52 protein-coding genes and 1 pseudogene are annotated in these 56453 nt (G+C 69.7%); 21 read left to right on the forward strand and 32 right to left on the reverse strand.

Annotated features, from left to right (window positions below; genetic code table 11):
* Nucleotides 1-160: 160 nt before the first annotated feature.
* The 4 genes and pseudogenes from IE206_RS37330 to IE206_RS37345 all read left to right on the forward strand — a co-directional run.
* Nucleotides 161-619, forward strand: a pseudogene (locus IE206_RS37330) (RNA polymerase sigma factor); the annotation flags it as partial.
* The gene (locus IE206_RS37335; RefSeq protein WP_189970332.1) at nucleotides 616-1722 is read left to right on the forward strand and encodes a hypothetical protein; all 1107 of its coding nucleotides are present in this window, start codon (nucleotides 616-618) and stop codon (nucleotides 1720-1722) included. The pseudogene IE206_RS37330 and the gene IE206_RS37335, both read left to right, overlap by 4 nt.
* A 687-nt stretch (nucleotides 1723-2409) precedes the next feature.
* Entirely contained in the window at nucleotides 2410-3456 is a 1047-nt protein-coding gene (locus IE206_RS37340) for a hypothetical protein (protein WP_189970335.1), read from the forward strand.
* Nucleotides 3457-3641: 185 nt separating this feature from the next.
* Entirely contained in the window at nucleotides 3642-4667 is a 1026-nt protein-coding gene (locus IE206_RS37345; protein ID WP_189970337.1) for an NAD-dependent epimerase/dehydratase family protein, read from the forward strand.
* A 21-nt stretch (nucleotides 4668-4688) separates the two neighbouring features.
* Here the strand turns inward: IE206_RS37345 and IE206_RS37350 are convergent, their stop codons facing one another.
* A complete protein-coding gene (locus IE206_RS37350) occupies nucleotides 4689-6008 on the reverse strand; it encodes an NsdA family TPR-like regulatory protein (protein WP_189970339.1) in 1320 nt (439 codons plus the stop codon).
* Between the two features lie 405 nt (nucleotides 6009-6413).
* On the opposite strand from IE206_RS37350, the gene IE206_RS37355 reads away from it, so the two are divergent.
* The 6 genes from IE206_RS37355 (at nucleotide 6414) to IE206_RS37380 (ending at nucleotide 9848) form a co-directional block, all read left to right on the forward strand.
* The gene (locus tag IE206_RS37355; RefSeq protein WP_189970341.1) at nucleotides 6414-6854 is read left to right on the forward strand and encodes an ATP-binding protein; all 441 of its coding nucleotides are present in this window, start codon (nucleotides 6414-6416) and stop codon (nucleotides 6852-6854) included.
* Nucleotides 6851-7027, forward strand: a complete 177-nt coding sequence (locus tag IE206_RS37360) for a hypothetical protein (protein ID WP_189970343.1) — start codon at nucleotides 6851-6853, stop codon at nucleotides 7025-7027. The genes IE206_RS37355 and IE206_RS37360 overlap by 4 nt, the downstream gene beginning before the upstream one ends.
* Complete coding sequence (locus IE206_RS37365) at nucleotides 7024-7245, forward strand: hypothetical protein (protein ID WP_189970345.1); 222 nt, start codon at nucleotides 7024-7026, stop codon at nucleotides 7243-7245. Before IE206_RS37360 ends, IE206_RS37365 begins: the two co-directional genes overlap by 4 nt.
* 320 nt (nucleotides 7246-7565) lie before the next feature.
* Nucleotides 7566-8702 carry a radical SAM protein gene (locus IE206_RS37370; RefSeq protein ID WP_189970347.1) on the forward strand — a complete coding sequence of 379 codons (1137 nt, stop codon included), beginning with the start codon at nucleotides 7566-7568 and terminating at the stop codon, nucleotides 8700-8702.
* Nucleotides 8699-8869: a hypothetical protein gene (locus IE206_RS37375; RefSeq protein ID WP_189970349.1), complete on the forward strand. Its 171-nt coding sequence runs from the start codon at nucleotides 8699-8701 to the stop codon at nucleotides 8867-8869. Before IE206_RS37370 ends, IE206_RS37375 begins: the two co-directional genes overlap by 4 nt.
* An 88-nt stretch (nucleotides 8870-8957) precedes the next feature.
* Nucleotides 8958-9848, forward strand: a complete 891-nt coding sequence (locus IE206_RS37380) for a GNAT family N-acetyltransferase (RefSeq protein WP_189970351.1) — start codon at nucleotides 8958-8960, stop codon at nucleotides 9846-9848.
* Between the two features lie 46 nt (nucleotides 9849-9894).
* Here the strand turns inward: IE206_RS37380 and IE206_RS37385 are convergent, their stop codons facing one another.
* The 3 genes from IE206_RS37385 to IE206_RS37395 are packed head-to-tail and all read right to left on the reverse strand — an operon-like array spanning nucleotide 9895 to nucleotide 10881.
* On the reverse strand, nucleotides 9895-10413 hold the full coding sequence (locus IE206_RS37385; RefSeq protein ID WP_189970353.1) for a DUF6233 domain-containing protein: 519 nt from the start codon (nucleotides 10411-10413) through the stop codon (nucleotides 9895-9897).
* A 46-nt stretch (nucleotides 10414-10459) separates the two neighbouring features.
* On the reverse strand, nucleotides 10460-10645 hold the full coding sequence (locus tag IE206_RS37390; protein WP_189970355.1) for a hypothetical protein: 186 nt from the start codon (nucleotides 10643-10645) through the stop codon (nucleotides 10460-10462).
* Nucleotides 10642-10881 (reverse strand): DUF8825 domain-containing protein, encoded by a 240-nt coding sequence (locus tag IE206_RS37395; protein ID WP_189970357.1) that lies wholly within the window; start codon nucleotides 10879-10881, stop codon nucleotides 10642-10644. The genes IE206_RS37390 and IE206_RS37395 overlap by 4 nt, the downstream gene beginning before the upstream one ends.
* Before the next feature lie 88 nt (nucleotides 10882-10969).
* Here IE206_RS37395 and IE206_RS37400 point away from each other — a divergent pair, with 88 nt between their 5' ends.
* Nucleotides 10970-11833 carry an ATP-dependent DNA ligase gene (locus IE206_RS37400; protein WP_189970359.1) on the forward strand — a complete coding sequence of 288 codons (864 nt, stop codon included), beginning with the start codon at nucleotides 10970-10972 and terminating at the stop codon, nucleotides 11831-11833.
* 162 nt (nucleotides 11834-11995) lie between these two features.
* On the opposite strand, the gene IE206_RS37405 is transcribed toward IE206_RS37400, so the two are convergent.
* Nucleotides 11996-12148 (reverse strand): hypothetical protein, encoded by a 153-nt coding sequence (locus tag IE206_RS37405; RefSeq protein WP_189970361.1) that lies wholly within the window; start codon nucleotides 12146-12148, stop codon nucleotides 11996-11998.
* Nucleotides 12149-12711: 563 nt separating this feature from the next.
* Between IE206_RS37405 and IE206_RS37410 the strand changes: the two genes are divergently transcribed.
* Entirely contained in the window at nucleotides 12712-13830 is a 1119-nt protein-coding gene (locus tag IE206_RS37410; protein ID WP_189970362.1) for a hypothetical protein, read from the forward strand.
* An 88-nt stretch (nucleotides 13831-13918) separates the two neighbouring features.
* Here the strand turns inward: IE206_RS37410 and IE206_RS37415 are convergent, their stop codons facing one another.
* Complete coding sequence (locus IE206_RS37415; RefSeq protein WP_226598854.1) at nucleotides 13919-15004, reverse strand: site-specific integrase; 1086 nt, start codon at nucleotides 15002-15004, stop codon at nucleotides 13919-13921.
* Entirely contained in the window at nucleotides 15001-15399 is a 399-nt protein-coding gene (locus tag IE206_RS37420) for a hypothetical protein (RefSeq protein ID WP_189970364.1), read from the reverse strand. The genes IE206_RS37415 and IE206_RS37420 overlap by 4 nt, the downstream gene beginning before the upstream one ends.
* Nucleotides 15400-15522: 123 nt before the next feature.
* Here IE206_RS37420 and IE206_RS42900 point away from each other — a divergent pair, with 123 nt between their 5' ends.
* Both IE206_RS42900 and IE206_RS37430 read left to right on the forward strand, forming a co-directional pair.
* Nucleotides 15523-16389, forward strand: a complete 867-nt coding sequence (locus IE206_RS42900) for a hypothetical protein (RefSeq protein WP_226598855.1) — start codon at nucleotides 15523-15525, stop codon at nucleotides 16387-16389.
* A gap of 306 nt (nucleotides 16390-16695) precedes the next feature.
* Nucleotides 16696-17271 carry a trypco2 family protein gene (locus IE206_RS37430; protein ID WP_189970366.1) on the forward strand — a complete coding sequence of 192 codons (576 nt, stop codon included), beginning with the start codon at nucleotides 16696-16698 and terminating at the stop codon, nucleotides 17269-17271.
* A gap of 523 nt (nucleotides 17272-17794) precedes the next feature.
* On the opposite strand, the gene IE206_RS37435 is transcribed toward IE206_RS37430, so the two are convergent.
* From IE206_RS37435 to IE206_RS37445, 3 genes are all read right to left on the reverse strand, one after another.
* Entirely contained in the window at nucleotides 17795-18934 is a 1140-nt protein-coding gene (locus IE206_RS37435) for an amidase (RefSeq protein ID WP_189970368.1), read from the reverse strand.
* A gap of 135 nt (nucleotides 18935-19069) precedes the next feature.
* Entirely contained in the window at nucleotides 19070-20164 is a 1095-nt protein-coding gene (locus IE206_RS37440; protein ID WP_189970370.1) for a tyrosine-type recombinase/integrase, read from the reverse strand.
* Nucleotides 20161-21126, reverse strand: coding sequence for a hypothetical protein (locus IE206_RS37445; RefSeq protein ID WP_189970372.1), 966 nt, complete (start codon nucleotides 21124-21126; stop codon nucleotides 20161-20163). Before IE206_RS37445 ends, IE206_RS37440 begins: the two co-directional genes overlap by 4 nt.
* Nucleotides 21127-21279: 153 nt before the next feature.
* Here IE206_RS37445 and IE206_RS37450 point away from each other — a divergent pair, with 153 nt between their 5' ends.
* From IE206_RS37450 to IE206_RS37460, 3 genes are all read left to right on the forward strand, one after another.
* Complete coding sequence (locus tag IE206_RS37450; RefSeq protein WP_189970374.1) at nucleotides 21280-22239, forward strand: hypothetical protein; 960 nt, start codon at nucleotides 21280-21282, stop codon at nucleotides 22237-22239.
* A 243-nt stretch (nucleotides 22240-22482) separates the two neighbouring features.
* Nucleotides 22483-22953: a hypothetical protein gene (locus IE206_RS37455; RefSeq protein WP_189970376.1), complete on the forward strand. Its 471-nt coding sequence runs from the start codon at nucleotides 22483-22485 to the stop codon at nucleotides 22951-22953.
* The gene (locus IE206_RS37460; protein WP_189970378.1) at nucleotides 22950-24515 is read left to right on the forward strand and encodes a bifunctional 5,10-methylenetetrahydrofolate dehydrogenase/5,10-methenyltetrahydrofolate cyclohydrolase; all 1566 of its coding nucleotides are present in this window, start codon (nucleotides 22950-22952) and stop codon (nucleotides 24513-24515) included. Before IE206_RS37455 ends, IE206_RS37460 begins: the two co-directional genes overlap by 4 nt.
* A gap of 146 nt (nucleotides 24516-24661) precedes the next feature.
* Here IE206_RS37460 and IE206_RS37465 read toward each other — a convergent pair whose 3' ends face one another.
* Genes IE206_RS37465 through IE206_RS37510 form a run of 10 tightly spaced genes read right to left on the reverse strand, consistent with a single transcriptional unit; the run spans nucleotide 24662 to nucleotide 35931 of the window.
* A complete protein-coding gene (locus IE206_RS37465) occupies nucleotides 24662-25156 on the reverse strand; it encodes a hypothetical protein (RefSeq protein WP_189970380.1) in 495 nt (164 codons plus the stop codon).
* A 31-nt stretch (nucleotides 25157-25187) separates the two neighbouring features.
* Complete coding sequence (locus IE206_RS37470; RefSeq protein ID WP_189970382.1) at nucleotides 25188-26663, reverse strand: hypothetical protein; 1476 nt, start codon at nucleotides 26661-26663, stop codon at nucleotides 25188-25190.
* A gap of 46 nt (nucleotides 26664-26709) precedes the next feature.
* The gene (locus tag IE206_RS37475) at nucleotides 26710-27231 is read right to left on the reverse strand and encodes a hypothetical protein (protein ID WP_189970384.1); all 522 of its coding nucleotides are present in this window, start codon (nucleotides 27229-27231) and stop codon (nucleotides 26710-26712) included.
* Nucleotides 27224-28954, reverse strand: coding sequence for a type IV secretory system conjugative DNA transfer family protein (locus IE206_RS37480; protein ID WP_189970385.1), 1731 nt, complete (start codon nucleotides 28952-28954; stop codon nucleotides 27224-27226). Before IE206_RS37480 ends, IE206_RS37475 begins: the two co-directional genes overlap by 8 nt.
* Complete coding sequence (locus IE206_RS37485; protein WP_189970387.1) at nucleotides 28954-30510, reverse strand: putative type IV secretion/conjugal transfer ATPase; 1557 nt, start codon at nucleotides 30508-30510, stop codon at nucleotides 28954-28956. Before IE206_RS37485 ends, IE206_RS37480 begins: the two co-directional genes overlap by 1 nt.
* The gene (locus IE206_RS37490; RefSeq protein WP_189970390.1) at nucleotides 30510-32033 is read right to left on the reverse strand and encodes an SCO6880 family protein; all 1524 of its coding nucleotides are present in this window, start codon (nucleotides 32031-32033) and stop codon (nucleotides 30510-30512) included. The genes IE206_RS37485 and IE206_RS37490 overlap by 1 nt, the downstream gene beginning before the upstream one ends.
* 3 nt (nucleotides 32034-32036) lie before the next feature.
* Nucleotides 32037-33950: a hypothetical protein gene (locus IE206_RS37495; RefSeq protein ID WP_189970392.1), complete on the reverse strand. Its 1914-nt coding sequence runs from the start codon at nucleotides 33948-33950 to the stop codon at nucleotides 32037-32039.
* Entirely contained in the window at nucleotides 33940-34698 is a 759-nt protein-coding gene (locus tag IE206_RS42905; protein WP_226598856.1) for a hypothetical protein, read from the reverse strand. Before IE206_RS42905 ends, IE206_RS37495 begins: the two co-directional genes overlap by 11 nt.
* A gap of 11 nt (nucleotides 34699-34709) precedes the next feature.
* On the reverse strand, nucleotides 34710-35060 hold the full coding sequence (locus IE206_RS37505; protein ID WP_189970394.1) for a hypothetical protein: 351 nt from the start codon (nucleotides 35058-35060) through the stop codon (nucleotides 34710-34712).
* A gap of 13 nt (nucleotides 35061-35073) precedes the next feature.
* Nucleotides 35074-35931, reverse strand: coding sequence for a hypothetical protein (locus IE206_RS37510; protein ID WP_189970395.1), 858 nt, complete (start codon nucleotides 35929-35931; stop codon nucleotides 35074-35076).
* 284 nt (nucleotides 35932-36215) lie between these two features.
* Here IE206_RS37510 and IE206_RS37515 point away from each other — a divergent pair, with 284 nt between their 5' ends.
* Together IE206_RS37515 and IE206_RS37520 are read left to right on the forward strand one after the other, a co-directional pair.
* Complete coding sequence (locus IE206_RS37515; protein WP_226598857.1) at nucleotides 36216-37319, forward strand: C40 family peptidase; 1104 nt, start codon at nucleotides 36216-36218, stop codon at nucleotides 37317-37319.
* 29 nt (nucleotides 37320-37348) lie between these two features.
* Entirely contained in the window at nucleotides 37349-37888 is a 540-nt protein-coding gene (locus IE206_RS37520) for a hypothetical protein (RefSeq protein WP_189970397.1), read from the forward strand.
* A gap of 42 nt (nucleotides 37889-37930) precedes the next feature.
* Here IE206_RS37520 and IE206_RS37525 read toward each other — a convergent pair whose 3' ends face one another.
* The 3 genes from IE206_RS37525 to mobF all read right to left on the reverse strand — a co-directional run bounded on the left by IE206_RS37525 (nucleotide 37931) and on the right by mobF (nucleotide 43551).
* Complete coding sequence (locus IE206_RS37525; RefSeq protein WP_189970399.1) at nucleotides 37931-38767, reverse strand: helix-turn-helix domain-containing protein; 837 nt, start codon at nucleotides 38765-38767, stop codon at nucleotides 37931-37933.
* 9 nt (nucleotides 38768-38776) lie between these two features.
* Nucleotides 38777-38995 carry a hypothetical protein gene (locus tag IE206_RS37530; RefSeq protein ID WP_189970401.1) on the reverse strand — a complete coding sequence of 73 codons (219 nt, stop codon included), beginning with the start codon at nucleotides 38993-38995 and terminating at the stop codon, nucleotides 38777-38779.
* Between the two features lie 620 nt (nucleotides 38996-39615).
* A complete protein-coding gene (gene mobF, locus IE206_RS37535; RefSeq protein ID WP_189970403.1) occupies nucleotides 39616-43551 on the reverse strand; it encodes a MobF family relaxase in 3936 nt (1311 codons plus the stop codon).
* Nucleotides 43552-43888: 337 nt separating this feature from the next.
* Between mobF and IE206_RS37540 the strand changes: the two genes are divergently transcribed.
* Nucleotides 43889-44170 (forward strand): hypothetical protein, encoded by a 282-nt coding sequence (locus tag IE206_RS37540; protein ID WP_189970405.1) that lies wholly within the window; start codon nucleotides 43889-43891, stop codon nucleotides 44168-44170.
* 43 nt (nucleotides 44171-44213) lie between these two features.
* Here the strand turns inward: IE206_RS37540 and IE206_RS37545 are convergent, their stop codons facing one another.
* Nucleotides 44214-44381 (reverse strand): hypothetical protein, encoded by a 168-nt coding sequence (locus IE206_RS37545; RefSeq protein ID WP_189970408.1) that lies wholly within the window; start codon nucleotides 44379-44381, stop codon nucleotides 44214-44216.
* Nucleotides 44382-44516: 135 nt separating this feature from the next.
* The gene (locus IE206_RS37550) at nucleotides 44517-45074 is read right to left on the reverse strand and encodes a helix-turn-helix transcriptional regulator (protein WP_189970410.1); all 558 of its coding nucleotides are present in this window, start codon (nucleotides 45072-45074) and stop codon (nucleotides 44517-44519) included.
* Between the two features lie 621 nt (nucleotides 45075-45695).
* On the opposite strand from IE206_RS37550, the gene IE206_RS37555 reads away from it, so the two are divergent.
* Nucleotides 45696-47003: a UDP-glucose dehydrogenase family protein gene (locus IE206_RS37555; RefSeq protein ID WP_189970411.1), complete on the forward strand. Its 1308-nt coding sequence runs from the start codon at nucleotides 45696-45698 to the stop codon at nucleotides 47001-47003.
* A 207-nt stretch (nucleotides 47004-47210) separates the two neighbouring features.
* On the opposite strand, the gene IE206_RS37560 is transcribed toward IE206_RS37555, so the two are convergent.
* From IE206_RS37560 to IE206_RS37590, 7 genes are all read right to left on the reverse strand, one after another.
* A complete protein-coding gene (locus IE206_RS37560) occupies nucleotides 47211-47999 on the reverse strand; it encodes a TauD/TfdA family dioxygenase (protein ID WP_189970413.1) in 789 nt (262 codons plus the stop codon).
* Nucleotides 48000-48039: 40 nt separating this feature from the next.
* A complete protein-coding gene (locus IE206_RS37565) occupies nucleotides 48040-49596 on the reverse strand; it encodes a glycosyltransferase family 4 protein (RefSeq protein WP_189970415.1) in 1557 nt (518 codons plus the stop codon).
* A gap of 30 nt (nucleotides 49597-49626) precedes the next feature.
* The gene (locus IE206_RS37570) at nucleotides 49627-51057 is read right to left on the reverse strand and encodes a Gfo/Idh/MocA family oxidoreductase (protein WP_189970417.1); all 1431 of its coding nucleotides are present in this window, start codon (nucleotides 51055-51057) and stop codon (nucleotides 49627-49629) included.
* A 97-nt stretch (nucleotides 51058-51154) separates the two neighbouring features.
* Nucleotides 51155-52516: a putative PEP-binding protein gene (locus IE206_RS37575; protein ID WP_189970419.1), complete on the reverse strand. Its 1362-nt coding sequence runs from the start codon at nucleotides 52514-52516 to the stop codon at nucleotides 51155-51157.
* Nucleotides 52513-53856, reverse strand: a complete 1344-nt coding sequence (locus IE206_RS37580; RefSeq protein WP_226598850.1) for a UDP-glucose dehydrogenase family protein — start codon at nucleotides 53854-53856, stop codon at nucleotides 52513-52515. The genes IE206_RS37575 and IE206_RS37580 overlap by 4 nt, the downstream gene beginning before the upstream one ends.
* Nucleotides 53857-53924: 68 nt before the next feature.
* On the reverse strand, nucleotides 53925-54803 hold the full coding sequence (locus IE206_RS37585; protein WP_189970422.1) for a class I SAM-dependent methyltransferase: 879 nt from the start codon (nucleotides 54801-54803) through the stop codon (nucleotides 53925-53927).
* A 357-nt stretch (nucleotides 54804-55160) separates the two neighbouring features.
* Nucleotides 55161-55799 (reverse strand): hypothetical protein, encoded by a 639-nt coding sequence (locus tag IE206_RS37590; protein WP_189970424.1) that lies wholly within the window; start codon nucleotides 55797-55799, stop codon nucleotides 55161-55163.
* Nucleotides 55800-56453 lie beyond the last annotated feature (654 nt).

Consider the following 56453-nt stretch of genomic DNA (forward strand, 5'->3'; position numbering starts at 1 on the left):
CTCACCTGCTGGCGGCTACGGAATCAAGCATTCCCCGACTCCGTAGCTCCCATTAGGCAGCGGGGATCTACCGACCGCGGCAGGGGCTCCCCGTCAGGGCACGCTCCACGAACGGAGCCATACGACGCGGTGGACGGTCGACGCGGAGTTCTCACAGTTCTATCGCGACACCATGCGCAAGCTGGTGGCGTTCTTGGTGAATCAGGGGGCCAACGTGGCGGACGCTGCCGATATCGCACAGGCCTCCATGATCAAGGCCTACCAGCGGTGGGGAGAGATCCAGCACCCAAAGCCATGGGTCTACACCGTCGCCGCCCGTGCCCTGGTCCGCAAGATCTCCGAAGTGCGGGAAGACCTGTTCGAAGAGGTTCCTGAGCCGACCTCCCTGTTTCCGCGCCCTGACGCAGTAGGCGAGTGGGAGTGCCAGCAGGAAGCGCTACGGGTCCTGGACGGGCTCCCGATCAGGCAACGGCAAGTGCTGGCCTGGACGTACAGCGGGTTCACCCCTTCCGAGATCGCCCAACAGATCGGCATGAACCCAGAGGCCGTACGGGCGAGTCTAAAAAAGGCCCGGCGGGCAGCAGCCGAAAAGGTGCGCCAGTGCGAGGAGGGACAGTGACCAATCACGAGACGGTGTACGACCCCGCTGCCGACGACTGGTTCGACCGGCGGCAGCAAGACCTCCTGGACAGCCTGGACTCAGTCCTCGATATCGAAGCCGGGCTGCGCGAAGTGCTGCTCCAGTCCCGCAACGACACGATGACCGACGGATTGGATTCGGTGCTTGATGTCGAGGCTGGACTGGCTGCCATCCTCCCGCGGAAAGCAGAGCCCGAGGCCCAGCCGGCTCAGGACGTCCAGGAGCTCACCTCCGTGGAGGCGCTGCTGGCGGCAGTAAGTCCACCCGTCCGGATCGCGTTGCGCAGGCATCCTGAGGTGCTGCGAGGAGCCGAAGCCAGGGAACGCATCCCTGAGCTGTATCGCCTCAAGCACGCCATGGTGGAGACAACACGGCGGCTACAAGACTCGGTAGTAGCTGGCCACATTTTCCTCGAGTTGGCCCTTGATACGTCGCTCCGGTTCAGCGGACTTGCCCGCAACCTTTACGAGCAGCTTGGCGCGGCTGGTGGGTTTCTGAACCCGAGGCTTGACGATGAGGCCCGCCGTAGTCTCGCCGAGGTTCTCGACTTCGCAGGAGATCTCGCTTCTGTGATCGACCGCGCCAGCATCCTGACTCGCGAGGTGGAGTACTTCAGCCGCGCCAGGGGGAGCCGTGGTCACCAGAGGCCAGGGCGCAATAACAGCCGCCAGCAGGTGCAGGGAGAGCTGCGACAGGCGCTTTCACAGGTACGGGACCACGCCGCCAGTCTGGACAGGCTCATGATGTCGGTCTTCTACACCATCGAGGGGTTCACTCTCGAATGCCTCGCGAAACTCCAGAGGATCCTTGCTCGAGAGGTCGGGCGCCGCGGGTTTCCCAGGCTCGCCCTGGACGATCTGCACCTGTTCCTGGACGACTTCACCACGGCAGACCTGCGCGATGCTGCATTGGCGGATGTCGACCTGACGGGTGTGCACTGGTCCGTGCACCAGACCCGGTGGCCAGAGGCCGTGGACGTCGAATGCCTCAAGGCCATCTCCACCGAAGTGGCACCTGGTAGCGGGATCTACGTCGTGCGGTCAGGCACCGCCACGATCCGCGAATTCGCCGAACTCGTCTGAACGCGGCGGCTGCAGGGAGAGCCCGGCCTGACCCACTGCCTGCGCCGCAGGCCTTTTGGTTCTCCTCACTGTTAGCTAAATGGGTTGCATTTCAGCTAGCGGAATGTGCCGGTAAGAACGCTGTCACCAGCCGCAAACGAGGGGTGTCACGACCGGCGACGTGCGGCGGGGTCGCGTTCGGCAGTACGGCGAAGCCAAGGCGCGGCGCACCGCGCTTGCCGGACACGAGCCCCTGCTCGCCCTTCAGCAGCGTCCAGGGGTCTCAGTAGCGCTGAGTGCTACCGGGACCCCTGGATTTGGCAGGCTCCCACCGGCGAGCCGAAAACATGGCCCGCGAACGAACTGGCACCACCTGGAGAGCTGAGCCTTCTCAACGAGGTGGGCCAGCAGGGATGGGAGCCCGTCGTAGCCGTGCCCGGCACCGGGATCAAGTACCTGCTGAAACGGCCGCGGACGGCTTGAGCGCGAGCTACCCGCTGAACCCGCGAGTACCTTCGGCACGGGCCGCTACCGGTCAGGAGCCGCTTTCCCGTTCTGAAACGGACGTTTTTGCTCTACTTCTCGAACGGGGCCAAGACCTTCGCCTCGAAAGCCGACGCTCTGCGCAAGGCAGGCCCCTAGCAGCCCGGCTCCGCTCCGGGCAACTCGGATGCACGGCAATGCCCATGGAACCCAGAATGCTTCTCCATGGAGACGGAACGACCGCGCCGCTTCGGTCCCGAGTTCGTGGCAGAGCAGCGAGAGCGCTACGGCCGGCGGCAGCCGGAGGGACGAATGTTGTCCTACGACCTGGCCGTGGACGACAAGTACGCTCCGTGGCGGACCTGGCTGGACGCGCAGCTCGCGCTCCTGCCCGACAAGGAAGCCGACGCGTTCGCGGCGAAGCTGTGGCGCGACCAGAATTTCTGGCCGGACATGATCGAACTCGCGGCCGGAGCCGCCCTGCGCGAGCGCGGCTTCAACATCGAGTACGAACAGCGCTGGGGCACTCTGACACCGGACTGGACCGTCACCGACCCGGCTGGGTCACCGATCGCGCTGGTCGAGGTACTGACCCACAGCCCGCCCAAGGAGACGTTCTCCCGGATGAAGGCCTGGCACGCGCTGGTGGAGCGTGTAAAAGACATCCCAGTTCCCCTCGTTCTGACTGTGGCCGGGCACCGTGACCGGCCACTTGAAGCTCCCGATGCCCAGACGGCAAAGAAGATCGCCCAAGACCTGCGGCGCTGGCTGATGTCCCCGCTGCACATGATCAGCTTCCCCAGCCACGGCTACACCTTCCTTGTGATGGCGGACCACCGCACCCGCCGCGCGATGCAGGCTCCGGGCATGGCCGCCTGCCTGGTGCCCCCGAGCCAAATGGCCCGCATCGTCTCCGCCCAGCCCCTGGTCGCCGGAATCGAGAAGAAGGTCAGCAAGTACCGGGAGCTCACCCAGGAGACAGGCCTGCCGCTGATCGTCGCAGCGGGAGCCCACAAGTTCACCGGCCTTGAGGTGCGACAGCTCGATGACCTGCTGCGCGGAGCCAACTCCATCCGCGTGCAGTTCGACTTCGGGGACTCCTTCATCCACGAGCCGATCGAGATGCAGCCCGACAGACCACCGAGGTGGACCATGCCGGACGACCTCGCCGGAGTGCTGTGGGTGGACAACACCTTCCCCTTCGTCGCCCAATGGCGCCCCAACCCCCACGCGCTGATCCCCGCGCCGGCCGCGTTCTCGCCCTCGACCTAAGCAGTCGCCACTGAGCAGCACAGAAGTCGGGCGGCGGGCCGTCTAGGACAGGAGAAAGCAACGTTTTCGCAGGATCGCGCATGCAGTCCGACCGGATCGTGTAGCGGCCGCGCAGGGGGTTGACGGGCTATGGCTGCATCCTGGTGCGGACACGATCAGGACCTCGTGGAGGCAGGATCGGTGGCATGCGAATTTTGGTGATCGGTGGAACCTGGTTCCTCGGTAAGGAGATCGTTGCCGGCGCACTCAGGCGCGGGTGGGCGGTGACGACGTTCAATCGGGGCCGTTCCGGTCCCGATTCCCCCGGCGTGGAGGCCATCCACGGCGACCGGACGTCCGCGGCAGACCTCGGGCGTCTTGCTGCCGCTGGCCCGTGGGATGCCGTGGTGGACACGTCCAGCGGGGAACTGCCGCCTCGTGACGTCCTGTTGGCCGCGCAGGCCCTGGCCGGTCAGGTCGGCCGCTGGGTGCACCTCTCCACCGTCTCCGTGTACGCCGACTGGCCCCACTACCGACTCACCGAGGCGTCCCCGCTGCTGGACTGCCCGCCGGACGCCGACGACGCGTTCGGCTACACCGGCGAGGACGGCTCGCCCACGAAGTACGGGTTCCAGAAGGCGGGCGGTGAGAGGGCGGTCACCGAAGCACTCGGCGAACGCGCGGTCTTCCTGCGCCCCGGGGTGATCCTCGGGCCCGGCGAATACGTCGGCCGCCTGCCCTGGTGGCTCACCCGGGCCGCTCGCGGCGGCCGGATCCTCGCCCCGGCTCCGGCGGATCAGCAAATTCAGCCGGTCGACGTCCGCGACGTGGCCGCGTTCGCCTTGGACCAGGCCGCCGCCGAAGGCGCCGGCGGAGCCTTCAACATCTCCCATCCCGAGGGCCTGACGTTCGCCGAGTTCGTGACGGCCTGCCTGACCGTGACGGGGGGAGCCGGGCGCCCGGTGTGGACGTCCCCGGAAGACCTCACCGCCCATGGCGTCAAGCAGTGGACGGAAATGCCCCTGTGGCGCACGCACGCCGGGGCGTGGGCCGTCGACTCCGCCCGGGCCGTGGGCGCCGGTCTGCGGTGTCGCCCGCTCGGTGAGACGATCGCCGACACGTGGGCGTGGCTCCAGGCCGACGGGCGCCCGGTGGCCCATCCGCGCTGGGACGTACACGGCATCGCCCCCGAGAAGGAGGCGAAGATCCTTGCCTCTCTCGGGGGCGAGTAACTGACTGTCCGGCAGGAGCGGTCAGCCTTCCAGGGCGGCGATGGGGCCGCCGGTTCCCAGCTGGTGCTGCGCGGACATCCGGGTGAAGTCCTCGATCCGCTCGCCGAGTTCCCCGGCGATCACAGCGCCCCGGAACCGCTCGGTGGTCAGTGCCCGCCGCACCCGCGCGGTACGGGCCAGCAGCCCGGTGGCGCGCTGATCACGCGGCACTGCCCACACCCGCTCCAGCGCGTCGGCCGCGCCGTCCAGGTCGCCGCGCAGCAGCCGGGCGGCTGCCAGATCCGCAGCCGCCCCGCCGATCACCCGGACCGACCGCTGCGCCGGCGGTCGCCTGGCCGCCAGCTCCAGCGCCCGCACGGCGCTGGTCTCCGCCTGGTCGCCGTCGCCGAGCAGGAGGCACGTCGAGGCGTTCGACATCGCCAGCCGCTCAGCGCTGAAGCCGAACTCCCCGGCCACCGTGTCGTGCAGGTCGTCGGTCAGGCCCTGGCCGTCGGCCTGCGAGACGTCGAGGGCCCGCTGCGTTGATACAGGATCTCCGAGGTAGCCGAACGCGCGGGCCTCGATCGCGGCCAGCCTGCACCGCGCCACATCCCCCACACCGGTGAACGTCTGGGCCCGGCGGGCCAGCCGCGCGGCCTCCGCGGGCTGGTTCGAGAAATAGGCGAGATAGGCGAGCGTTCCGCCGGCGAACGCGCGCAGGGGATCAAAGCGTGCGGTCTCCCCATACAGGGCCGCCGACCGGCACAGCCGTTTCGCGCCGTCCAGCGACCCGAGGTCGAAAGCGGCTGTGGCCAGCAGCGCGCACGCCTGCCCCGCCACGATCAGAAGGTCTTGAGCCTGGGCGGGGACCTGCGTCCGGCCGCGTGCTGCCTCGGCCTCCTCGCGCAGTTCCCGGGCCCGGTTGAACACATCGAACGGGGCCGTCGCGGTGTACGAGCGCGCCAGTGTGGCCACGTCGTCTCGGAGTTGGTCAAGGGTGGTGTCTGAGATGGAAGCGGCGGCGGCCTCGGCCGCTTCGTTCTGGGCGTCACGTGCAGTCATGGCAATTTCGTCTTCCAGGTTGAACGCGGGTTCGGGTGCCACCGAGGGAGGCAGGTCGAAGAGCGCCGCCGCAGGGACCCCGAACATGTGCTCCAGCACGGCGCACGCCTCCGGGCTCGGAAGGGTCTCGACCTTCCCGGCCGTCCAGCGGCGGAACTGCGCCTCGGACACGGTCAGATTCCGCACCCCCTCATCGAGCACCCGGGCAGCGGCGCAGCGGAACTCGCGCTCAAAGTCCCGGTACCGCCAGCGGCGTTGATCAACCAAGACCTTGAGCAGCGTGCGAGCCGTCTTGCTCATGCCGCCCCCTCATCTGTCGTGGTCTGCCGGGCGCGCCTTCGCGCCGGTACTTCCCTCACTGGAAGGGGACCCGCCAACAGGGCGGCAGCGCAACACCCCCAGCGCACATGACACGTTGACGCTATGCGCACGACACTGCGTACCCCTGAAAGAGCGTCAGATGACACCTGCGGCGGCATGGCGGAGACACCCGGATCGGGCGGAATCTATGCGTCGTCGCTCGACGCTCCGTAATCCGCAGATCACCGGAGCGCGACGGCACCTCCACTTCCCGCGAGCAGAGGCCGCGATGACCAGACAGACACCCCCGGAGCAGGCGAGCACCACCAGGACCATGGCGCCGGTCGCACCGCGCCCCCGGCCGGTAGGCGGCCGGTACCGCGAGCTTGGGGGGACCCGGTGACGATGGCGGAGACCCGCGCCCGCACGACGGGACACCCCGGCTACTCCGAGACTCATCCGTGTGCGCCGGGGACCGCCGAGATAGCGCGTCGGCTGGCCCGCACCGCGTGCGCGACCTGGGGAGTGGAGGAAGCCGCCGAACCGGCCGCCCTGATCCTGTCCGAGCTCGTGACGAACGCCGTCCGGCACACCCGCAGTCGCCTTATCCGCGTGATCGTGGAACGCCCGGCGGACGGCTGGCTGTACCTGGCCGTCGTCGACCAGGCGCCGCTACTGGTCCCGGTCCGGCGCATCCCGAAGCCGGGTGCGCTCGGGGGGCGCGGCCTGGTCCTCGTCGAAGCGTTCGCCGAGCGGTGGGGGTATGACCGGATGGGCTCGGGGCTGCGGCCGTGGGGGAAACGCGTCTGGGCGCGCATCGACACCACCAGGGAGACCACCCCATGACCGCCCGCGGCCCGTTACCCGCCGACCCCCGGCCCACGCGTGACCCGGCCACGCCCGATCTGCACTCGCAGTGGAGGCACGCCCAACTCGATGCGGTACTCGACCGGCTGGCCGTGGCCCTTCAGCAGGTCACCGACTCTCTGCGGCCGGGCACGGTGAGGGAGGACCGGTGAGAGGCGGCGCCCACGCCAAGCCGCAACGGGAGGCGGGGCTGGGCCCTCTGCTGGTCTTGGCGGTGCTCGGCGCGCTGCCCCCGGCCCTGATCCTGGCCCCCCGCGCGGTCAGCGCCGCGCCCTGGGTACCGGTGGGTGTCGCCCGACCTGAGATCGCGCCGGCCGAAACCGAGGCGGCTGCCGGCTCTGCACGCCCGGCCGAGCAGACCACCCCGTGAACCCCCGGCGGCGGGGCCCCGTGAAGCCTGCGTGTCGCCGGTCGGCTCCGTCCCGCCCCCAGGGTGCCGCACCCACCCACGCCCGGCCCCGGGGACAGGACGGCCCACGACTCCCGCGCGGCGATGTTCTGGCAGGACCGTCTACGCGGGACGGGGTGGCATCCCCCACCCCCGAGGGATGCCACCCCACCTCAAGCCCCGGCAGGGCTCCCACCCGCTCAGGCAGGAAGGAGGCAGCGCATGGAGTGCGACCCGGTACCCGACGACTCCGACGACGGCGTGTTCTGCACCGTGGCGACCACCCGAAGGAGGCGACTCGCATGCACGACGTGATCGTTTCACCGATGCTCGGCGGCTACCTCGCAGTCAAGCCGGGCCAGTTGAGCGGCTTCCGGCTCCCCGAAGCCCGCTACAAGGAACTGCGGGCACTGGCACTGACCCAGGCCGGCGAGAGCGCCCCGCAGTGGTTCGCCGACCTGGCCCGAACAACGTGGGATATCGACATCGACCTCGACAAGCCGTTCAAGGAAGCCGTCCTTGTACGCGCCCCGTCCGAGTACGGCTATGCCCGAGCATCCTGGGAGATCAACCTGGGCTGCAACTGGGAGTGCAAACACTGCTACCTCGGCGACAAGGCATTCAGCGGCCTGCCCTGGGAGCAAAAGATGCAGCTCCTGCGCACCATGCGAGACGCCGGCGTCCTCTATCTCCAGATCACGGGGGGTGAGGCCACCATCGACAAGCACTTCGAGGACGCCTACCGCTACGCGTTCGCCCTCGGCATGGTCCTCACCATCAGTACCAACGGATCCCGCCTGTGGATGCCGTCCCTGCTGGACCTGTTCGCGATGCGGCCCCCGCACCGGATCGTGGTGAGCGTCTACGGCGCCACCGAGGAGAGCTGGGACTCTCTCACTCAGCGCAAAGGCGCCTGGAGGGCGTTCCAGCGGGGCATGGCCGCAGCGAGGGAAGCGGGGCTGCCGCTACGGCTGAACATCGTGGTGACCAAGGACTCTGCCCACGAGGTCGACGCGATGATCGCCATGGCGGAGGCGTGGGGTGTAGAGCACTACATCTACCCCAACATGACGCCGACGATCTACGGCACCGCCGAACCCCTCCTCGCCCAGTCCCCCCAGCACATCAAAGCCCGCAAGCCCTACACCGGCTGCAACGCAGGCATCACACACTTCCACTCCGACCCGCACGGCCTGGCCAGCATCTGCAAGGTCGGCCGCGACGAACAGATCAACCTCATCACGGAAGGAGCCGAGGGCCTGCGCCGCCTGGCCTCCGTCTCCGACCGCCTCATGCTTCGCACCGGGGGCTGCTCTGGCTGCAAGATCTCCGGCACCTGCCGCGTGTGCAGGCCGATGGCCAAGCAGTACCAGGAAGCGAAGGCACCACTGCACCTGTACTGCCAACACGGAGACACGAAGGAGGCACACAGCGCATGACCGCCATCATGGTCGAACTGACCACCCGCCCGCCGAGTAGCCCGACGGGCCGCCCCGAGAGCACCACAGTGCTCGCGACGAACGAGATCATCCCCGTCGCCAACGTCGATGACCTCTTCGAGGGCAACGACTGCTCCTGCACCGGCAGCGACGACAACCCCCACTGACCTAATCCGATCGGGTCGTGAACGCGCAGGCCCCGGCCATCTTCGGCCGGGGCCTGCGCCCCGTGCGGCAAGTGAGTAGCGTGCGGTCATGCGCTTTCACTGGGACTGGATGAAGCCCGTGATGCCCGTGCCGTACGTACCGACCCTCGGCCCCGTCCACCCCGCATGCCACCCGGCCGACCTCTTCGAGGCCGCCGCCGACATCGCGGGTACCGGCCGGTTCCTCCCGTACGACAAAGGCCGCCGCTGGTCGACGTCCAAGGCCGAACGCATCCTTACCGGCGACATCCAGCACACCCCGCACCAGACCTTCATCCCCACCCTCACCGAGACCGGCACGGGCACGGGCACGGTAAAGGTCCACGTGTACGGAACGCAGCCCGACAGCCTCAGCGCCGGCGCAGACCTGGCCCGCAAGCTGACCACCACGCACGGCACCGCCAACGCCCGCATCGTGTGGTTCCTCGGCCCCGAACAGCCCGAGCAGTACGCCGCTGGTGTGGGCACACGAGTCCAGCTCAAGGACTTCACCACCACCCCCTCCTCGGAGCCACGCCCCCATGCCGTCGTACGGCCGTACGACGACCAGCCGGACACCGTGAAAGCGTCGTTCGCTGACTTCGCCGAGAACATGAAGGCCGACGGGTTCGCCTTCCTCCACGAACAGATGCAAGCCGGGGCCGTTGGACCGGTCCTCACCATCGCCCACGACGGCCAGGTGGCCGGAGCCATCGGCCCCATGGAGACCATCACCGACCCCACCGGCGCCACCCAGCTCCTCCCCCAGTACTTCGGCGTCACCCCCGAACACCGCGGCCACGGCTACGGCCGCGCCTTGTGGCGCGCAGCCATGAACTGGGGCCGCGAACACGGCGCGGCCTACCAGATCCTTCAGACCGAAGTCGGCGGAGCCTCCGACCGGCTGTGCCAGGCAGAGGGTCTTACCTCACTCGGCTTCGTCTGCTCCAGGGCGGCCTAATGCCGGCCGTGCGCCTTGCTGGAATCCCCGCCGAAGTCCTCGCCCCTCAGTCGTCCTGGATGTGGTCGAACCCGTGCAACATCGGGTCGAGTTCGCCGGCGGCGGAGCAGAGTGTGCACAGCCGGGTTCCCGGCTTTTCGGCTGTGTCCAGCGCCGTGTTGAGGGAGAGCGTCGGCACACCCCGGGGCGCCTCGCCGCAGTCGGGCGCGTGCAGGACGCCGCGGGCCGGTCCCGCGCCGGGCAGGCGCTCAAGGACCCAGCCGCGGGGGCGCTGGGGATCGCTGACCGGCAGGGGCGGCGCCGAGGGCGGCAACCTCTTGGTCGGCACGTGATCGTACGAGACACCCTTCACCGGCTGCACGTGGGCGGGCGCCTCCACCCAGGACCGGTAGATGACGGGCTCGACCTGCCCCTCCTCATTGGCGCTCCAGAGCTGCACAGCAATGAGGTACAGCCAGGCGTCCGGGAGCACTTGATGGCGGGCGTGCAGGGTGCCGGTCTGCCGCTGGCCGTCGGGCCAGATCACGGTGACGGGCGGCGGCTCGAAAGGGTCCTGTTCAGTCATGGGCACCACCCGGCACGGGCGGCCGCGCCCCGGGTCGGGGCGGGGGCTAGCGCGCCGTCGGCTTCTTTCCGGCCGCTGCCTCGACCCGGGCCAGGCATGAGGGGCACAGGGGATTTCCGCCGGGCCCGTAGCGCTGGATGAGCGCAGAGCAGATCGCGCAGTGTCCGCGCTGGTCGCTGGGGATGTCCCGGGCGGCGGTGGAGGGTCTTGCCGGTGTTTCAGGTGTGGTCATGCCGCATGTCTCTTCTCGTGTTGTTCGGCGGCGCGGGCCTGGCGGCGCAGCTCGGTGCGGTCCGCTGATGAGCGCCCGGCCGCGGCGCTCCAGTAGGGATGGCGGGCGATGCGCGAGGACAGCAGCTGCAGGCGGCGGCGCAGCACGGTCCGGAACGGCTCGGCGGCGAGCGCGTCGTAGGTGCGGGTCCACTCGCGCTGGGCCTGTACGAGGTCGGGAGGGAAGTTTCGCGCCATGACTTGATAGAGCACGTGTTCGAATTCTGGTGCACGTCCAGACACGCCCTGCCGGGCACCACGACCGGGTGGGCGGCAGCCTGGAGGGGTGGAGTATCCGGTTGCGGTCGCGCTCGCCCAGCCGGTTCCGGTCCTCCCGGCCGGGGCGGGCTGGTGGTACGAGCCGAAGATGGACGGGCACCGGTGCGTGCTGTGGCGGGACGCGGACACGGTACGACCGCACGCCCGCTCCGGGCGGACCGTCACCTCCGCCTGGTTCGACATCGCGCTCGCCGGGATGAGCCTGCCGGCGGGCACCGTCCTGGACGGCGAGGCGGTGATCTGGAACGAGGGCCGCCTCGACTTCTCGGCCGTCCAGGCCCGGGCGGCCTCGACCGTGACCCGCGCCCGGGTCCTGGGAGCGCAACTGCCCGCCTCCTACGCTGTGTGGGACCTGCTCGCCCATCCCGACCTCGGCGACATCCGCGCCCGGCCCTACCTGGAACGGCGCCGCCTCCTGCTCCAGGTCCTGGAGCACATCGGGCCGCCCATCCAGGCGGTCCCCGCCACCGACGACATCGAGGTGGCCCGCGCCTGGTACGAGCACCTCCAGGCCCAGGGGGTGGAGGGCGTCGTCGCCAAGCGCGCCACCGCGCCCTACCGGGCGGGACGGATCTGGGTGAAGATCCGGCACGCGGACACGATCGACGCCGAAGTCGTCGGATACACCGGCCCTTCGTCCCGTCCCCGGGCGCTGGCCGTCCGCCTGCCCGACGGCCGCCGGGCGCTGACGCAGCGGCTGACCGCTCCGCTGGCCGGTGCCGCCGCGGCCCGCCTGGCCGCCGCCGGGTCCGGCGGCCGGGCCCGGACCGACGGCGGCGACACCTACACCTCAGCCACCACAGACCTCACGGTCGAGGTCCTGGCCGGCACCACCCGGCACGCGGTCGTGACCGTCACCCGTGTGCCGTGAACGGATCCGTGCGAGCCGGGTTTCTGAGCATCTTGGCCACGGTCCACTCCTACGAGCCCTTTCGACAGGAGCCGAACTTGCCGCCGGTGTGCATCATGGCCAGGACGGAGCTCGGTGCGGGCGTAGACCAACAGTTCTGGCTTGGCCCGCGCGGCCTGGACGCTATTTGCCCATCAGCTGGTGGAGCAGCGTGACCACGACGACGCCGATCCCGATCGCCACACCCAGTTCCGGGTCGCGTACGGCGACCACGACGGTGAGCGCACCGACCAGCAGCAGAACCACCGTGCGCACGCTGATCTGGTCGTCGTTCATCCCTCCTCCCGTCGCACGGCCCGGTACACCCAAAGCAGGCGGCCCGGCCGGGGGAGAGAGAAGGAAGACGCGAGGAGCCTGGTGGGGCGCGGGTTGCTTGCGCGCTCGGTCGACGCCACCGTGCAGCGCCCCTTAGGCTCGGCTATGGACCTGATGGTTCTTCTCCTGGTCGTACCCGCCGCACCGAGCGCCGCCAGCGGACCGCCCGCGAGGAAGGCCACTCCGGCCACCACCCCGGCGGCGATCAGGATGACCGCCCACCTCAGCGGAAGCCGCTCCGGAGCAGGCGCAGAGTTTCCAGAAGTCGTACGTCTTTGTATGTTGGTCAACGAAATCTTCCGATCGAAGATCCTGTGAAGCGGCCCCGGATGCCCCCGGGGCCGTTCGCGTTTCCCGCGAACGGCGATGCCGCTGAGCCCTCGTCCTGAGTGGCCTACTCATAATTTTCAGGCCGCCCGGAGAGGGGCCACCAAAAAACGATCAAGGTTTTGACCCGCACTGAGGATCTATAACTCTCTATAGGTACGCTCTTATGTGCGGGTCAAAACGCTGGGATCAAAACCTTGATCGGAGGGGCTGTGCCGGGGGAACTCGATGCCGTTGCACGCCGGGTGCGCCGTCTGGAGGAACTGAGGAAGGGCCGCTATGTCGAGCGCGCGAACAATGCCCTTCACCGGGTATGGGAGGCCGGACACCGGCCTACGACGATCAGGCTGCGCAGGGATCTGCTGAGCTCCGGTCCGCAGGACCCGGCCCCTGCGCTCACGCAGCTCCTCCGCCCCCGGGGCGTGGCTCTACGGTTCTACCTGCTCGCCGTGTTCGAGGCGCAATGCCGTCTTACGGCCGGTGAGAAGTGGACGGCCGACGGAAGCCCGCCGCTCAAGGGACCCCACCGCTCGTGGGCCGACTTCGTCGCCGTCGATGGCGCCTTCGACCAGCCCGGCAACGCCTACATGCCCGCCACCCGCGTGGACCGGGACATCCAGACCCTGCGCGTCCAGCAGATCCACGGAGCACTGCGGACCCTGGAGGCCCTCGGCCCGGACGACCAGCGGTCCCTTGTCGAGGTCCCCAAGACGAAAAGCAGCAGCCGGAGCTACGCGGCGTTCTCACTCATGCAGGAGGGAGGACGAGGCGACACACAGACGCCCAACCTCTACACCGTCCCGCGGGCACGCTGGAACACGACCTTTACCGTGCCCGCCACCTTCTTCCTCCGTGGCTGGATCCAGGTTCTGCAGCCGTCGGAGGTGGCCACCTGGCTGATCTTGCAATGGCTGGCGCAGACGATGCCGAACAAGCACACCGAATCCGGTGTGTACCTATACGCGAACACGCGCAACGACTACTTCCGGCTCCGCCGGGACTCGTACGAAGACGCCTGCAACCGGCTCCTTGAGTTTGGGCTGGTCCAGTACGCCAGGCCGGGCACGACCGTCGCCGCTGACGCTGAGTCGCCCTCCGAGCCCCAATCCTCATCGGGGCTGAATGCGGCGCTGGCCGCCGCTTTCCTCGCCCCCAGGACCCACGGCGACAGCTATGAGCCCGATCGCTACCAGGTGACCGACGAGGGTCTCGCCCAGGATGCCAGCGAGAAGTGTTTCAAGGAGTCCCTCCTCCGGCAGAAGTCGCTAGAGCGGCGCCGGGAGCTGAGCACCAAGGCCTCCGGAGCCACAGGATGATCCGAGCCGCTCAGTGATGCGGCCCTGGGGGGCGTTCTGTCTAGACGTACCGACCGGAGTCACGGCCACCGGCGGACGCGAACAGTCGTCAGGTGAGGCCGGCGGCGGCGTTGTCGTTCCAGCCGTCGTCGCGCTGCATGTAGCCGAGCATGGAGCGGGAGTGGCGGGCCCAGCCGCCCTGGTCGGCGATGGCGATGCCGTCCCTGCCCTGTTTGCGACCCTCGGAGGCCAGCCCGATGCGCAGGGAGTGGCCGGTCCAGTGGATGGGCACCCCGGCCCGCTGGGAGATCCGCTTGATCGCGCGGGTGACGCTGTCGGGGACCATGCCGCCGGTGATGTGCCCGTGCCGGTCAATGCCGACGAACGCGGGGGTGGACGGGTCGGCCCACGCCTCGCCGTGCTCGGCGACCAGCCGGGTGCGGTAGGCGGTGTATGCGCGCACCGGGCACAGCTCGGGGTCCTGGGCGTAGGGGATCTTCGCGTTGCGCACCGAGTGCTTGGTCTTGCCGGTGAGCACGGCGACGACCAGGCCGCGCGGGTGCAGGGTGACATCGCCGCTCTGCAGTCCGGCCGGGTCCTGGGAGCGGCTGGCGTAGTTGAAGCCGGTGAGCACCAGGGCCTTGTCCCGGTCGCCGGCCAGGGTGTCGGGGCAGGAGCGGACGATGGCGCGCAGCCCGTCGACGTCGGCGCCGACCGCCTGCCCGCGGCCGCGCCGCTCGCCGGCCTGCAGGAGCTTGACGGCCAGGCCCTCCAGCGCGGCGCGCGCTTCGGCCTGGTCGTCACCGGAGACCTGCACACCGCGCTCGCGCAGCCCGACGACGGTGGCCGCCAGGTGGGTGGAGGCCGAACTGGGCGCGTAGCCGCGCCCGGTGTGCTGGCCCTCGCGCAGCATCCAGGCCACGAACGCCACCAAGGCGCCCCGGCTGGACTCGCGTTCGGGCAGGCCGGCGGCGGCGCAGAACCGTTCCCACACCCGCCATGACTTCTTGTACGTGTCGACGGTGTTGTCCGGGGTGATCTCCTGGGCGACCGCATCGGCCAGGTCCTCGGCCTCGGCCAGGCGGCGGGCGGCGTCGATGCCGTGCCGCTCGGCCCACCGCTCGATCAGCGCCTGCCGCTCGGCGGCCGCGGGTATGAACGCGCCGTCAGGACCGGCGAGGTCGGCGGCGGTCACAGACAGCTCCGGCGGTATGCCGCTGCCCGGGCGGCGTCCGCGGCGTCGGCGTGGATCAGGTGGCACCAGCGGGTGGTGTCGTAGCCCGCGGCCGCGCCGTACTCCCACGGCCTCACGAGCCAGACGAGTTCGTTCCATTGGCGGCGCCGGGCCAGCAGGAGCTCGGGGGAGTCGCCGGTGAAGGTGTCGCGCACCCGGTCGGCCTGAGTGGACACCACGAGGCTGAGCGACATGGCGGTCCGCCACTCGTCGCTGAGGTAGTCGTTGCGGTCCCGGACTTCATCCAGCCGAGCTTTGAGGTAGGCGGCCAGGGCGTCAACGTCGGCCTCGGTGAGAGCGGCGGCGTGGGCCAGCTCGGCGGGGCGGGACGGCGGGCGGGTGGTGATGCCGGTCACAGAGGGGTCCGTTTCGCCTCGGGAGCCGGTTGTGGAATCACCGGTTCCGCGTCGGGTTTGTCGCGTCGGATAAGGAGAGGTTATCCGACGCGACATGCAGGTTCTGGGGATATCCTCCGGGTCATGACCAGCGCGCGCCGCCCACGCTTCTCTGTCCGTCTCGGCCGCAGCGAAGCCGAACACGACGGGCCCTTCGAGGGTGTGCCCGCGCACCTCCGCGATCCGCTCCAGTCGTGGGTGGACGATTTCCTCACGGCCCGCTCGTACAAGGATGAGGAAACGGCGCGCGCCGTGTGCCTCCGGCTGCGCATCTCAGCTCCCGGCCGGGGCCGGAGTGGGGGGCAGTACTCTTCCGCCCTGGCTGCCACCCAGGATGACGAACTGCTCGACGTGATCGACGAGCTTCTGGCGTACAAGGCCGAACGACGCTCCGTGGACCGCGACGCGGTCCACGAGCTCGCCGCCCTCCTCGACTTCGGGGGGTCCGCCTACCGGGTCGCCGAGGCACTGGACGGGCTGGAGGAACGGGTCACCCCGGCCGTGCGTGACGCGGTCCGTCAGACCATCACCGCCGCGGCCGCCGAGCCGGCTGTCGGATCAGCCGCCGATCACCTGGCCGCCGCCTGGCAGTCGGCCTACGGACGCAGCCCAGACCCGGTACGCGCCTACAGCGAATCCATCAAGGCGGCCGAGGCCGCCGCGCACGCCGTCGTCCAGCCCAATCATCCCAAGGCCACCCTCGGCACGATGCTCGGCGAGATCAAGAACGCCCGTCACAAATTCAGCACCGTGCTCGCCACGCCGCCCGGTGGCGAGCCGATCTCCCACGTCGAGGCGATGATGCGCGCCTTGTGGGACGGCCAGACCTCCCGGCACGGTGCCCAGAACGCCACCGTGCACGAGTCCCTCGAAGCCTCCCGAGCGGCCGTCCACCTCGCCGCCGCCCTCGTCCAGGAATTCGTCTCCGGAGCAGTCACCCGAACCGCCTAGGGCGGCTACTCCAGTCCCTGTCCAAACGAGCCGGCCTGCCCCTGCGCGGCCCGCACGGCACCAAGGGCGACGCCATCACTCACGCCCTGGCCAAGCCGGGCGCCCGCCCGGACAAGATCCAGCGCTGGGCCGATCACAAGGACTCCCGCACCACGCAGCGCTACAACCGGCGCAAGGAACTCCTCGACGACTCCCCCGGTACGGACTCGCCGCCAACCTTGCCGGCGCACTCCATTCGACAGAGTCATGACTTATACAGGGGCGCGCCTACTCGGGTAGGAACAGGTCGTCAATAATATCGAACCTATGACTCAGACATCGCCCGTCGACAGTAAAGACACCTTTGGCCTAGATGAGGTCCTGCAAGCACTGAGTGCAGACTTGAAGGCGGCCCATTATTTCGGGATCAAACATGGAACCTTTGGACTTGGTGTCGCAGAAGCCGAGGTTTCCCTGTCGGTGACCGTCACGAAGGACAAACGCGGCGACCTGAAGATCTCTGTCATCACCTTCGGCGGCGAGCTGAATAGAGGCCAGTCGGAGGGCACGGTCCACCACATCAACCTGAGGCTGGTACCGCTACCAGACGGAGGCTCGCTGGGGGCGGCGGCTGTGGCGGATGTGGCCGAGGCAGTAGCCGCTGGTTCTGAAAGAGGCGCAATGAGAGAAGCGCAGTGGGGCACAGTAGTGGCACGAGAGAAGGAAAGATTCCGTGCCCAAGCTGCTGCCCCAGCCAAGAAGACAGCTCCGGCTAAGAAGGCCGCAAAAAAGGTCACGGCTAAAAAGGCGACCCCAGCCAAGAAGACCATCACAAAGAAGACCGTTGCCAAGAAATCGGCAGCCAAGAAAGCCACCAGTAGCCAGCGAAGAGTTCGTCCCTGATGGCTACTGGCTCCACCCATTGATCCACAGGGCTTGAGGGATTCATGTTGCCGCATGGGCCTCATGAAGGCCGACACCGTGAACTGGGGTGTCGGTCTTCTCGTTGCTCGGGGCCACGGGCTGTCCTGCCCATGGCCCGGCCGGATCCCGGTACGGGCGTAGACGATGGTCAACCCTGGCTTGGCCCGTCCGCCGGGACGCTCAGCAATGCCCCCGACAGTTCGTCGGGGGCATTGCTGAGCTGCGTCTGCCGTATCGGCTGTGCGACATCCCGTGGGTTGCTCTGAGCCCTCCCAAGTCCTCAACCCCGTGGCCAGGCGGTTCGCCCTCTCTCCTGCAGCAGTTCGCGGGCTGACGTAACTTCAGGATTCCTGAAGCGTTCTCACCTTGCCCGATCCTGGTTCGGCCGGCCGCTGTGGGAGATGGAGCCGCCTGACGCCGACGCGTACCGGAGGGGTCATGCACGAAAGCCGACCGGCGGGCTCGTTGTTCCCCGAGACCGTTGGCCTGCTGCCCGTACCCCTCAAGTGCAGTTGAAGGTGTCGGCTGCGCTGAGGAGCGCTGTGTCGGCGTGGTGGCGGGCGACCAGCTGAAGGCCGACGGGCTCACCTGCCGGAGTACGGCCAGCGGGGAGGGTGATCGCGGGATGGCCGGAGAGGTTGAATGCCCAGGTGAGCGCCACGCTCATGCGTGATCCCGGGCCGTCGAGACCATGGGGCGGGTGCGGCGTCGTGGGGGTGGCCACGAGGTCGGCCTCCCTGAAGGTCTCGTCCAGGACCCGGGTGTTGTGCCGGATGAGGGCTTCGGTGCCATGGTCGGCACTGCCGCTGCGGAGCGCGGTCCAGGCCGGAGCCGGATCACGAAGCGGCACCAGGTGGTCGACGAGCTCGCACAAGCCCGCGCGGCCAATCCGGCGCAGCGCGCGCAGCGCGGTCACGGCGACGTCCCGGTCGGTGTCCGCGTAGCCGAGGGTGGGGCTCCAGACCACTCTCGGGGCCCGGCTGGAGGGGGCCGGGACGGCGGCGGGGACGACGGCCCTGTAGTAGGCCGCGGCGTCGGCCACAGTGCGGGTGAGGACCCCGGGGCTGTTCAGCCCGGCCCGGTCGCGGGCGGGCAACAGGCCGTTGGTGGGCTTGAAGCCGACGATGCCGCACCAGGCAGCCGGGATGCGTACGGATCCTGCTCCGTCCGACCCAGTGGCGAGCGGTACGAGCCCTGCTGCGACCGCGGCCGCGGAACCGGCCGACGAACCGCCCGGTGACCAGTCGGGGTTCAGCGGATTGAGTGTGGGGCCCCGGTCGGTGACGCCGTAGGTCTGCCAGGCGGTACCGGCCCGCGGGACGGCCGTCGCGCCGACCGGCACACACCCGGCGTCGACCAGCCGCTGGTTCTGCACGGACCGGACGCCCTCCCGTCCCTTGACGGCGAACGAGACCCCGGCCAGCGGCAGGTACACCCCGTCGGCCCGGGCCGCGTCGACCTCCGCGGCCCGGGCCCGGGCTTCCTCCGGCCACCAGGTGGTGAAGGCGCGCAGCTGCTCGTCGCGGTCGGCGCCGACCGCGAGGGCCGAGTCGACCATCTCCCTGGCGGTGAACTTGCCGCCATTGACGAGCTCGGCAATCTCGACGGCGGACAGCCCCAGGTGAGGGTGACGCTCAGGCATGCGGATCTCCTGTTCCGGGGCCCGCGTCATCGTGTGGGCCCGCCGCGCTTCTTGTCGTTGGGTGTGCCGCGGGGCGCCCCGTCTGGGTCGGCGGCCGCGCGTCCGCGACCAGTAGTACGAGGCGAGGGCGGGCAGTCACTCCTCCGCTCCGTGCTGCAGCGCGCCGGCGAGAGCGGCGCCGATGCCATAGCCGGGGCTGTCGTCGAGTAGCTCCTTGCGCTTGTTGTAGCGCTGGGTGGTGCGTGAGTCCTTGTGGTCGGCCCAGCTCTGGATCTTGTCGGGACGGGCGTCCGGCCTGGCCAGGGCGTGGGTGATGGCGTCAACTTTCGTTCCGTGGGGGCCGCGCAGCGGGAGTCCGGCGCGTTTGGCGAGGGACTGCAGGAGTCGCCACACGGCCGGTTCGTCGAGCTGGCCGCCGGTAGCCGTGCAGAACAGCCACTCCGACTCTGCCTCTCGGCCGCCGAGGTATTCCTGCAGGGCGTCCCAGGCCAGCGGTGGGATCGGCTTCTTCTTCCGGCCGCCGCCCTTGACCTTCTCCAGATGCAGCACGCGGTGCCCCTTGTCGTAACCGAGGTCCTCCACCCGGGCGTTGAGCAGAGAGTCGATGCGTAGGCAGCAGGTATAGAGGACGAGCAGCAGCGCGTAGGCGCGCTTACGGTAGGCCGCGACCCGGTGTTCATCGCGGGCAACGGCCAGGAACCGGGCCCATTCCGCCTCGGTGTAGCCGGGCGTGGAGGAGTAGTCGGGATCGACGTAGGGCCGCTGGACCGCGTCGAAGGGGTTCTTCACCCCGTCGTCGCTGACCTTGTCCAGGTAGACGAAGAAGGAGGAAGCCGCCGACAGGGCGTTCTTCCGTGAGGCGTCCGCGTACGGCGGGCCGGTGCGGGCCATCTCGCCGCGCCGGCCACCTCTGACTCGCACCCACGTCGGGGACGTCTCCAAGTGGAGGCGGAAGGTGTCCGCGAGGGCGAACTTCACCGCCATCGGGTGGACGCCGTACTCCCGGGCAAACTCCTCGAAGATACGGAAGCCGCGGGCATAAGACTTCATCGTGTGCACCGAGCGCTGGTGGCCGATCCAAGCCGCGGCGAGGGTGGGCAGCGGGTCGTCCTCGCCATAAAGCGCCACCAAGTGGTCGTACAGCCGTCGGGCATGCTCCGGCCACAGGGCGCGCGGGTCGGGGCGCCGGGCGGGGAGGTCCGCGTGGGGTGTGCGGGTGAGCGCGGTCACGGGTGCTCCGAAGGCTTGGGGGATGGCGTAGTGGGGGGAAGGGAGACGGGTCCTACACACCAGAAGCAGAAGTCCGCCCGCCCGCCCGTCGCGAGCAGGGTGTCGCGTCCGACGGCGTATTCGGCGCAGTCGGGGCAGAAGGCGGTGCGGCTTGCCTCCCCCTCGGGAGTGTTGAGGAAGAGGTGGGTCGTCATCTCCGACGCCCCGACCTCTGCGTCGCAGAAGAGGCACGTGCTGAGAGGCTTCTCAACAACGAGCGTCATCTGCCCGCAGTACGGGCAGAGGACGGTCCGGTTCTCGCACCCCTTCAGGTCTCCGCTCAGCCGGCGCAGCCGCTGTGTGATGAAGGCGTGCACGCCGGTGAGGCCGCGGCGGATGCGCCGCACGTCCGCGGTGATGCGCTCGACTTCATCGAGCCGCAGGCCGGGCACCAGCACGTCGTCCAGGAACCGCATGAGGAAATCGAGCACGCGCCCGGCGCGTGCCTCGACGGCCCGGGCATTGTGGCTGAGGCCGTAGTGCTGCAGGGCGTTGCGGTCCCGGCCGAGGGCGGCCAGCGCCTCCTGGTCCTTGTCCGTGATGGTGACGCCGGCGATGTTGCGCAGGCGCGTCACCGCCTCGCCGACGGTGCAGCTCTTGAAGTCGGCGGAACGGAAGGCCTTTTCGCTGGCCGCGCCCGGGTCATCGAAGACCAGGCTCCAGTGCTCACGCACCAGGCGGGCCTTGAGCAGCACCTCGGCCGCCGCCTGGAGATGGAGCACCGCGTACTTGACGTGCCGCGGCCCGACCGGGTCGGCGGTGAGGTGGTCGACGACGCTGAGGAGGTAGTCGACCCCGTTGCGGACGGGCGGGAAGTCGAGCGCGTTCGGATCGGGCCCGGGTGGTCCGACGGGAGCCTCAACGGAACTTCGTAGATCTCGCAAATCGCCTATTTTGGGGGCGTTCTGACGCGGCGTCGGCATACCGACAGGATAACCGTAATTATCCTGTGCGTTCTAGGATGGGGCGCTCCATCTGAGTCTCATCACGGAATCACCCCACACTCACACCGCCGCCCCGCTAGGTTGAGCCGAGTCTCAACCGGTTATCGGTTCATTCGCAGGGGAGGGCTCAGCATGAGACTGATCATCGAGACCGAAGACGAGGACGGGGAGTTCGCCACCGGACTTCTCGACCTGGCGCGCCAGCGTCAGGCGACCGTCACCGTCGGCGACGCCGTATGGACGCCGGAGCGCGTCGAGCACCTGATCCGCGAAGTCGCCCCGCGGGGCCGGCAGCTCCTGCGCGCCGTGGCCGAGGGGGACGGCTGGGTCGACGGCGAGCAGTACCGTGCCGCGTACGGCGACGCCGCCCTGCGCGGCCCGTCCGCCGCCATCACCAAGGCCGTCACCCGCGGCATCCGCGACGGCTGGCTGCCCGTCGGCGCGGAGCTGCCGTTCACCTCCACCTACGACGGCCGCTCATCCTGGCAGAAGACCGGCGGCTACCGGCTCCCCCGCCACCTCGCCGCCGTCTTCCGCGAGGCCTTCGCCCGCGTCTTCCCCACCTCGAGCCACCCGCCGCAGGCAGCCATCGATCACCTCTCGGAGCTGTACGAACAGGTCGGCCGCAGCCCCGAGTTGGCTCGCGAGCGCGCCGGCGCCTTCTTCGAGCAGCACGCCGAAGCACTCACGGCCTGGGCCAAGGCCCGTAGCGCTCAGTCGTCTTTGCCGGAAGAGGCGGCTCCCGCCCCGCTCCGCCTCGACGCGTGCGCGGATGAGGCTGCCGCCCAGGCGATGGCAAACACCCTGCTAAGCCACGTCGACGCCTCCGACTACTGGCGCGAAACAGCCCGCACCCTGCTGACCGGCTACCTGATGGCCGCCGCCCTCGACCACGGCGGCCTCGACACCGTCCGCCACTGGGCCGCCCACCCCGACGAGAACACCGGCGTCGTGCAACTGCTGCGCACCGGCTGCCCACCCGAGTCCCTTCTGCCCGACGAGGTCGAGCAGATCCTCGCCGCCGACCCGGCCACCCGCAACGGCGTGCTGGCCACCGTCGCCACCGCCCTGCAGCACGCCACCGAACACTGAGCGACACCCACACCAAGGAGCAACGCATGACGTACGAGCCCGACTTAGCGTGCGGTCCCCTCACGCCCGGCCGGGCGTGACGGCGGGGGCACGGTCCGCACAAAGCACCACGCGTATACCCGACAGCCAGACAGAGACCCGGGGCGCCCTCCAGCCGCAGCCGCCGACGCGGCTGGCCACGGAGACACCTCCCGGACATGTGGCGCCGCACCACCGACCAGTCGAGAAGAAGTGGAGCATGAAATGGACCATCACGTCCTGCGCGAGAAATCCGATGGTGCTGTGGTGAGCAGCACGTACGTTTCGTGGCGGCACCGGATCGGTCTTGATGCCGTCTGTCTGGCCCGTCTCGTGAAGCCCCTCACGGGCGTGGCCGCAGCGGCGATCGTCCTCTCGGAGCTCGCCGAGAACCCGGACGCGGCCGGTATCAGCTCGGACTTCCCCGGTGCCGCGGACGCGGCCTGGGCCGCGTTCGGTGCGGACCTGCCCGACCCCACCCGGGTGTCCTGGTACGCCCATCACGGCCCGTTCTCCTCCTATGACCCCACCGGGCCCGAGACCCTCACCGAGGTCACCCTCGACTTCGACGGCACGCACTTCAGCGGAGACCTGGCCGGGCACCACCTGCTGACCAGCGAGGCCGCCGCCCGCCTGTTGCTCACCGGGAACCTGCGCCCGGTCGACGAGGTTCTGACCCGGGTGGGCCGCGCATGACGCACCAGCTCTCCGGCCGCGCGCTACTGCGGACGGTCCGTGAGGACCTGGGGGTCTACCGGGACCGCATCGAACCGGCTCGCCTGCGGGTGGCGGTCATCCGTTTCACGCCCGCCGACGGCGACCCGCCCGAGTGGGCCCTGCGCATGGAGGCCTCGCGGGTCTCGGCGGAGCAGAAGTACAAGGCCTTCACCCATCTCGGCCTCACGGTGGACCCCGTGGTCTTACCGGGCACTGTGTCGGCGGCCGAGTTCGCGGCTCATATCGACGCCTGCAACGCCGACCCGGCCACCCGCGCCGTGATCGTGCAGTTCCCGCCTCCGGCCCGTCTGACCTCTCTGGTGCACCAGCTCGACCCGGCCAAGGACATCGACGGCCTGCTCGGCGGCCGCTCCCTGCACCGGGCCTGCGCCACCGCGGACGGCATCAGCCGCATCGTGGCGGCCTTCGACGCCGATGCCACGGTGGCCGTGGTCGGGGCCCGTGGGTTCGTCGGCAGCGGCGTCGTGCACCTCCTTGAAGACCGGGGTACCCCCGTCCTGCCCCTCGACCAGGGAGATGACCTGCGCCAGGCCGCCCGTGCGGACATCGTGGTCTCCACGGCCGGCAGCGCCCACCTCCTGACTGCCGAGCACATACGCCCCCACCACCGTCTCGTCGTCGACTCCGGCTTCAGCCCCCAGCCGGACGGCAGCGTCGCCGGGGACATCCACCCCGGCGCTGCGGGCATCCCGCAGAACCTGACCCCGGTCCCCGGCGGCGTCGGCCCGGTGGAGATGGCCGTGCTGATGGAGCGCATCGTCCGGCAGACAGCCGACCCCGAACTCCGGTCCTGGGCCTTCCCTTCCGCCCCGTACGTATCCCGGAGCGCTTCCGCGCCCGGCCGCCAGGAAGCCGCACTCTCACGGGGCGAGACCGCCGTGGAGAACACCCTGCGGAGCGCCTTCGGCGCGGCCCGGCAACGGGCGGACGGCCCTCCGCCGCCCCGCCCTTCGGCCGGGAGGGCCCCCGACCGGATCCCCCAGCTGGGCACCGAGACCGCCCCCGGGGACCAGGGCCCGTCCACCCGCGCTGCGGACCCCGTGTCCCAGCCGGAGACCTGGGCGGCGTATAGCGACGCCGACCTCATCTCGCTTCGGGAAAACAGCCAGCGGGCTGCGGCAACGGCTATGGAGCGGGCGCGTGAGCTGCAACAGCAGCACGTCGCGCTGCGCACCGCCTATGAAGAGCAGGACGGCGGCGCCCTCGTCGCGCAGTTGCGCGAGCAGGGCGCCGCCGCTCACACCATCGCTCGGGCCCGGACCGCGGCTTGGCAAGACCTCACATACGCCCAGCAGACGGCGGTGGAGACCAGGACGTCCGCCGACGCGGCGGCCGCCCGGGTCCAAGCGATCGGCAGCGAGCTGCAGCGGCGGGCTGCTCTGCCCCTGCAACAGCGCCAGGCCGAGGACGCCGCTCGCCAAGCTCTAGCTGCCCACCGCACCCCGCCGACGCCCCCGCCGGCGATGCCGAGGCAGCCTGGACCACAGCAGCAATCGCCCGGACAGGGCCGGTCCTTGTAGGGGGCGGACGCGCCTTGCAAGGCGGTGAGATGGTCCCCCCTCACCGGGGCCGCCCCGCGGCTAGCAGATGCGGTAGGCGCGCGATTGTCCGTTCGTGCGAATGAGGATTCCGGCCCGCAGCCCGGCCAACTGGACGCCTCCGCCCCCTACCTGCGTTGTGATCGCGGATCTGCCTGGATCTGCGGGATGGCCACGGCCGGTTGCTGGGGCGCCGAAGGGTTCTCGGCCGGGCGGGGTGCGGCCCGTTGGCGCAGGCGTTCGGCGGCTTCGGCCTGCAGCTGGCCAGGGGGAAGGTGCAGGCGCCGGGTGCGTTCGCCTTCGGCCTGCTCCCAGTGGTCGTGCAGTCGCACCGCCTGGGTCTGGGCGCGGTCGGCCTGCGCCTGGGCGTACGCGCGGTCCTCCTGCACCGCGGCGCGGGCTCGGTCGAGCAGTTCGGGCGGGGCGCCCTGCTCGGCCAGCAGCTGGACGACATGGGAAGTCTCCTGCGGAGGCTGGGCCAGGCCGCGGGCGGCCTCCTCAGCCCGGGCGAGCCGGGCCTCCCGCGCGAGGATCTCCCAGTCGGTCATCAGCCGCAGCGGCGCGGGGCCCTCCAGCTTCACCGCCTCGATCACCATGCCCGCAGGCTGTTCCGGCGTACTCAACGCCTTCTCCTTCCCGCTCGGTTCCTGTTCCTCACGCCGACCGGCTCGCGCCGCCGCTGCGCGCGGCCGGAACGGCCACCGCCGGGCGCGGCGCGATCTGCTGCACGGAAGCGGTCGGGCCTGTGAGATCCGGGGGCAGGGTGACGGCGAGTCGGCCGCTGTGGTGCGCCGCCAGGTCGGCGACCACCTTGAGGGCGGCCAGATCGGCCTGGGCGAAGCGGCCCGGCTGGGCCTGTGCGCGCTCGACGATCCCCTGTGCGCGCTCGGCCACGTCGCCGAAAGGACCGGCTGCCGAGCCCGGCCCGGCGGGCAGGTCGGCGGGCGGCAGCTGCTGCCACGCCTCCCGGAACTCCACCACCCGTGGGTGCGTGGAGGAGGTACACAGCTCCTTGCCCATGTCGCTCCCTGCCCAGGTCTGGAAGGCGGCCGCGACGTCCCGTGAGGCCGCGGTGGCCTCCTCCCGGGTGGCGTACGGCAGCGGCTCGTTGGAGGCCAGAGTGGTGCGCAGCTGCCGGATCTCGGTGAGATTGCTCTGCTGGGCGGCTGCCACCGTGGCGTCGTCGGGCCGTTCGCTGCGCGGGCTGCTGTAGGCAAGAGCCGCGTTGCTCACCTTGAGGAGCGCCTCGGCGGCCGGCAGGTTCTGGCCCTTGGCGCCGCTGCGCAGCTCATCGGCCATCTCCTGGCATCCGTGGGCGATCGCCTCGCAGGCACGGACGGATACGGTGCGCCAGAACCCCTGGACCCGAACATCGTCAGCCAGGCGCTCGAAGTACTGCCCCGCCTTTTCCCTGATGGTGTTCCACAGGTGGGTGGCGGCGCCGCGGACAGTCTGCAGCCGCTGCCACTCCGGCAAATCCTTCAGCGCGTCGGCGTGCTGGTCGGCCTGCTGCAATGCGGCGTTGACCGCGCTGGCGTCCTGGCGGGCGTTCATGTCGGCCGGGGGCGCCGCGTCCGCCCCGGTCGCGGCGGCATTGTCCGCGGACCGGGCAGGCGGGCCGGGGACGGTGCGCCGCCATGCCTGTTCCAGGACACGCAGGTCGTCTCCAACGGCGGTCACCAGGTCCTGGGCAGAGCCGTGCTCGGGCGGGACGATGTCGGCCCAGGCCTCCGCGACGGGTGCGAACGCCGCGGCAAGGTCCACCGGTTCAACGACCGACCACCCGATATAGGCGTCCTTCGGGTCGTACACCCGCGGGTCGACCGGCTCGTCCTCCTCCGAAGGGGGTGCGGTGTTCTGGGCGGCGGCCTTCAGATTCCACTGGGGGGTGTTGTAGGTGTCGTAGAGCACCCCGTCCCGCTCAGTCCATGTAGCCCCGGGTGGCAGGTCGTTGCCGGTCCACAGGGGCAGCTCAGGCTGAGCCTCGGGCGTGGCTGCCGCAGCGTTGGCGCGCAGCTGGGCCTCCAGCGGGACGGGTGCGGCCGGCGCTGCGGGGGCTGCGACAGCCGCCTTGATCTGGTCCCCGGCGGTCTGCACAGATGTCCGGTCCGGGCTGGCGGGTGTGGCCATCAGGGTTCCTCCTGATAGGTGCTGTCGGCGGGTTCGGGTGTGGTGACTACAGCGGTGCCTCGAACGTGGCCATGCGCCTCTGGAGTTCGGCGGCAGCCGGGTGCTGTGCGCCGGTCGTAGTGGCATCGGAGGTCACCAGGAACACTTCGAAGGCCTCGGCGGTGCCGGGCGGGGGCGGAACAAGCGGCGGGGGTTCCTGATGGCGGCCGGTGGCGCACGCTGCCAACTGCAGCCGGGGGGTGAAGTTGTGCAGGGTATTGATCCAGTCGGCCTCGGCGAGCTCCCGCCCTGCGCCCTGTTCGCCGGCGTAGGTCCGCAGCCAGCCGGCATACAGAGCGGTGAGGTGCTCGACTACTGGGGAGTGTCGGTACCAGCAGTGCGGGATCTGGTTGTGGAGTTCGAAGGTGGTGCGCAGCCAGGTGACCCAGACGGCGAGTTCGCGTAGGCGGGCGCGGCGTTCGGGCGGTTCCATCGCGGCCCACACCCAGCGCTGCGGTTCGGGCTGCGGCGGGGTGGCGCCGGGCTGGGCAGGCCAGAGGGCGGCCGGGTCGTCGAGTGGATCAGACACGGCCCGCCTCCTGCTCGACTGCGGTGGTCGTGCCTGAGCTGGCCGCCCCGTGGGGGGTGGCCGGGGCGGCCAGCAGCTTCTTGAGGTCCTTGTCGCGGAAGGTGAGCCGCATCTTCACCTTGATCGGGGGCTGGTTGGTGTACTGGGCGATCGCGGTGAAGTCGGGGAGCTGCTGCAGTGCGTGAACGGGGGTCAGGTCCCGGTCAGTGGGCTGGTCGTTGCTGGAGACTTCGCCACGCGAGTAGTTGCGGGAGGTCCGCGTCACCTCGGTCTGCCCGAAGATGCCGTTGAAGTAGCGCAGGGTCTCGAGGTCGCCGCAGCCGGGCAGCAGCATCCGCAGTCCGCTGGCGGACATTACGGTGTTGGCCTTCTGCGTGCCGAGCCGGTCGCGCAGCTGGGACAGGTCATGCCAGACCGTCAGTATGACGACGCCCATGCCGCGGCCAGTGGTGAGGATGTTGGGCAGTCGCGGGTAGCGCAGCATGTTGCCGGCCTCGTCGACCATGATGCCGACAGCGGGGTCCAGGGCTTTGCCGGTGGCGTTGTAGGCGACTTCGGCGCCGTGAATGGCCGAGGCGACGATCGAGGTCAGCAGAGGTGCGAAGCGTTCGGCGTCGGATTCGGACGCGATCAGGCAGATGGTGCCGTTCTGGCTGAGCCAGTCCTCGACGGTGAAGTCGGTTGCGGAGCAGGTCTCGCGGACCTCCTCGTCGGCGTACACACGCGCCAGCACGTTCAAAGAGAACTGGATGGAGCCGATGCCGTCCTCGTGCAGGCGCAGCCAGGGGGACGCGTAGTCGTCGGCGACTTCCGTGTAGCCGTGCTGGAGCAGTACGGCGCGGACGTGGTCGACGGCGTCCTTGCCCAGGCCGAGCCAGCGGCGCATCTCGGCGACGCCACCGCCGGACAGGTGGGCGGCCAGCAGCACGCCCTTCAGGACGGATTTGGCCTGGTCGATCCAGGGGGCGGCGCGGGGGTCGTCGCTGGAGGAGGCGGCCTCGGCCATCCAGGCTGCCATCCGGTCGGCGGCCTTGGCGTCGGTGCAGTAGTCCACCGGGGACCAGCGCTCGGTCTTGCGGCCCGGGATGCCGGCCGGGGCGATCACCCAGACCGGGCCGAGGGCCCGGCGCTTGGCGTAGATGACGTCGAGGTCGGCGGCCTTGGTGGTGGTCACCAGCAGCGGCCCCTGCCATTCCGCGGCGTTCGGCAGCACCAGCCCGGTGGTCTTCGAGGAACCGGGGACGCCGAACACGGTCGCGGAGATGTTGGGCTGCGCTCCGACGATCTTCTTGGTGCGCAAGCCGCGCCCGGCGGTGATCCGGTTGGCGCGCTTGGTGGGGTCATTGACGGCGGACAGCTTCCGCTCCACCTTGGCGCCGCCCCACTGCGCGCCGCCGCCCTGGCCGCCGATGCCGTTGAACAGGCTGACGAGCTTGAGGGCCACCAGGAACAGGGCGATGACCACCAGCACGAGCAGCGTGTAGAACAGCCAGGACGGCGGGGCCGGGTCGTAGACCGCACCCGGGCCGCGCACCACGGAGAGCAGCACAGTGGCCGGCAGGCTCTGGGTGCTGTGCGCCCAGCCGCGGCCGGACAGCAGCCCGGCCAGGGGGCCGGCGGTCAGCACCGCGCCGCTGACGGCGGCCACCAGCCCGGCGCCGTAGGCGGCGAGCAGCGTGTTGTCGTCGAGACCGCCTCCGGCGGGTCCGCTGCGCCCGGCCATCACACCGCCATCCGCTCGTTGGTCTCGAACAACTTCTCTTCGGTGCGGGACAGCATCAGTTGGACGGCGTGGCTGCCGCCGGACCGGCCGACCTTCCACAGGGCCCGGCCGACCTGGCCGCCGCCCCAGGAGCCGATCAGGTCGCATTCCGCGTCGGTCAGGCCGATCGCCTCGCGGGTGGCGCGCAGCGGGCGGGTGTCCTGCGCGAGCTGGATGCGGGTCTCGCAGGAGGAGATCAGGTCCTTGGCGATGTTGACGGCCTCGGAGCCGGCCGCGCCCACTCCCTCGAAGTCGCTCAGCCGGTGTGTGGCCAGGACCTGGATGGTGCCGGTGGCGCGGGACAGCCGCAGGTCCGAGTCAATCTTTTTGATCATGGAGGTGCCGCCGGAGCGCATCTGCCGCCACAGCTCGTCGCGCACCACGATCCACGGCCGGTTGCCTGGCTGGTCGATGGCCGACTGCGCCCAGGACGACACACACGAGAGGACCATCGCGACGACCTCGTCGCCGTACTGCTCCAGGGCGCTGATGTCGACGGACTGGATCGGGGCGTTCCAGTCCAGGCTGATCGAGGTCTCCTGGTCGAACAGCCCACCGAGGTGGCCGGTGACCATGCCGCCGAGTGCGGATCGGATGGAGGCCATTTCCTCGCGGGCGCGCTGCACGTCGTCGTCGCGGACCCGCAGCTCCCGGGCCATCTGCGCGGTGGGGTCGCGGAGTTTGTCGTACACGAGCGGCAGGGTGGGCACCGACAGCGTGCTCTGCCCGTAGAGTTCGCCGGTCACCTCGCGCACCGCGACGTCCAGGGCCTCCTCCTCCTGGGGCAGCAGGGTGCGCCGCAGCTGCAGCTCCAGCAGGGCCTTGAAGAGGGTCAGGCGGCGCCGGTGGATCTCCTGCAGGCGGGCCTTGAGCTCGGCGGGGTCCTTGACGAGGTCCAGGCCCTGGCCCAGCGGTCCGGCGTCCAGCGGGTTGAGCCGCCCGCCGAGACCGGGGCCGAGCCGGACCGGCTGCACTCCCAGGTGCTCGCACAGCGCCTGGTATTCGCCCTTCACATCTCCGGCGATCAGCATCTTGTGCCCGAACGCCATCAGGCGCAGACCCAATGCCTTGATGTGCGCGCTCTTCCCGGACCCCGGAATCCCGGTGATCATCACGTTCGGGTTGGTGCACAGCTTCTCGCGCACCCACACCGCCGGGTGCGCCGAAAACGCCTGGGTGGTCAGGGTGTTCTGGCCGATGTAAGCGCCGACCGGGGGCAGCGTCCCGGCGTGCAGGAAGGGATAGGCGCCGGCCGCGTTCGCCGTGTCGGCACGCACCACCTCGGTACGCGGCAGCGAGGCGGCCCGGCCCGCGTACGGGCCGGGCCAGCCCTTCTTCGGGGCGACCCGCATCACGGTAGCGGGGTCTTCCAGCAGCCGCGCCCGGCGCTGCTCCTTGGGGGTGAGCTGGGCCGGGACGGGCGCCTGCGGGCGGCGGTTCAGTCCGCTGGCCTCGCCGATCCCGGCGGCCTCCAGCAAGGTGTCGCCGCCGTCGGAGCGGCGGGAGAAGAGGCCCATCAGAATCCCATCCGTCGGTCCGGCAGTCCCTGGCCCAGCGGCAGGGCGCTGGCCGCGAAACCCACGTCCTGGGCGCCCCACATGCGGCGCAGCTCCAGCCCGGAGGCGGCGGCATCCGCCTGCAGTTCGGCGCAGGCCGTCTCCAGCTCGGCGGGGTCGGTGACGGTGACGGCGATGACCGCGGTCATCCGCACCACGCCCTGGCCGGCCGCGCGGGCGGCGTCCTGGTCCCGGGCGAGCTGGGCTTCGCGCCGCTCGTCCTCGGATTCGTCGCGGCCGGTCTTGGTCCGCAGGTAGCGGGCGGACTGCCGCTTGGACTTCTCCCGCGCGAGCTCCTGGCGGGCCCGGCGCGGACCGAGCGGTTCGTACACCAGCGACATGGAGCGCCGGGCGTTCTGACGGGGCTTCATGAGCGGCTGCAGGAAAGTGGCGTAGACCTCGGACTGCGGCCAGGTGCGGACCTGGTAGGAGACGGTCCAGGCGCCGTCGTGCTGGTAGGTGCCCCAGCCGGCCTCGGCGGCCGCGGGTCCGGCGAGCGCCGGCTCCACCCCCGCCTCGGTGCCCTGCCAGGTGGGGGCCTGGGCGGCGGCGTTGCGGGTGGCGAGCATCAGCTGGGCCTCGGGGTCGTAGCCGGTGCGCACCGTCTGGGCGACCTTGCGGGGGCTGAGCCACTCGACGACCTGCAGGCTGGCGCTGGACAGCGCGCCGTGCAGGGCGTGGAGTTCGCGGACCAGGACGGCCGCGGCACCGATCTGGCCTCCGCCGGCGCCCTTGATGGCCAGGCGGGCCCGCGCGGAGGACAGGGTGACGGCGAGGTAGGTCTCGCGGGTGGTGGCGGCCGGGCCGGCGGACTCCATCAGTTCCGACAGGGCGGTGACGGCGGCCGCCGGGGCGTCCGGGCTGATGTGGCGGGCGGTCCAGGAGTGCAGGGCCGCTCCGTCGTCCGGCAGGCACCGCTGATGCACGGCGAGCCGGATGATCGGCGAGTCCTCGGTGCAGAAGGTGCGCAGGAATGCAGCCCAGGCCGCCACCCGCCCGTTCTGCTTGTCGGTGTCCACCAGGGCCAGGCCGGGGTGGCTGATGCGGGCAATGGCGGTGTAGGTGCCGGCCACCGGGTCGTGACTGATGCCGAGTTGGCCGCCCAGCCCGTCGGGGGCTTCAAGGATCCGCAGCCGGGCCAACACGCCGGGAAGGTCCATGGGCTGCTGGCCGCTGTCGTTGGAGCGCGGGGCGAAAGCCCCGCTCAGGAACACATTCGTCTTTCGTGCCACGGCGATCTGATGCCTTACTGCGAGAGTGATCCATTCGTCGGCGCTCAGGCCCATCACCCGGCCGAAGGCGAGGAGCAGCAGCACTGCCGAGACCGGCAGACAGAACAGGGCGGCGCTCCAGCTGTGCAGATTGATGGGGAGCAGCGCCATCCCGGTGGCGGCCGCGACCATCGCGAAGCCGGGTCCGGACAGGCGGCCCATGAAGCCGGACTTCTCGGACTGCCACCCGGTGTAGGCGACGGGCTGTGACATGGGCTATCCCTCCCTCGGGGGTGCGACATCGGTGTTGGGCGGGCCGGTGATCAACGGTGCGTTGTCCGGCCGAGTCGCTGCGCTGGCAGGCGCGGATGGCGGGGTCTCGGCGGACATTCCGCCGCGCGGGGGGATGACGACATGGCGTCCTCCGCCTCCGCCGGCATCCAGCCCGGCGTGGGCAGCGGTGTTGTTCATGCCGGACTCCAAGGAGTCCTTGCCCAGGGCTGCAACCTGCAGGCCCAGGCTCAGCGGCCCGGCCAGACGGCTGCCGAAGCGGCCGCCGGGGCCCTTGGCGCGAGCCTTGAGGGAGTCATTGGTGAACAGACCGCCCTTGTCCTGACCGCCGCCTCCCCCACCACTGCCCGAAGCGCCGGGGCCGGCCTGGGTGTTCTCGCTTTCCAGGGCGCGGGTGTAGCCGCTGCCACCGCCGATCGCGCCGGCCCCAGCCATCTCCGGCCGGTATCCGCCGGCCATCGAACCGGCCGAGGACCCGAGCGAGCTCATCAGCCCGGAGAACATCGCTGCCCCGCCGCCGACCGTGGAGAACGTCATGAACTTGGCAATGGACGGCCAGGCGAAGCAGGCCATCAGGAAGATGACCAGCCCGACGATCATGTTCTGGACGCCCTCGCCCTGGGAGATCGCGCCGAACCCGATCGCGAAACACAGCGTGATCATCGGCTTCATCAGGATCAGGCTGATCAGGGCGTTGCGGGCCTTGGGCCACCACTCGCTGGTGGTGTCGTTCATCTGCCCGACCAGCACGATGGGCATGGTCGCCATCAGGATCATGATTCCGGCCTGGCGCAGCAGGACCTCGATCCACAGAGCGCCGATCGCCAGGATGATGACGATACCGACCACGATGATGACGCCGACCGCGGCGGCTGCCACGCCCTCGCCGGTGATGAGCGCGCCGCCTGCGGTGGCCGCGCCGCCACCGCCGGTGATCAGGCCGCCAAACAGCGTGCCCAGCTGGTGCTGCATTGCGGCGGTGGCATCGTCCTTGCCCGAACCGCCGCCCTGGAATGAGGTGTTGATGATCCAGGTGGAGACGGCGTCCGACCAGCTGAGTGCCGTCTGGGTGGCGGTGACGTAGACCGCGGAAATGACCGCCCACTTGGCGAGGCCGGTCACGGCGGTGGCCGCCGGCTCGCCGCGCTGGCTGATCGCCACCTTCCCGAACTGCACCAGGAGCAAGAACACGGCCAGCACCAGAGACAGGGCGGTCATCATGCCGGTGACGTTGCCGATACCGACCGTGGACAGATCGATGGTGGAAGCGCTGTTGAAGACCTTGGCGAACTCCTGCAGCAGCCACACCACCGCCTTGCCGATGTAGTTGGCGGCCTCTTTGAGGGCGTTGGAAGCCATCTCCGAAATCTTCCCGGCGACCCACGCCCCGGGACCCTTTGCATCGGGTGGCAAGTTCGAACCGAACTCGTTGAGACAGTCCTTGAACGCCCGGCCCTTGTCCACGCACGCGGTGAGCTTCTTGTTCAGCTCCGCGTAGTTCGAGTTGCCGTGGTCGAACCCGGCGCGCCACTCTTCCAGCTTCTTCTGTTCGAAGGCCTTCCGGCCCGCCTCACCACAGTCCCCCGACTTCGAGCCAGTGCCGTCCGCGTTCTCGCACGGCGACAGCCCAGTGATCTCCTCCGTGGTTGCCGCACGGCAGAGGCCATCGTCATGGATCTTCAGGAAGTCGCACCAGTTCCCCTGGGTGTCAACACCCAGCGGGCTGAACTCGTCGGGGACCGGCTTGCCGCTCTTGGGACCGTAGTTGAGGTGGTACTCCGGCTTGTCCTCCGCGGATGCGGCAGGCGCGGCACTCAGTGTCGAACCGAAGCACAGCAGCACGGCGGTCAGGAGGCACAGCAGGCGGGCCAGGCTGCGCGGGGCGCGCTCAGTCCGCATGCCGCACCTGCACCCAGCCGTCCTTCAGCGCCGGGCGGGAGTCAGGGAAGTAGCTCGCCGGGAACGTCCGCTTGGACCAGTACCGGGGCTCGTTAGTGATCTTCCACGCGCCGTTCTGCCACTTCATCATCAGCTCGTCCATCTGGCCCTTGAGCGGGTTGTTGTCAGGGCCGCCGTCCGACTTGGTGGCATATCGGTCGTATGCCAGCCAGACCTCGAACACTTTGCTGTCATTGGGCAGCGGACGGAAACGCACGGCGTTGACGGTGGTGGTGAAGGTGATGCCTGCCGGCGTGCCTCCACTGGGCGGAAGGTTCGCCGTTTCACGGAGCTTGCGAACTTCGGAGACCTGCTCGTCAACGAGCCCTGCGGCGTCCGGGGACACCATGGCCTCCAGCTGCTGCCGTGCTTTCTGGTCATCCAAAAAGGCCAGTTCTTCCCAGAAGTAGACCGCCGCGGACACTGCGCCGAACGACGTGTCGCGGAAGCCGGTGCTGACGCCGTCCTTCTGTCCGGTGGGAACGTCCAGCTTGAACTTCTGCGCCGTCTCCGGCGTCAAGTGCGCGCTCGTGGCAGGTGCTGAAGGGGAAGCGACGGGTGAGGAGGCCGCCGCCTTCGGCGACTTGTCATCGCCACCGAGTACGGAGACAGCCGCTATAGCCCCAGCGGTAAGGGCAGCGGCGGTCAGCACCCCCACCCCGGCGAGAGCGAACTTGGTGCGGCGGGCCTTGCGGTCGTGATGCTCCATCAGCCCATCGCCTACTTGGCCATGTTGTAGAAGGCGAGGACGAGCGAGGACGTCACGCCGATGCCGCCAGCGCCGACGAGGGACCACAGGACGCCCTGCTTGCCGCGGGCGGCCAGCGAGGCCCGCTCGGTGTTGTGGCCGACCGCGACGAGCATCCAGGCGACCAGCGAGCCGAGGACCGCCGCGGCCAGGCCGATGCCCGCCGTCCAGCCCAGGATCGTCTTGGTCGGGTTGTTGACCTCCTTGGGCAGCTGGGGGGTGTAGTCGGGTACGACGCCCCCCTTGCCGCCAGTGTCATCGGCCAGGACGTGCCAGTGCGGGTCGGTGACAACGGTGTGCAGGGTGTTCAGGAACTGACTCATGGCCGATACCTCGTCAAAGAGCGGGAACAGGAGCGGAAAGCGGCGCGGGGCGCGGGGCGCGGGGCAGGGGATCGCCCCAGGCGGCGCGGGCCGCAGCGTGGACAGCGGCAGCGAGTTGCCCGGCAGCCTGCTGCGTACGGGGCCGCAGCCGGGAGGGAGCACCCAGGCCGTGGGCCCGGATCCCGGGGTCGTAGGGCAGGTGCACGACGGAGGCCGTGCGCGGGCCGAGCATGGTGGCCCCGGCCCGCACGACGGCCGGGGTGCGGCCGTCGGTTGTGGCAACAAGCACCGCCACCGCGCGCTGCAGGGGCAGGCCTTCGGCATGCAGGGCCATGACGGCTTGCTGGAGAGCCTGGATGCCGCTGGCAGTCGCAGCCGCACACAGCACCGGGACCGCATAGGGCAGTTCGCACCAGCCGCGGGTCTGGCCCTGCCGTCGCTCGCAGCGGGCGGCCAGGACGTCGTGCGCCATGGGATGAGCGGTGTCGGCGATTACGGCGTTCCAGCCGCCGATGGCCGAAAGTTGATGCCAGGCGGCGGGCTCGTCCGGCAGGGCGAGCGGCGGGGTGTGCCAGTCGCGTCCGTCGGTCAGGACCTGCCACTGACCGCCGTCCAGCCCGGGACGCCAGGACGCAGCCTGCCGCACCTGGGCTGGAGACAACGGCTGGTCGGCAGGCAGGGCGGCCAGCCCGCCCGCATGCCCGTCGGCCGTCCATGCGGGCCACGGCGACGACAGCCGGGGAGCGGTGTCGAGTACCACCGTGGCTCCCGCGGGCGCCAGGGCGCAGGCCAGCAGGTTGGCCACAATTGACCGCCCGCTACCGCCCACCGCGGACAGCACCGGGGCCACCAGGCGCGTCCCCTCCGCCATCACCGGCGAAGGAATCGGTCGCTTCCCCACCCGTACCCCCGAAGAACGTGCAAATGTTCGCTATAGCTAATTCCTGATGCTTAATTAGGTCGCCGCGGAGAGCGTCACACCCTACACTCGCGAGTCACGCGGACACGAGAGTGAATCCCAACTGCCCCACTGGCGAGCCGTGATGGCATAGTGTCACGCACACTCACGCATATGCCAGGGCTTTGGTTCCCCGGCGAATCGGTACGAGTGCAGCTTTGGGGGAGCAAAGTAGGTGCGGGCCGGAGGGGGGCTGCGTGCGGGTCAAGCGATGGGTGGCAGCGGTTACGGCGGGCGCGGTGATGACCCCAGTCGCGCTCGGCATCGGCGTCGTGCTGCTGATCTCGACCTTCGGCGACCGCGACGGCGGAAACATCCCGCTGCCGACCGCCAACGCGCTGCGGATCGGCCAGGGTGGTGTGCCCGCCGAGTACGCCCAGCTGATCATCAACGCGGCCGCCGCCTGCACCGAGGGACTCGCCCCCTCGATCCTGGCCGCCCAGTTGGAGGCCGAATCGAACTTCGACCCGACAGCCATATCCCGCGACGCGAACCACAACCCAATCGCGTACGGCATAGCCCAGTTCATCCCGGACACCTGGGCGACCCGCGGTGTGGACGGCAACGGCGACGGGGTCAAGAACGTCATGGACCCAGCTGACGCCATCCCCGCCCAGGGCCGCATGATGTGCGAGCTCCTGCACACCGCCAAGCAGCACCCTGACTACAACGGCTCTCCCATCGAGCTCGCGCTCGCCGGCTACAACGCCGGCTGGGGCCGCGTGGACCAGTTCCGCGGCGTTCCCCCGAGCTCCTTCGCCGGCGGCGAGACCCACGACTACGTCCGCAAAATCATGGCGAGCGCCGCCAAGTTCGCCGCTCCGGTCTCCAGCACCGACGTGAACCTCCCGGCCGGCTACTCCCTGCCCGCTGACACCCCCGCCGCGGTACGCACCGCCGTGTCCTGGGCACTGAAGCAGCGCGGCGGCTGGTACCAGTGGGGCGGCGACTGCACCCAGCCCCTCGGCAGCGACACAGCCCGACGCTGCGACTGCTCCTCGCTGATGCAACAGGCCTACAAGGCCGCCGGTATCGACCTCCCCCGCACCACGTTCGAGCAGGTCGACACCGGCCGTCAGGTCAGCATGGACAACCCGAAACCGGGCGACCTGGTCTTCAACGCGGGCTCCGACGGAAGCGACGCCCGACCCGGCCATGTCGGCATGTACATCGGCAACAACATGCTCGTCGAGGCGCCGCGCACCGGAGTGCAGACGCGCGTGGTGTCCTACAGCAGCTGGCGCAACTCCACGAGCGCCCTCACCCGGATCACCGCAGTCCGCCGGGTGGTGAACTGGTGATCCTCCGTACCACCGCAGGGAGCTCCACAATGGACGACGACACCCTCTACCGCCCTTGGGGCACCGTCACCCCCGCCTTCTGGGGCTCGGCCGCCGTCGCCGAACTCACCACCGGCACCGGCCCCGCTCCGCTGGCCGACACGGTGCAGGCACGGCTCGCCGCGATCGCCGGCACCTATACCTCCGGGGAGCCAGACCGGGCCGCCGCCCTCGCCCAGGAGCTGGACGGCGAGGTCACTTCCGAATTCGGCGCCGCCCACCTGCGGACCGCCGAGGTCCGCGAAGTCCGTGGCTACCTCGCCCACCTGACGGGGGATCACCACAGCGCGGTGAGCTGGTACCTGCATGTCGTCCAGCTCCGCGCCGGCCTGCAAGGCCCGCAGCACCCCGACACCGTGGGCGCCTCGCGCCGCGCCTACAGCCTGTGGCGCAACGTCCCCGAAGCCGACGCGGTCCCGCTGGGCATCGAGCTGCTGTCGACCGTCACGGCCGTCCACGGCCCCGACTCCGCCGTTGCCCAGCACACCCGCGAGCGCCTAGCGACTCTGTCGCAGCAGGCCACGGACTGACGGGCTCCGGCGCGCCAAGCACGCCGGGGCTCGGCGTCTTGGCTATCCGGCTGCGGTCCTGCCCAGGACAACGTCCCGCGTTCGGTGTGCGCGGATCAGCCGTTCCACGGCCCGCATTCGATCTGCGTGGATGATCTGATCCCTTTTGTAGCGGTAGATGGACACCACCGCCGCATCCAGCGCGGCATCGAAACCGCGCTCCGACGCGTGGTGGTACAAATCGACGACGCGCTGTGTCCGGTCCTCTGACAGAAGAGCCCGCACCACGCGATCGAAATTCTCGACCGGAGGCGCTAGCGGACGCTCGTGTTGGTCCTGCTTGCGGTGCCGCCACACCCGCAGCCACGCCTTCATCCACGCCTCGTGCTCTTTCCCGGGCACCTCGCAGACCTCAAGAAAGGCTCGCACCTGGTCACGCTGGAGCACAGCCGTACCGTGCAGCATGCGGTGCACCGTGGTGTGCGGCAGCCGCCCGATACCGGCGCGGCCTTCTATCTCGTCAAGCGGCATGGCGCCCGACTTGTAGTACAGCTCGCGCAGCGCCGCCAGGAGTTCAGCGGGCTCGGTCACCAGCTCCGGGAGCGGGGCGGCGGGGGAACGGGGGTGGAGGGTGCGGTGCTCGATCCAGCGGGCGTTCCGCCACATCCGCCGCGCCTCTCGCACATCGGCGCCGCACCCCCGGGCGTAGGCCTCCACGACGGGCAGCTTCGGGATGCGCTCTCCGCTGGTGGCCCGCTGCAGGGTGGTCTGGGTGTAGATGGTGTTCTCGGCGAGGGCGGCATAGGTCAGGTGAGCCCCGCTGCGCTGCTGACGCAGCCACTGAGCCAGCGCATACAGACCGCTGTTCAAGGTCAGGATGGGTTTTTCCGGTCGTCCCACGGGCCCCCCTCAGAGCCCGGCCGGGGCCAGCGGCGCCCGGCGGGCGAGGCGCAGCCCGGCCAGGCCAGTGCCGGTGAGCAGTTCGAGGACGGTAGCCACCGGCATACCGGCGAGAGCGAGCATGGCGCCGATGGCGATGACGACGATCACCACAACGGCTTCCGTACCGATGAGGCGGCGCGGCCCGGCGGGTACTTCGACGCACTGGGCGTGTTGCTGACTGTTCATTTTTCACCTCTGACTATTCGGGGTGGTGGGGGATATGGCCACGGACAGCCGCCCCATCTCCGGGACTGCGGACTCCACTTCCACGTCCGGGCGGTTGCAGGCGCCCATTCGTGTGATGAGCATGGTGCACCAGTTCGCAAACCGCGGCGGGAGTTGATGCGCAGCCATCCCGATGCCATCGCATCGGAACGCGGCGTTCCGAAACCAAATATCTGTGGCACCCAATCTGACCTGCTCACATGACGCCACTCTGGTCGTCGGTTGGACTTGGTAAGACGAATTGCTGCATCCCCACCCCACTTTTGGTTGCTGCGAGGGCGCCCCGATGCGAAGCTCCAGGCTGTGTACCAAAACCCCTCGCAGAAAGGGGGTTGGTCTCCTTTGACGGCTGCGGACTCCACTTCCACCAGCTCTGGGACCTACCGGACACCGGCGCGGATTACGTGTGTTGCAGCACGCGCGCCACGATGAGGGCCGATCCCGCTGAGCGCGGGATCGGCCCTCACGTGTGTACGGCGGGGCAGCCGCGCTGAGCATCCCGGCCGACAGACACCGGCTGCGGGCTCCGGGGCCACGGGGGCCCGCACGTGCTCCGTCTGCCGGACAAGCGCTGGCTTGAGTTAGGGGCGGCGCTCGCCCGGGCCGCGCACCGCTGCGGGGCCGGCCGGACGCGGCCACTGCGCCGACGGTGCGGACGGCCTTGTTGCTGCCGTCCGCACCGCGGCGTCCCGGGCGGCCGCCTCACGCGCGTGCTGCTGTGGGGCCTGGGCGGCGATCTGGCGCCGGAGCTGGGCTTCGGAGCGCAGCGCCTCGGCCGTGCTGCGGGCGGCCGAGGCGCGGGCGCCCAGTTGCACGCTCTGGGTGCGGGCTTGCTGGACGGCGGCGGCCTGGTCGGCGTCGATCCGTTCGGCGATCTGCGGCAGTTGCGCCCGGACGCTCGCGTACTGGCGGCGCACCCCGGCGGGACCGGCCGCCGGATCCGCCGGTCCGGCCAGATCGCGCAGCAGGGCCGCGTAGGGGGAGGCAGCGACCAGCTGGGCGGCGCGGCGCTGGGCCTGTTCGGCGGCGTTCTGGGCCTGCTGGGCCTGGTCGGCGGCGGCCGTCAGCTGCCCGGTGTAGTGGGTGATCAACTGTTCCTGTTCGGCCCGGGAGGTGCCTGCCATCCGCAGCGCGAGACGGCCGCGTCCGGCCGTCTGCGCCACCTGGTCGCGGATCTGGCTGGCCTCGGCGGCCGCCGCCCGGGCCTCGGCGGCCCGCGCGAAGTCGTGTTCCGCTGCCGCCATCAGCTGCTCGGCCTGGATCAGGACGGCCGCTGCGGCAGCGGTGATCTGCTGGCCGGGCGAGGGCCGGGCAGCCAGCGCGGCCGCGCCCTCCCGAGCGGTGCGGGCCTGCTCGGCGCCCAGCCGCTCGGCCTCGTCGGCCTGCCGCTCCGCCTGGGCGGCCTGGGCCTCCAACCGGGAGGCGGGCAGCGCCCCGTACGGGCGCGCCCCGCGGTCGTCCCACCGGGCAAAGAGCTCCTCGGCCGGGACCGTATCGGCGGGCGCGGCCATCGGCTCGGGGGCCGGGCGCAGCTGGTCCAACACCATGCCCGAGGGCCGGTCCTGGCGCAGCAGCGCGGCGTACGCGTTCAGGGCGCGCTCCAGTGCCTCCGCCTCGCTGGCCGGCTGTCCGAACTGCTTGCGGGTCTTCTCGTCCTCCAGAGCCGCCACGGGCAGCCAGAGGTGATTTTCCAGGCGGGCGCGGGTGATCCCGGGGTAGGCGCTGTAGGCGTTGGCGCCCAGCGCGTACAGCAGACTGACGTCGACGGTCAGGCCCTGGGAGGCGGTCACCGTCATCGCGTAGCCGAGGCTGAGCGCGCCCTGGGTGATCTGGCCGGGCGTCACCCAGGCCTGGTGGAAGCTCTTCTGCCCGTCGGGGTGGGTGCGCCGCCAGGTGATCTGGACTTGGTGGTCGTCGCTCATCGCGGTGACGACGGCGCGGTAGCCGTTGAGGACGTCGGGGCCCTCGCCCCGGCGGGAGCGGTAGTCGTTGGCCCGCACCCGGACCAGGTCGCCGACCGCGAGGGTGAGTTTGCCGCCGCGCGGCAGGGCGTAGGTGTGGGCGGTGCCGAGCTCGCCGGCCGCCCGCCGGATCGCCTGGGCTCCGTGGTTGAGGGCGGCCACATCGCTGTTGCGGGCGGCCAGCACCACCAGGCCGTCCAGCACGTCGTGCGGGTCCGTCCACCGGGTGCGGCGCTCGGCCCATGCTTCCAGGACTCCCGCCCGGGCCTGGTCGGGGGTGTCGGTGGCGTGGACCCGCTGGCCGGTGGCGAGCTGCTGTAGGGCGCGCTCGCGGCCTTCGGGGCTGGTGCGCCAGGCCTCCAGTGCGGCCTTCTCGATCTGGTCTTGCTGGCGGCGGTTGACGGTCAGACGGGCGCCCCCGACGATCCGGTGGACCTCGGCCCAGCCGCCACCGGGCCCGATGGCCTGCAGCTGCTGCGGGTCGCCCACGCCGATCACCTTGGTGCCGGTGCGGGCCGCCTCGGTGAGCAGGATCGCCAGCGCGCGGTCGTCGGTCATGACCGCCTCGTCGATGACGAGCACGTCCAGGCCGCGCAGCCCCGCGCCGGAGTTGATGCGCTCCAGCCAGGAGGCCAGAGTCCGGGCCGGGATGCCGGAGCCCTCCTGCAGATTGGCTGCGGCGACCGCCGACAGGGCGGTGCCCGCGTATGTCATGCCGACGGCGTCCCAGCCGATCCGGCAGGCCGCCATCAGGCTCGTCTTGCCCGCGCCGGCCACGCCCTCGATGGCGTCGATGCCGTGACCGGTCGTCAGGAGCCGCTGCACGGCGCCGCGCTGCTCGGCGCCGAGTGTGAACCCGGAGGCGACTTCGAACACCGACAGGGCCGCGGCTGCCTGCTCGGCGCTCAGCTGTGCGGTGCCGTCGCCGTACCGGGCCCGGGCCTGGTCGACGATGGTCTGTTCCGCGGCCACGATGTCCTGGGTGGTGAACCGCTCCGCGTTCGACAGCAGCCCCGCGCCGCGCGGCGGTAGCGGGACCGCATAGCCCTTCACCTCGAGCACCCGGTCCGCAAGCCGCCCCAGGTCCTCGGCGGGCAGCCCATACGGGCAGGAGTTGGCGACCGCTGCCAGCAGCTGGGCGCGGGAGAACTCCTTGTCGTGGGCGGTCAGTCCGTGCTGCGGGTCGAAGACCTGGGCTGCGATCTGGTCCGGCGGCGGCACCGGCGGCAGGCCCGGCCCGGTGAAGGCGGCCGCGGCGCCGCCGGACGGGCCGGGGGCGGCGGCCGCGACCATCGCCTCCACGTCGATGCCCAGTTCCTCGGCCTGGCAGCGCCAGTCGGCCCGCAGGTCCAGGTTCCCGGTGTCGTGCTTGGCGTGTCTCGTTTGTGCCGAGACACGCAGCTTCTCCTCCCGGCTCGCGTGCGCTCCGGCGATCGCATCGACGTCGGCGGCCCGCCGTGAGAAGTGCGTGCGCAGCTGTACCGGGATGCCCACGATCTCCCAGGCGCCGGTGTGCGCGTCCTGCTCATAGCGCACCCCGAACCGCTCGGCGGCCAGGGCCCGCACCCGCGCCTTGAACAGGGCGTCGAACGCGCGGACATGGCGGTGCAGATCCATGCCGCCGTTCGCGATCGCCCGCCACTCCCCATCTTCGCAGCGCGCCAGATTGAGGATCATGAGATGCAGGTGAAGATGCGGATCGCCCAGCACATCGTCGTCGACCGGGCGGGCCGACTGGTGCTCCATGCTCCAGCCCAACAGGCCGCCCGTGGCGATCCGGTGCAGGCTCCCGTCCTCGCTCGCCAGCCCGTAGCCGATCCACTGCTCCAGCTCCCCGAAGGCCTCCCGCTTGGCCTGGTGGACCAGCGCCCGCCACTCCGTCTCGCGCTCCGGGCCGAGCAGCGCCCACAGCACCGAGGCGGACTTGGGGAGGTCGGCGACCACGTCGTACGCACGGATCCGGACGTTGACCCGCTCGTCCTGATGGGCGCGCGCCTGGGCGAGTTCGCCGGCCTCGTAGACGTCCTCCAGCCGCACCCCGGCCGCCCGGGCGAGCCGGTGCAGCGAGTCGACCTGAAGGCGGTGCCGCTCGCCTTTCTGGTGCACCATCCGCGCGAGCGCCGCGTACTTGGCGGCTTGCTTCGGCTTCCCGGCGAACAGCGCGGCCGCCTCCACTCCGGCGGCGGCCGCGGCCTTCTCGATCGCCTCGACGAGCGGGGCGCCGACCAGCCGGGCGCGCGGGTGGGCGCGCAGTTCGGGCTCGACCAGTCGCTCACCGGTCCGCGGATCCACGCCGTTCGCCAGCCTGCGCGCGGCCTCCTTGCCGGCCTCGTCCAGCACCGTGCCAGGAGTCAGCCCGACCGCCGGAAGGCCCTCGCCGATCCACACCAGACCGGAGTCCCCGGCACTGTCCATCCGGTAGTCGACCTGTCGGTCACTCCCCTGCTGCGGCGCCTGCGCAAGGCCCTCGCCGTCCTGCTGGACGTAACAACCGGAATGCTGGCTCAGGCGGTACTCGACCTGCTCTTCGTTCACGATGCGCGTGACCCAGGCCAAGATGCCGCCCTCCCTTCCTCAGCCATCGCCAGCCCTTCGCGGCGGAGCCGAAAGGGACGTACCTTTGTCCATCTACTTTGATCTTAGAGGGTTAGTCGTGATCCCGGCAGGCAACAGGAATCAGACTGACCCTCTAAGGGCTGAATGGGGTGTGGCGAGGCGAGTCGGACATGAGCCGAGAAGCGAGATCAACCGGAAGGTGTCCGACAGCACGGCGCCGAGGAATGCGCCGCGGGACGCAGCGCTGCGGACCAGTGGCTCGTTCGGAGGGAATTGCGGGCGGCTGCTTGAAGCGGCCTAGGCTGTCGCGTACGCGGCAACGACGGGAGGAGGGGCCATGGGCACCGACGGCGGGGACCTGGACGACGCGACGCGAAGCCTGTACATCGAGGCGTACACGCGGTGGCGGGAGGCGGACCCGCTCACCCTCACCCTGAACCGCCAGGATGCCTGGCTGGTCATGACGGCTCTTCAGCAGGCGCGGGCCCTGCCTGCGGTGGAGGCCGGCGGTGTAATGGCCGCGCGCCTGGAGGCGGTCGGCCGGGCGCTGCAGGAGCAGGTCTGCGACGTGCCGGAGCTGTACACGCTCGCCGAGGCGGGCTGGCGCCGCGCCCGGTGAGAAAGCTCCGGCCGGGGCGACCCCCCGGCCGGAGCCGGGCGGGCTACAGGGTCGGCCACGGGGCGACGTCGCAGACCTCGGTGATCAGGCCTTCGACCGTCGCGGCGAGCTCGTAGTAGCAGTACCCGGCGTCGTACGCCGCCCGGTCCGTGGGGCACTTGCCGTCCGGGTGGACGATGCAGCGGAACATCGGGGTGTTCGCGGCGTCCATGGTGTCTCCTTCGAGGTCGGGGCCGTTGTCCTGATGGGCAACGCCCAGCACGGTTCTGCCTGGGCTGTCCAGGTGGAGCGCCCCACTGGACGAACGACCTGGACAGCCCAGGCAGGTTCGTGCTGCCCTCGGGCATCAGGACAACGGCGCCGACCGGGAGCAACCACCGACCACGGAGCCTCCGCCCACCGGCCCGCACGGACCACCGGCCTCAGCCACCGACGGCTCACGCGTGGCCCCCCGTGGTGGTGCGGTGGGCCGCAGCGTGCGGGCGGCGGCTTCCCGGCGTACTCGATCACGGGACACCTCATGGGCGCGCCGCCATTGGGGGAGCGTCAGGGCGTAGGCCGCGGCCCAGTCCAGGGCGGTTTGCACCCGGCTGCCGCGCTCGACCCGGGAGACCGTCTGCCAGGAGACACCGATGCGGGCGGCCATCTCCTGCTGGGTGAGGTCGAGGCCGCGGCGGATGTCGGCCAGGGATGCGTCCTCGAGGGGAAGCGGGAGCTGGAGCTCGTGCACGGGCACGCCCAGGGCCGTGGCCAGGGCTCGGGCGACGCGGGTGCGCGGCTGGCGCACCCCCGACTCGGCGGCAAGCAGCGTGTTGGGGGCGACCTGTGCGGCGGCGGCCAGAGTCCTGATGGAGCGGCCGGAACCGAGACGCAGGGCGCGGCAGCGCGCCCCGTTGAACAGCATCGAAAGCTCTCCTCAAGGTCGGGATTCACAAGGCCGGTGAGCCGACTTGGCTCAGCACCGCGTCGGCGGCCTGCGCCTCTCAGTCGACGGTGAGCGTCCGCCGGGGGGCAGCAGTGACCAACCTGACCCAGGAAAGGGCCGCTGGCCGCACCTGCCAGCAAGGTGTGAATAACATCCATAAGACCCTCTGCCAGCCCGCCTTGCGGTAAGGCTCATTGAGGGTCGTGTCCGGCGGCGGTGCGGGCTCGAGTAGGTGTGGCAGGGCTCAACCCTAGGCGCGAAGCGCCTAGGGCCCGCGTGGAACGCGGCACTGCGCCTACTGCCGACGCGCAGCGTCGGGCCCTGCCGTGACGTCGCCTCCAGGCGCGAAGCGCCTGCGTTCCGCGTGGAACGCGGCACTGCGGCACGGTCATTGGGTGCTCCAAGCTGTCGGAGCGGGCCCGCGAATTTGCCCTGGTGCTCGTGCCCTCATCGGACCTGCTCGCCTAGACCGAGGCCACTGGCTGGGGGCCTTTTCCAACACTGAGGGACCTTCTGACGTGGGACACCACCACGATGTGCTCTATGGTCGGATGCGGCTGAGGGGCAGGCGGCCTCGAGGCCAGAAGGGTGAACTGACCAATGATGGAGAAACATCGAATCGCTGTTTTCGGTGCGGGCTACATCGGCCTCGTGACCGGCGCCTGCTTCGCAAAGCTGGGGCATGACGTCGTCGTCCGCGACATTCAAAAAGAGCGCGTCGAAATTCTCCAGAACGGCGGTGTCCCGATCTATGAGGCTGGGTTGGCCGAGTTGATCGCGGAGAACGCCGACCGTCTGAGGTTCACCCTCGACGCCGAGGAAGCTGTCCGGGATTCGGATGTCGTGTACGTGTGCGTAGATACGCCTTCGACCCTGTCCGGGGACGCTGACCTGTCTAGAATCTGGCAGGTTATCGACACGTTGGGCGAGGCCCGTCATCTGGCTGCCGTGGTGGTCAAGAGCACCGTTCCCGTGGGTACCGGTGCACGGGTCAGAGCCGCGATGGACCAGGCAGGACTCCAACACGTCGGGTATGCCTCGAACCCCGAGTTCACCGCCGAGGGACAGGCGGTGCGCGACTTCCTGCAGCCGGATCGTGTGGTGATTGGCGCCGATGATTCTCGGACCGCAAAGCTGGTCGCTCAGTTGCATGAGGGCGTGGGCGGACCAGTCGTAGAGATGGACGTTCCGTCAGCGGAAATGGTGAAGCTGGCTGCGAACGCCCTGCTGGCTACGAAGATCAGCTTCACCAATGAGATCGCGACGGTCTGCGAGGCGACAGGCGCCGATGTTGAGCAGGTTGTTCATGCGGTGGGCCTCGATCATCGGCTCGGACCGCATTACATGAAGGCCGGTGTGGGGTGGGGCGGCAGCTGCTTCCCCAAGGACTCCAGGGCGTTGCGGGCTATGGCCAGCAACTCTGGATACTCGTTCCAGATGCTCAGCTCCGTGATCGAGGTGAACGACCTCCAGCCACGGCGGGCGGTCCAGCGTTTGAAGGACGAACTGGACGGCACACTCCGTGACCGGACTATCGCTCTCTTGGGCATCACCTTCAAGCCAGGAACGGATGATGTACGCGAGGCCCCGAGCACGATCCTTGCCTCCCGGCTCCTGGCCGAGGGTGCTGCGGTCCGCTGTTGGGATCCGCTTGCCCGTCCGCTCGCTACCGCTCCGTGGTCGTCGGCCACGCGCTACGCCACGCCCCTGGAAGCGATGACCGGTGTGGACGCGGTGGTCATCGTGACGGACTGGCCAGAGCTGCGGGACGTCGACTGGGACCAAGCGGCGGCGGTGATGGCCCGCCCACTGATGTTCGACGGACGCAATCTGCTTGAACCGCAACGGATGGGCTCTCTCGGCTTCACCTACATGAGCGTGGGCCGCAGGACAGTGCGAGGCGCGTGACCTCAGGTCTGCTGGCCTGTTCGGTGATTGTGAGTGTTGCCGAACGGGCCGGAAGACGTAGCTGGGCTGGGTCCGTCGAGATCGACGGACCCAGCCCAGCGTATGGAGGCCGCAGCCGCTATGCGTGGGTCTTGTTCTGAACGCGGTCGTACAGCCACTCCTAGAGCGTGCTGTGAGCGTGTGCGTCAGAGCTGTGTGAGGCGTCGATCAGGTCTCGGACACCTCCTTTGCTGCGGGCTGCGGCGCGGGTGCGCTGCTGTACATGGAGCGCGTGAGCCGGCGGGGGTGAACGCCGTTCTGATAGACGCAGCCGCGATGTGAGACTCGGTCGTTTCGGAAGATCAGCATGTCGCCCGGCTCGAGACGGACCTGCACCCGATGTGTTTCAAGTGCCGGCCCGCGCAGGTAGTCGAGTGCCCTTTGCAGGTCGGGGTTCTCCGGGGTGTTCCAGAGTTCGGTCGGCCCGTCCGAGTAGCGGGTGGCCAGTGTTCCGTCTACCCAGCCGAAGGCTGGCCCTGGGGCGCGTAGGCGGGTGGGGGTTGACTCCGAGATGGTCGCGAAGCGCGTCAAGGCCTCAGGGTGGAGAAGGCTCTTCGCAGCGTCCTCGTCGGTCGCCGACAGGTCCAGGAAGGCGTCGCAGGAGAAGAGCAGTTCCGTCTCGCCGCCGGAATGCGCCTGTGTGAGGCAGTGAAGAATGGTGGTTTTGATTCCGCCGAGTGGTTCCAGTAGCCCGTCTACATGGAAGCGTTGCGCCGGCATCTTGGACCACGGCTGCATTGACTTGTTGTCCCGGGGTATCTCGTTGTACGGCCCCACCTGGCCTACTGCGGAACGGACCTCCGAGTCCTTGTAGAGCAGAGGTGTATAGGCGTCGGGCAGGCCCAGCGATTGGGCGACGCGCCTGTGTGCCTCGAACGGGTCGTCGGCGATCACCGGCGTGGAGATGACCGCGTATCCGCGCGTGGTCACTTCAGATATCAGTTGATGGTCCGTCATGTTCGTTTCCTCTCCTGTTTGTTGGGGTTCGTGGTGGTTTCTATGAGCGGGCACTTGCCTGGGCGTGGTCGTACATCTGTGCGTACCGGTTGGTGATGGTGTGCCAGCCGTAGTGCTGGACGACGAAGTCACGGGCGTTGCGTCCCCGGCGTGCGATCTCCTCGGGGTGGGTGAGGGCGCTCAGCAACGTGGTGTGCAGGTCGTCGGCGTTGCCGGGGGCGGGTAGCCACCCGGTGGGCCGGGGCCCGCCGGGTTGGACGAAGCCGAGCGGGCCGCCGCTGGCCGAGGCCACGACAGGGGTCCCCGAGGCCATCGACTCCAGGTAGACCAGCCCGAAGGGTTCGTTCACGGAAGGGGCCGTGAACAGGTCAGCTGCGGTCAGGCCGTCGACCAGGTCACCATGGGAGCGCCATCCGGCGAAGTACACGTCGTCGGTGATGCCCAAGCGAGAGGCCAGGGTGTGCGGGTGCTCGCCCTCCCACTCACCGGGGTAGCCGCCCAGGACGAGGAGGGCTGGGCGGACCGGTGCGCTCTGCCGGAGGGCGGCGAAGCTGTGCAGCAGCAGGCCCAAATGCTTGAAGTTCAAGAAGCGGCCCATCCACAGCAGCAGGGGGCGCCGTCGGCCGTCGCTGTCGCGGAGCATGCGGTCGATGTCGGACTGCGTGTAGGAGATGGTGCCGGGGCCGTGGTGGGGCAGCCAGCCCTGCGGGTCCTCCACCAGCCAGCGGCGCAGAAGGGCGCGTCGGTCAGTGTCGCTGCAAGTGGGGTCGGGCCGGAATCGGGTGGTGTCGACCCCGTTGGGGATGATTTCCAGTCGATGCTCGGGGACGTGGAGAAGTTCCTGCGCGAGGACGTGGTCCTGCTCAGAGATGACGGCGATGCGCTCGCTGGTCTGAGCGTGTTCCCTTAGCCTCCGGGTCCAGAATTCGGCGTGGGTCCAGTTGTCCCATCGGTCGCGGAGCAACTGTTCGGCGCTGCACGTGGCCGCCTCGTCGCCCTGGCCGATGAGGGAGAGCACTGCGCTCGGGTCTCGCTGGAAGCGATGACCGAGTTCGGCGACGGTCAAACCATGGGCGGCAGCCAGCCGCATGCGGCGCTGCGCAGCCTCGAGAAACTTCAGCTCGGTGCCGTGCAAGGTGCTCACGACGGTGCGGCCCAGCCGGCGGGCGGCGGCGTGCTGGGGTGTGAGGTGGTGCAGGTGGAGCAGGCCGCCCGTGCCGGCGCCGTGTGCGGCGAACTGCCTGGTCCAGTAGTCCTCGATGCGTGTGGTGGTGCAGGGTGACACCGCGGAGAAGAGCCGGTCTGGCACGTCTCCGCGGTCTTCGTAGGAGGGGTGCAGGGGCACGGGTTCGTCCAGGGGGTCGCGGCCGGTGGTGTGGGCGGCGACGGCGGGGCTGTAGTCGGAGACGACCAGGTGGGCCGGGTCGTAGAACGACCATGCGTGCGAGTAGAGCCCGGGTGTGCCAAGTGATCCCGCGAAGACCCGGGCGGGGCGGCCTGCGGCGCGCAGGTGTTCCGTCAGGTACTTCACGACCAGGGATGATCCGCCGCGAGGGTAGAAGAGGATGCCGTGGTCCACGGCGCTTCGGTCAGTCATGGTGGCTCCTTGTCTGCGGATGTGCTGGCGTCAGGGCATGTCGACGAGAACCGATGGGCAGGGGTTCGCATCGTGGTGGCGGGCGGCGATCAGCTCGTACATGGCGGCGAACACCCGGTGGGTGAGGACTTGTCCGTCGAGGAAGGCGATCTTGTCCGTGACGGTCTGTTCCGGGGTACCGCCCGCAGCCATCGTGATGAATGCCGCGGTGATGTCCCGGGGGGTGACGTCGCTGCTCTCGTGCGCGTCGTCGTAGACGGTCTCGAGTCGTCCCGTGCCGCCGACGAGCGGGTTGCGCCGGTGCTCCAGACGGATGCTGTAAGCCTCGCCAACCGCGTCGTTCTTGGTCATGCGCAGGTGCTGGAGGTTGCCCTGATGCAGGTCCATGACGTACTGCGACATCCGCCCCTTCTCGCGGAAGGCGAGAGCGTTCTCAGCGTCGCGGGCCAGCAAACCCACGCTGCGGTTGGAACAGGAGTTGGAGGTGAAGCTGTAGGTGAGGACTCCAAGGGACTGCTGTTGGGAGTTGAGGAGTTCCACGGTGAAGGCGAAGTCCATCTCGGCCAGGGCGATGCGGTCGCTGAGTTCCACCGCCGGGAGTTCGGCCTCGGACAGGGGATGCAGCAGCGTGCCCAGGACGTCGTTGAGTCCGGTCGCCAGGTGGTCGCCGACACGGCGGACGTACTGCAGGGTCAGGCGCAGGCTGGTGATCTGGCCGGGGGCGAGCAGGAGGTAGCGCGTGATCTCGTCGAGGTAGTGGTAGCTGGAGAAGGCGAGCGCGCCCACGCCGTGTGTGTAGCCGTGCGCGTTGCCCAGCGCGTACTCCTCAGGCAGGCGGAAGTTCCCGCCGAAAACGTTGATATGCCCCATGGTCAGGGACTGCTCGTGGGTGTCGTGGACCTCCTGGATCAGCTCGCCGGCGCGCACGAAGGCGTTGTTGGCGCGTCGCCGCAGGGGTACCGCGAACAAGTGGTCGGACTGCGCGCGGTGGGTGTGGAGCAGCGCGTCGAACTGACGGCGGATCTCGGCGGCTCGGTCGGGGTTGAAGGCGGCATCCTCGACGCAGATGATCGGCTTGTCGCACAGCACCTGGATGCCTCGGTCCGTTGCCCACTTCAGGTAGGGGAAGTGGGCAACGGGGTCGCAGGCGACGATGACCACGTCGAAGTGGTTCTCGCGATGAGCCTGCTGCAGTCGACGCTCCAGTGCCTTGGTCGGCTCGCCCTGCTCGGGTCGGATCCATACGGGGTGGTCCTGCGCCACCAGGGAGCGCAGGTGGGGCATGTGCCGCAGCAGCGCCTGGTCGTAGGGGTCGCGGGGGTCACAGATGGCAGCCACGCGAACGGGGAAGCCGTGTTCCTTGAGGGTGAGGATGGCCGGTATGTGGTTCTCGGCTGCGGCCCAGTGGCCGCAGCCGCCGACCAGCAGGATGCTGATCGGTCGCAGTGGGCGTGAAGACATGGTGTTGTCCCTTCAAAGCAGTCCGCCGCCACCCGCTGAAGCGGGTGGCGGCGGATGCGGGTATGGAGTGAGGTGGGTGAGCGGGGCGGGAGTCTGCTCAGAGGTCGAGCAGACTGTGCACCAGGGGCCGCAGGTGGCGACTGCCGCCGGTCTCGAGGGCGTGGTTGCGGATCGTGGCCAGGCTGGTTTCGTCGGTCCGTCGCAGTGCGTCGCGTACATCGGGCAGGTGGGGCACAGCGACTGTGAGGGCGGTGACACCCAGGGATGCCAGGACGACGGCGCCCACGGGATCACCGGCCAGTCCCCCGCACGCGGACACGGCAACGTCGTTGGCGGCGCCGGTCGTAGCCACTGAGCGCACGGTGCGGGTGACGGCGACGTGCAAAGGGTCGATGTCGTGGGCAAGGGCCGGACTCGTACGTGAGGTCGCCGTGAGGTACTGGGTGAGGTCATTCATGCCGATGCTGAGGAAGTCGACGTGTTCGGCGAACTGGTCGACAGCCAAAGCGCAGGCTGGGACCTCGACCATCACTCCCAGGGGGAGGCCGGGGGCTGCCAGCTCGGCTTGGACCTCCCGTGCTATCTGGGCGGCCTGGATGAACTCCTCGATATTGGTCACCATCGGGAACATCAGGCGCAGGCGGGCCCCGTCGTCACGTGCGGCACGGTAGGCCGCCCGCAGTTGCGGCAGGAACAGGTCCCGTCGGCGCAGACTCAGGCGTATGCCCCGCACCCCGAGGAAGGGGTTGTCCTCGCGGGGCAGGCGCAGTTCTGGCATGTCCTTGTCACCTCCGATGTCCAGCGTGCGCAGCGTCACGGGCGCGTCTCCTACGGCACGGGCGATCGTGCGGTAGGTCTGGTAGTGCTGTTCTTCGTCGGTGAGTTTCTGTTCTTCGCCGAGGAACAGCAGCTCGGTGGCGAGGAGACCGATGCCGTGGGCACCGGCTGCGTGCAGCTCGATGGCCTGAGATGCTCGCATGATCGTTCCGGTGAGCGTGACCGGTGTGGTGTCGGCTGCGCTCCCGGCTGTGGATCGGGCGCGGGCCTGTGCGAGGGCATGGTCCCGATAGGCGGTCGCGGCGTGCAGATCGCTGCCTGTCAATCCGGCGTAGAGGGTGCCGGTGTCGCCGTCGAGAGCGCACATCTCGCCCTCTGGGATGGTCAGTACCCCTTCCCCAGCGGCGACCACTGTGGGAATGCCCAGGCTGTAGGCGACCTGCACGGCGTGGGAGGTTGGGCCGCCGGCGCTCGTGCAGAACGCGACGACGTCGTCGAGGTTCAGTGCCGCTGTGTCTGCGGGTGTCAGGTCGCAGGCGATCAGGATGTGGGGCCCGCCGGTGGGCTCCCCGACTCGGGTGTGCAGGTGCCGCGCCGGGGCCACGACGAAGCCGCGGGTGCCACCGACACCGTGGTGAACAGTGGAGCCCTCGATCATGAGGGGCGGGTTGCTCGCGGTCATCGGCCGTCTCCCAGCGCGGGGCGGGTGTAGCCGAGGAGTTCGTGGCTCCAGCCTGCTTCCTGCCAGCGCTGCGGGTTCAGGCAGCGGCGGGCGTCGATGACCGTACGGGGTTCGGCGTGTTCAGTGAGCATGGAGGGGTCGAGGTCGCTGAACTCCTGCCAGTCCGTCAAAACCATGAGGAGGTCGGCCCCCTCGACGGCGTCCTGCGCGGTGTCCACCACCGTGAGGTCGGGATGGCGCCGGTTGACCAGGTCGTTGACGCTCGGGTCGTAGAGGCGCACCGTCGCTCCGGCCTGATGCAGTCGCACGGCTACGTCGAGGGCGGGCGAGTCGCTGATGTCGCCCACGCCGGGCTTGAAGCTGGCGCCCCACACCGCGACAGTCGCGTCGGCCAGGTCCCCGAGGACGGCGCGCGCGTGGTCGACTGCCATGGTCCGGCGGTCGGTGTTGGCCTCGTCGACGAGCATGAGGAATCGGGCCGTCGCGTGGGCTCCGAGTTCCTCTGCCCGGTCGGCAAAGGCGCGGATGTCCTTGCCCAGGCAGGAGCCGCCCCATCCAAGGCCGGGCGTCAACCCGAAGTCGCCGATGCGGGGGTCCAGGCCCAGGGAGTGGGAGACGACAGTCATGTCCGCGCCAGCGGCCCGGCACATGTTGTCCACGAGGTTGATGAACGACATCTTCGTCGACAGGAAGGCGTTGGCCGCGGCCTTCGTCAGGTCCGCCGTGACGAAGTCGGTGACGAGCAGCTCGGCCCCGGCGTCCACGAACGGGGCCCATGCCCGACGAGCGACGGCCTCGACTACCTCACGGTCGGTAGGCGAGGTGCCGAGTACGAGCCGGGCCGGACGCAGCGTCGTCTCCATGGACAGGGCCTCGCGCAGGAAGTCCGGGCTCCACCCGATCCGCAGCTCCACACCCGACGGCGCGACGTCGGCAGCCAGGGCGGCCATCCGCTCCGCGGTGCCGACCGGGACGGTCGACTTTCCGATGAGGACGACGTCGCGGGTCAGCCGTCGGGCGATCTGCCGGATGCTGTCCTCAACGGCCGTGACATCCATCGTCGCGCCGTCCTGCTTCTGCGGTGTCGGCACGGCGAGGAAGAAAAGCTCACCGTGGGCGACCGCCTCGTCGAAGGAGCCGGTGAACCGCAGCCGGCCCGCATCGACGTTCTTGCGGATGTAGTCGGTCACGCCGGGCTCGTCGAACGGGCAGCGGCTGTCTTGGAGCGCTGCGAGCGCCTCCGGGTTGACCTCCACGCCCAAGACGTCGTGTCCCATTTCAGCCAGCGCGACGGTGTAGGGGGTGCCCAGTCGGCCGCACCCGATGACGGTGATCTTCATGAGTTCTCCAGGAGTCCTGTGGTGATTGGGCGGCCGCCGCTGTCGCGGCGGCCGGTGACTCAGGTCGGTTAGCGGGATTCGGGGCGACGCCCCACGATCACCGCGGCCTGCAGGGTGGTGGCGAACAGCCCGCTGGGCTGCACAGCGCTCAGCGTCGATCGAAGATCCGCCTCAAACGCCTCTTGCCTCTCACCGAGGGTGGCCGCCGATGAGTAGGCGAAGGTGCGTTGCAGGCCCACGAGTTCGTCCAGGGTGTACTCGCGCTGGTAGTCGGCCCTCAGCACGGACACGCGGTTGAACGGCGACGCACGCACCATCGCCTCGTGTCCGACCTGAGGGCGGATGTACGGGGTGCTCGGCCCCGCTAGATCGGCGGCGCCGAGGTGCTTTTCACGGAGCTTGACCAGCAGCGGGTGCCACCATTCCCGCTGTGTCTCGGGGGCCCGGTAGCCGACGACGGCGACAAATCCGCCCGGCCTTACGACCTTGTCGAGGGCCGTGAGGACCTGCTGGCGATCGAGCCAGTGGAAGGCGTCGGCGATAACTGCGCCGTCGAAGGTACCCAGGCGGTCGTGCTGTCCCACCGTGGTGGCGTCTGCGCGCCGCCACTCGACCGCCTCGGAGACGCCCCGCTGCTCGGCCCATGTGCGGCCCTCGTCCAGCATCTCCTGCGATGCGTCCACGCCTGTGATGTGCATCCCGCGCTCGGCCAGGTCCAGCGCGAGGGTTCCGGGGCCGCAGCCCAGATCCAGGATGCGGGCGGTCGGTGAGGGGCACTGGTGGGTCAGGTAGTCGATGACCGCGGTGTCGTGCCGGCGACGGAACTCAACGTAGGGCTTTCCGCAGGAGGCGAAGATTGCTGCGGGATTCGCGTACATCGCGCTGTTGTGGGTGGTGGGCTCCTGTGGGTCCCTCGCGGGTGCCGTGGAGTTCGTCGGGTCGATCATGTTGTCTCTTACTCCCTGAAAGACTGTGAGGCACTGGACCGGCTACCGCTGGTCAGGTGCCTCGCCGGGAGCCCTTCCCGGCACGGGCCGACCGGCGTGTGAGGGAGGGATTTGCCAGGTGGAGCGCCCGCAGCGAAGCAAGGACGAACGACCTGGCAAATCCCTCCCTCACACGCCAGGCTCGAGTGCCGGGAAGGGTTCGGCGGGCACTGATTTGGTGGTCGCCGGTCCGGTGTTCACAGCCGCGCCGGTCGTTTCGGGCCCGCCGACTTGTCGGCGGGCCCGAAACGACCGGCGCGGGAGTTTTTCTTATGCGGTATGTAGGTTTTTGTTGTTTTGGGTCTCCGTCTTGAGGCGTCAGTCCGGCGTAGAGCCAGGTGCGTCCGTTGAACACCGCTTTCTGCTGGGGTGTTTGACGCGGTGGGGTCCGGCAGCGGTGCGGGTTTCGGCGTAGGTCCAGATGTCGGCGCGGCGGTACCAGCGTCGTAGGCGGCCACTGGGAAGTGACTCTTCTTGGACCGGCTGGGGCCAGCCGCGCGGCATGCGCTTGGGGTAGTGGGCGATGCTGACTGGTGCGACGCCGAGGACGCGGGCGACCTCAGCCAAGGTCAGCAGGTCATCGGGGTCCCCGCTGCGGTCGACGTCGAGTTCGCGTCGCTGGGTCCGCTTTTTGTAGTCGGTGTACCAGGCTTCCCACTGGTCGGAGTCCCAGTACATGACGCGGTCAAGTGTCTTGATGGGTGCGGGGTGTCCGTTTTCTTCTCTCAGTGCCCACAGGCGCTCGAGGGTACTGCGTGCCAGGCCGTGGCGTTCTTGGAGGTCGGCGCGTGAGACCAGGCCTTCGGTGTTCCGCCGTTCCTGGTACCAGTGGTCCCATTCGGCTGCGTCCCAGAAGAGTTCGACGCCTTGTGCGCCGGCTGCTTCCGGGTGACCGGTCCACCGGCGGTTGCGGTACCACTCTTCGAGTGGGGAGAGTGCCATGCCGTACTTGGTCATCAGGTCACGGCGGGTGTAGACCTCACGTCCGTTGAGTGTTGTCATAGTCGCTTTCCTGGTGTGTCGGTCGGAGGGCGGCCCAGGATGTCGCTCGGTGAGGCCGGGACATTGCCTAGGATGTTGGTGTCGCTTCTTGGAATGGGCTTTCTTGACTTGCCCTCGGGCCAGGAGGCGTAGGGCGGCTGGCGGGCTGCCAGAGTTTTTCCCGTCAGCCGCCCGCCATCTGCTGTCATGGCTGGACGAGCAGCTGGCATCCCCCTTCACTTACCTTAATTATGCCATCTCATTCGGAAGTCTGGGGTTGCGTCGGGCTCGTGAGGTACGAGTGGGCCCGACGCCGGCGGGGGTGGCTGTCAGGGCGCGCCAGCGTTCTGACGGCCACCCCCGCCATCGAAGCAGTCGCGCCCCCGCGGGGCGCGTCCTTGGTCCGGTGCTCCGTCGGGTGCGGCTGGAGCGAAGCGGAAGCCGGGCCCGACGGAAACGCGCCGGACCAGATTGAGCCGCCCCCGGCGGGGGCGTCCTTTTTCCGCGCCGACGGCGCAGGGGCAGTCGCGCCCCCGCGGGGCGCGTCCTTGGTCCGGTGCTCCGTCGGGTGCGGCTGGAGCGAAGCGGAAGCCGGGCCCGACGGAAACGCGCCGGACCAGATTGAGCCGC

The sequence above is a fragment of the Streptomyces violascens genome (assembly GCF_014649955.1).
GTDB lineage: Bacteria > Actinomycetota > Actinomycetes > Streptomycetales > Streptomycetaceae > Streptomyces > Streptomyces violascens.

Coding starts and splice junctions, on each gene's coding strand:
- IE206_RS37340 (WP_189970335.1), top strand. CDS start 2,410: ATGGAGACGGAACGACCGCGCCGCTTCGGTCCCGAGTTCGTGGCAGAG.
- IE206_RS37345 (WP_189970337.1), top strand. CDS start 3,642: ATGCGAATTTTGGTGATCGGTGGAACCTGGTTCCTCGGTAAGGAGATC.
- IE206_RS37350 (WP_189970339.1), bottom strand. CDS start 6,008: ATGAGCAAGACGGCTCGCACGCTGCTCAAGGTCTTGGTTGATCAACGC.
- IE206_RS37355 (WP_189970341.1), top strand. CDS start 6,414: ATGGCGGAGACCCGCGCCCGCACGACGGGACACCCCGGCTACTCCGAG.
- IE206_RS37360 (WP_189970343.1), top strand. CDS start 6,851: ATGACCGCCCGCGGCCCGTTACCCGCCGACCCCCGGCCCACGCGTGAC.
- IE206_RS37370 (WP_189970347.1), top strand. CDS start 7,566: ATGCACGACGTGATCGTTTCACCGATGCTCGGCGGCTACCTCGCAGTC.
- IE206_RS37375 (WP_189970349.1), top strand. CDS start 8,699: ATGACCGCCATCATGGTCGAACTGACCACCCGCCCGCCGAGTAGCCCG.
- IE206_RS37380 (WP_189970351.1), top strand. CDS start 8,958: ATGCGCTTTCACTGGGACTGGATGAAGCCCGTGATGCCCGTGCCGTAC.
- IE206_RS37385 (WP_189970353.1), bottom strand. CDS start 10,413: ATGACTGAACAGGACCCTTTCGAGCCGCCGCCCGTCACCGTGATCTGG.
- IE206_RS37390 (WP_189970355.1), bottom strand. CDS start 10,645: ATGACCACACCTGAAACACCGGCAAGACCCTCCACCGCCGCCCGGGAC.
- IE206_RS37395 (WP_189970357.1), bottom strand. CDS start 10,881: ATGGCGCGAAACTTCCCTCCCGACCTCGTACAGGCCCAGCGCGAGTGG.
- IE206_RS37405 (WP_189970361.1), bottom strand. CDS start 12,148: ATGAACGACGACCAGATCAGCGTGCGCACGGTGGTTCTGCTGCTGGTC.
- IE206_RS42900 (WP_226598855.1), top strand. CDS start 15,523: ATGACCAGCGCGCGCCGCCCACGCTTCTCTGTCCGTCTCGGCCGCAGC.
- IE206_RS37430 (WP_189970366.1), top strand. CDS start 16,696: ATGACTCAGACATCGCCCGTCGACAGTAAAGACACCTTTGGCCTAGAT.
- IE206_RS37435 (WP_189970368.1), bottom strand. CDS start 18,934: ATGCCTGAGCGTCACCCTCACCTGGGGCTGTCCGCCGTCGAGATTGCC.
- IE206_RS37445 (WP_189970372.1), bottom strand. CDS start 21,126: ATGCCGACGCCGCGTCAGAACGCCCCCAAAATAGGCGATTTGCGAGAT.
- IE206_RS37450 (WP_189970374.1), top strand. CDS start 21,280: ATGAGACTGATCATCGAGACCGAAGACGAGGACGGGGAGTTCGCCACC.
- IE206_RS37455 (WP_189970376.1), top strand. CDS start 22,483: ATGGACCATCACGTCCTGCGCGAGAAATCCGATGGTGCTGTGGTGAGC.
- IE206_RS37460 (WP_189970378.1), top strand. CDS start 22,950: ATGACGCACCAGCTCTCCGGCCGCGCGCTACTGCGGACGGTCCGTGAG.
- IE206_RS37470 (WP_189970382.1), bottom strand. CDS start 26,663: ATGGCCACACCCGCCAGCCCGGACCGGACATCTGTGCAGACCGCCGGG.
- IE206_RS37480 (WP_189970385.1), bottom strand. CDS start 28,954: ATGGCCGGGCGCAGCGGACCCGCCGGAGGCGGTCTCGACGACAACACG.
- IE206_RS37485 (WP_189970387.1), bottom strand. CDS start 30,510: ATGGGCCTCTTCTCCCGCCGCTCCGACGGCGGCGACACCTTGCTGGAG.
- IE206_RS37490 (WP_189970390.1), bottom strand. CDS start 32,033: ATGTCACAGCCCGTCGCCTACACCGGGTGGCAGTCCGAGAAGTCCGGC.
- IE206_RS37495 (WP_189970392.1), bottom strand. CDS start 33,950: ATGCGGACTGAGCGCGCCCCGCGCAGCCTGGCCCGCCTGCTGTGCCTC.
- IE206_RS42905 (WP_226598856.1), bottom strand. CDS start 34,698: ATGGAGCATCACGACCGCAAGGCCCGCCGCACCAAGTTCGCTCTCGCC.
- IE206_RS37505 (WP_189970394.1), bottom strand. CDS start 35,060: ATGAGTCAGTTCCTGAACACCCTGCACACCGTTGTCACCGACCCGCAC.
- IE206_RS37510 (WP_189970395.1), bottom strand. CDS start 35,931: ATGGCGGAGGGGACGCGCCTGGTGGCCCCGGTGCTGTCCGCGGTGGGC.
- IE206_RS37520 (WP_189970397.1), top strand. CDS start 37,349: ATGGACGACGACACCCTCTACCGCCCTTGGGGCACCGTCACCCCCGCC.
- IE206_RS37530 (WP_189970401.1), bottom strand. CDS start 38,995: ATGAACAGTCAGCAACACGCCCAGTGCGTCGAAGTACCCGCCGGGCCG.
- IE206_RS37540 (WP_189970405.1), top strand. CDS start 43,889: ATGGGCACCGACGGCGGGGACCTGGACGACGCGACGCGAAGCCTGTAC.
- IE206_RS37545 (WP_189970408.1), bottom strand. CDS start 44,381: ATGGACGCCGCGAACACCCCGATGTTCCGCTGCATCGTCCACCCGGAC.
- IE206_RS37550 (WP_189970410.1), bottom strand. CDS start 45,074: ATGCTGTTCAACGGGGCGCGCTGCCGCGCCCTGCGTCTCGGTTCCGGC.
- IE206_RS37555 (WP_189970411.1), top strand. CDS start 45,696: ATGATGGAGAAACATCGAATCGCTGTTTTCGGTGCGGGCTACATCGGC.
- IE206_RS37560 (WP_189970413.1), bottom strand. CDS start 47,999: ATGACGGACCATCAACTGATATCTGAAGTGACCACGCGCGGATACGCG.
- IE206_RS37565 (WP_189970415.1), bottom strand. CDS start 49,596: ATGACTGACCGAAGCGCCGTGGACCACGGCATCCTCTTCTACCCTCGC.
- IE206_RS37570 (WP_189970417.1), bottom strand. CDS start 51,057: ATGTCTTCACGCCCACTGCGACCGATCAGCATCCTGCTGGTCGGCGGC.
- IE206_RS37575 (WP_189970419.1), bottom strand. CDS start 52,516: ATGACCGCGAGCAACCCGCCCCTCATGATCGAGGGCTCCACTGTTCAC.
- IE206_RS37580 (WP_226598850.1), bottom strand. CDS start 53,856: ATGAAGATCACCGTCATCGGGTGCGGCCGACTGGGCACCCCCTACACC.
- IE206_RS37585 (WP_189970422.1), bottom strand. CDS start 54,803: ATGATCGACCCGACGAACTCCACGGCACCCGCGAGGGACCCACAGGAG.
- IE206_RS37590 (WP_189970424.1), bottom strand. CDS start 55,799: ATGACCAAGTACGGCATGGCACTCTCCCCACTCGAAGAGTGGTACCGC.